We start from the raw sequence: 57671 nt of genomic DNA on the forward strand, positions 1-57671 counted from the left end.
ATTTTTTAAAAAGAAATTGACAAAACTTCTGCGATCCGGACGGGACTCGAACCCGCGACCTCCGCCGTGACAGGGCGGCATTCTAACCAACTGAACTACCGGATCAAATTTATAAAGAACTTCGTTTCTTTTTTGTGATGGCAAAAGTACAACTTTTTTCCTTATGTGCAAACTATTTCCCAAAAAAATGCCTTCCAATATCGGAAGGCATTCATTATCAAACTTATTATTTTATAAATGTGCACTAAGTTTTTCAGCGATTACCTCTTTAGGTGCAACCCCTACTAACTTATCTACTACCTCGCCATTCTTGAAAATAAGAACCGTAGGGATATTTCTGATACCATATTTCATAGAAATTTCCTGGTTGTTATCAACATCTACTTTTCCAACGACTGCTTTTCCGTCGAAGTCTGTTGCTACCTCCTCGATGATTGGTCCTAACGTTCTGCAAGGTCCGCACCATACCGCCCAAAAATCTACTAATACAGGTTTATCTGATTTTAAAACCGTGTCCTGAAATGAGCTATCTGTAATTTCTAAAGCCATTTTTTTATTTTTTATTTAAATTAATATGATTCTATTTATTTGCTTAAATGAACACCAAAATTAAGCCATTTAAAGCATATTGCTATCTATGCTCAACATTTGTATTTTCTATAATAAAATCGGCTGAAATTTCCTTTAATGCCGCTGCGAGAGCATCAATATCTTCTTTCGCTGTCATATGGCTGAACGAGATGCGAAGCGGCGTACAATGATCCATTTCATCTTCGGATAAAACCATCATCATCACCATAGAAGGCTTTGAAGCTCCTGATGAACAAGCGCTTCCCTGAGAAATGGCAATTCCTTTCATATCTAACTGGAGACCGATCAGCGGATTCTTATATGGAAGTAATGCACTTAAAACAGTATATAGGCTATTGTCCATCTCAGCACTCCTTCCGTTGAATTTAATCCCAGGGACCTCCGCTGTAAGCTTTTCTGCTGCATAGCTTTTAATTTGCTGCATGTGGCGCGTATAATCTTCCATATGAGCAAGAGAAAGTTCCAAAGCTTTTCCTAATCCTACAATTCCGGCCACATTTTCCGTTCCCGCTCTCAGGCTTCTTTCCTGGGGACCGCCGGTAATAATTCCTTTTAAGCCGCTTGCCTTTCTGATGAATGCAAAGCCTACTCCTTTCGGTCCATGGAATTTATGGGCACTGCAAGAGGCAAAATCCACCGGTATATCAGAAAAATCCAGATTCATATGAGCCATGGTCTGTACAGTATCCGAATGAAAAAGTGCACCGTGGATTTTACATAGCTCCGCAACTTTTTTAATATCCGTAAGATTACCAATTTCGTTATTGGCATGCATTAAACTCACCAATGTTTTCTTTTCTGAAGCCATTAGGAGCTGTTCCAGCTTTTCAAGATCAATATCGCCTTTCTGGTTAGGACGGATATAATTTACTTCTACTCCCTTTCTGCTTTTCATATCCAGAATACTTTCAGATACACATTTGTGCTCAAGAGGAGAACTGATGATTCGCTCTACTCCAAGGTGCTCAACACTGGATTTAATGATCATGTTATTAGATTCTGTGCCACATGAGGTAAAGATGATCTCGGCAGGAGTGACATGAAGATAGTCTGCCACCTGTCTTCTTACGTTTTCGATCAGAATTTTCGCTTCCTGTCCCAGGCTGTGGGTAGATGACGGGTTACCGAAATTCATTCTCATGGTACTTACCATTGCATCGATAACTTCTTCCGAAAGAGGTGTTGTAGCAGCGTTATCTAAGTATATTTTATTCATTTTACGTTGAATATTTAATTTGTGCGGAATATCTAATGGCTATGATGATATGGAAAAACCAATTTTTTACGGAAATTCTTATCAATCTATTTTCACGATGCAAAATTAGTGAAAAAATTGATAATGTCCCTCATTTGCCCAGGCCAGCATTGCTTTATCTCCGGAAGTATCTCCGAATGCGATAATTTTGTCATATCTGTTATCATTTATCTCAGATTGGATTCTCAACAATTTCTCTTTCCCATTACAGTTTTTACCAATAAAATTCCCGCTAAATACGCCGTTTTTAAATTCTGCTTTTGTAGAAACCAATTGCATCTGAAAGGCTTCTGCAAAAGGCTTGGCCCAGATATCGAGTGACGCTGTAACCAATAAACTTTGGGTATTGTCGCGGTCAATATTCTGAATAAAATCCAAAGCATTTTCACGCACGATCTTAGGATAATGTTGCTCAAAAAACTGGCGTGATTTTTTTTCTATTTTTTCCTGGGTTTGCCCTTTAAGTATAGAACCGATAAAACTTTTTTTCACCTTTTCAGTTTCAGCGAGCTTTAATTTCAATAAAATAAAAAGCGGAACATGCTTTAAAAACTGCAAACGGAATTTTGTGGGATCGTAAAATTTCAGATACATAAACATGGTATCTTTATACGTGAGAGTACCGTCAAAATCGAAACAATACAATTTTTTCATCTATCTTATCTATTTCATTTTTATGTAACGTAAAGATCTAAAACATATTTGAATGGTTAAGCTGTTAAAGCTTTAATTTTTTAAATATAAATTCAGGAATATTCCTGATGATCATCATAATAATAGCCCAGACCGGCAAAACATAGGCGACATTTCTCTGTTTTTTGTAGGCTTTAAAAATAGAAGCAGCCGCCTGTTTGGGGGTTGCCGTTAATTTTGGATTCAGTGGCAATCCTTCGGTCATTTTGGTAGCCATGAATCCCGGTTTTACCGTCATGACATGAACTTTCTTATCGAAAAGATAATTTCTTAATCCACTCAGATAAGCCGTAAATGCAGCTTTTGCACTTCCATAAATAAAATTACTCTGTCTCCCGCGGTCTCCCGCTACTGATGAAAGCCCTATAAGAGTTCCGGATCTCCTGCTTTCAAATCTCTGGGCAAAATAATTCATAACCGGGATTAATTTTGAGTAATTGATATCAATGATCCTTTCCGTATTTTTATTGTCATATAAACCCTCTTCAGTGCCTTCACCCAGATATCCGACTGCGCAAAACAACAGGCTGGAATTGATTTTTTCAAACCGGACATAATCGATTTCTTTCATCAGATCAAATTCAATGACCTCTGCCTGCTGAAGAAATTTCACATCGATATGCCGTGCGAATCGCTCAGCAGTTTCTTTATTTGAGGTTAAAAGGTAAATTTTTTCAAATCTTTCCCCTTTCCTGAGAGCTTCTTCCACAAAAGCCTGTGCAACTTCCGAAGTACTTCCTAAAACGATCATTGGGTTTACTTGTTATTTATAATTCTTTTATGCTGTAAGGAAACAAATTTTGAGCTCTGGATATTTTTAAGATAATTCGTTAAAGAAGACTTGCTCATACTGTCTTTGGTAAGATAAATTCTGCCGCCGAACTCTTCCACGATCTGGTCCAACTGACCGACCAGTTTCTTCAGTTTTGAATTCACTTTGAAATCGAGTGCCAGTGTATACCCTTCTATGGGAAAAGAATTGTACGCTTCCGGATTGTGCTTTCCGAAAAGCTTAAGAACAGCCAAAAATGAACCGCTTCCGCTTTGGGCAGTAGTTTCCAGAATCTTCCTTACTCCTTCTTTACCCCTTTCTTTAGGGATTACCACCTGGTACTGAATGAATCCCGATTTCCCATAAATCCTGTTCCATTCATGCACGGCATCCAAAGGATAGAAAAATGTTTCATAATCTATAAAGTTTTTAATTTCTTTTTTCCTCTGCCTTTTAAAGTACAGCAGATTGAAAAGCTTAACCGTCAGAGTATTTAAAACAAACCCCGGAAAGTAGAAGGGAACCGTTGGCTCAAATCTCTTCTTTAGCCGGAGAGGTTGATCTCTTAAATTTTGAGGAAGCTCTTCCTGAAAAGCATGCTCGCCTCTCATCAGAATACTTCTTCCTAAATTATTCCCTTTCTGCAGACAGTCGATCCAGGCCACAGTGTAGGTCCAGCTTTCACTTTCCTCAAACAGCGTAAAAATTTCATCCAGGTTTTCCGCTTTGATATTTTCCTGGCGGATATAGGCGGACTGGATAGTTTTAAGCTTGAATTTAGCAGTCAGAATAATTCCGGTAAGTCCCATTCCCCCGATCGTACTCCAGAATTTATCTGTATTCTCCTCTCTTGAACAGGTAATAATATCACCGTTCTCAATCATCAGTTTAAATTCAAGGAGATATTCCGAAAAGCAGCCTTCCGTGTGATGATTTTTCCCATGTACATCCGATGCAATAGCTCCGCCCACAGAAACAAATTTTGTTCCTGGTGTAACATATAAAAAGTACCCTTGTGGCACTGAAACCTCAAGCACATCTGAAAGCAGAGTACCGGATTCACATTCTATAATCCCGTTCAGGCGGTCAAAAGAAATGAATTTATTTAATTTTTTTGTTGAAAATATATGTTCACCTAATGAAGCGTCTCCATAGCATCTTCCATTTCCTCTTGCAATCAGTTCATTGTTTTCAAGTACAAATTCCTTGATCTTATGGAAACTGTCACCCGATTTCATTTCTTTTTCCACTATGGGATAGTTGCCCCAATTGGTAATTTTCTGTATAAAATTCGGCTTCATTTTTTAAAATAAATTTGGATTAAAAATGCAGCAACCCATAATATTAAAGTGATCTGGATATATCGGTCTCTGTATAAAATTTTAGTAGGAGATTCGGTTCGGTTATACACCAAGGTTTGCTGGAGATATCTTAAAAAGGCAAAAACCACAAAAAGTACCGTATAAAAAACCCTGGAATGAAACTTGGCCTGAACTTCAGGTGACAAGGTAAACATCAGATAGCAGATAATTGCCAGTGTTATGGAAATAGAAAGTGCAATATCGGCAAACTGTACATTATACCCATCCAATGCACGCCTTGTTTTTCCGGAAACCTGTGCGTTGATCAATTCGCCTCTTCTTTTCCCTATCGCCAATACCAATGCAAGCACAAACGTCAGTAAAATCGCCCATTGTGAAATACTGATTCCTGTTATAGAACCGCCTGCCAGCACTCTAAGGACAAAACCTGTAGCAATAATTGAAATATCCACAATCGGAACATGCTTTAATCTAAAGGTATAAGCGAGATTCATTATAAAATATGAGCCTATAATAATTGCGAATTTCCATAAATTTTCCTGAAAATAAGTCTGAGCAAAAAAAACCAAAGCAATATCTGCAATAATAAGCCCTACGAAAATACTGATTGCCTTTGATTTTGAAACAGCTCCGCTGGCTAAAGGCCTCCTTCTTTTTTCAGGATGCTTTTTATCCGCTTCAATATCATTATAATCATTTAAAATATAAACAACGCTGGCCGCCATTGAAAAAATAATAAAGGCAAAGATACTTTTCGTCAGTAAATCAAAATTTTTGATATTCCCTGAGAAGAATAGAGGAACAAAAACAAATAGGTTCTTCACCCATTGCTCTACGCGGAGCAGCTTTAAATATTTCTTCATTTAGATGAGTTCAAATACAAAAGTAATGATTTAAAATACGGAAGCATAAAAATACAAAAATAACCGCAAAAGCGGTTATTATGAAAATATTGATATCGTAAATAACTATTGACCCTGCTGAGCTTCATTAATCATTTTTTCATTGGCTGTAATAGCAAATTCAACTCTTCTGTTTTTTGCTCTTCCTGCATCAGTATCATTTGTGGCAACCGGCATGCTTTCACCTTCACCCTTTGCAAATAATCTTCCTGAGGCAATTCCTTTTCCTGACAGATATGCTTTTACAGCATTAGCTCTTCTTTCTGAAAGATTCATATTATAAGAGTCTGTACCTTTACTGTCCGTATGGCCGTAAATATTAATGTTAGTATCAGGATTGTTGGTCAATACCTGAGCAAGCTTGTCTAAATTCGTTTTTGCAGTGCTTGTCAGTGCAGAAGAATCAAAATCAAAATTTACAATGCTTTCATTCAAAGTAATTTTAATACCGTCTCCTACCCTTTCCACTTCAGCTCCCGGTAAAGTTTCTTTAATTTCTCTGGCTTGTTTATCCATTTTATTACCGATAACATTACCGGCAACTCCGCCAATAATTCCTCCAAGTACGGCGCCTATCGCTCCATTTCCTCCTTTTCCTACATTATTCCCTAATATTCCTCCAAGTACAGCACCAGAAGCAACTCCTACGGCAGTACCTCTCTGCTGGTGATTGGAGTTTTTCACAGTTTCACAACTTGTAAGCAGCAGTGCTGATGAGAAAAATAGTGCTCCTATATATGTTTTTGTAAATTTCATCTCTTTTGGTATTTAATTAATTTAATTATTTCATTCCTGTTCTTTCGAAGTTGTAAGTCACTCTGACATTTTCCCCATCAAAAGGAACGTTCTGTTCAAGGGAAAACTGGTCGGTTGTCTGGCTGATTAATGTTAAGGTATAGCCTGCCGTATTCTGTTTGGCTTTTGTTCCTTCAGCGATCTTTTTAAAGTTAAACGTGTTTCCGCTCACTACATCAATCTTGATAGGCTGTGTAAATCCGGCTCCGCAGGTTCCGCCTCTATTTAATGTATATGCTCCGGTCCAGTTATTAGGAATCAGTCTCCAATGGCTTCCCACAAAACATTGTGCATCAACACCATCATCAAAAGGCTTAATCTTAAATTGTTTATCGTAGTTAATGCTGACAATCTGCCAGTCACCTTTCATTTGAAGAAATTCAGATCTCTGAGTTTGGGCGGTCTTTGCATTTTTAACCCCGGAACAGGACACTGCAAAAAGCGATATTCCCAACACCCCAGCAAATAGTAACTTTTTCATTGTATTGTTTATTATTTTGTTAGAATAAAGTCACAAAAAACCGTGCCAAAATTTTAATGGAAATAAAAAAAGTCCGGAACTCCCGGACTTTATATCATTCTACCTTGTAAACAGGAAGATGTGTTATTTTTTAACTTTCTTTTTTACGGATTTTTCAGCCTTTTTTGAGCCTGCAGATTTTCCGTTATAAAAATTGGCATAAGCATATTCTGCCGCTTTTTTCAAATCAATTACACCTCCCGCCTGTGAGAAGTCGCCAAACTGATTGGCACTGCTCACATTGCTTGTTTTAACTAAAGACTCTATGATCTGAGCCGGTGTCAGATTTGGCATATAGGCCAACAATACAGCAGCAGCTCCTGCCACTACAGGGGAAGCCATTGAAGTTCCCTGTAAATATTTGTACTCATTGTGAGGAACTGTAGAATAAATTTCCTGTCCCGGAGCAAAAACATTGACCATCTTTTTGTTGAAGTTCGAGAAGCTCGCTCTTAAAGCATTATTATCATTGGTGCTTGCTCCTACAACCAAAACATTGTTTACGAATGGTTTTTCATCCGTTACATTTTTAAAATTGGTAGGATAGGCAAGGTGTTCCGCAACATCTTCATTTTCATTCCCTGCTGCTTTTACCAAAAGAACGCCTTTATCCTGAGCATATTTGAAAGCGTCCCAAACGACGTTCTTTCCGGGAGAAACCGGCTTACCAAAGCTCATATTTAAAACTTTAGCCCCATTATCCACTGCATATCGTATCGCATTTGCGACATCTTTGTCTCTTTCATCACCATTCGGAACCGTTCTTACGGACATGATTTTAGCCACTTTTGAAGCAACACCGTACTGAACTTCTTTTCCGTTCGGAAGTCCTGCGATAATCCCTGCTACGTGGGTTCCGTGTTCAGCATCCGGTCCTTCGTAATGGTTGTTACCATATGCTTTTTCAGAATAGTCGTCATAATTATCTCCTACAATTTCTTTTCTAGGATCATAATCAAGGTCATACTGCTTTGACTGAGGTCCGAAATAATCCAGTGCTTCTTTCATCTCGCTTCTGATTGATTTTTCAAATTCAGCTACAGATTTACCTTTGAGTTCAGGGTTTTGGGCGGCTTGAGTAAGAATGTTGACAGCTATCGCTTCTTTCTGTTCTGTCGGCTTTATAGCAGCTACATTTTCAGGTGTAAGCGGTTTTCCGTTCAACAACTTTACCATGGTAGGAATAGCATCGTTAATCATTGTATACATCTGGAAACTCTGTCTGGCCTCAACACTTTTTTTAGTAAAAAGCTCTTTCGCCTTCATGTACATGGCAAACTCTTCGGGCATTTTGGCTTGATTGGCTTTGTTTTTCGCAGAGTCGTCACCTTCAAAAACAGGCTTATACTTTTTCACTACACGGGTCACTTCCATGTTGTCGATGTCAATATCTGCATTTTTCCCGCCGATAAAATTCCATCCGTGAATATCATCGATATAGCCGTTTCCGTCATCATCCTTTCCGTTACCGGGAACTTCATTAGGGTTTGTCCATACATTTTTAGCCAACCCCGGATGATCTACCTGAACTCCGCTGTCCAAAACCCCTACGATTACAGTCTTCGGTTTAAGACCCTTAGATTCTAAAAATTTATATGCGTTTTCCGTATTAACCCCGTACACTTTTGTTGTGGCAAAATCTTTATGATACCAGGTCATAAGATCTTTATCTTCTTTCGGACCTACGCCTCCCTCTGCCTCCTGAGCGTAGGAAAAGCTGAATCCTGCTAAAAAAACAGCCGCTAATAATACCTTTTTCATATGTATATATTTTATTTTAAATTATATGGAACCGACAATTTCAAAATCTGCCAAAGCTTTTTGCCTCAAGCGGTTTCATATCAGTATGATTGTTTAATATTTTTAATATAAGTAAGAGATTCCGGCCCTTTGTTACAGATCAGGTCTAAAATTGATAAGTCATTCAGAAACCCCAGCTTATCCGAGAAGGTCTGATAGTATTCATCCATCTCAAATTTTGAAGGAATTTTAGCTGAAAATCTCTCTCTGAAACTGATTTCTTCCGGATTTTTGATGTATTCTGAATTCAAAGAGTATGCCTTTTCTGTTTTCAGGATCTGTTGGATAATTTCCAGTGCTTTCAGGTTGAAATCAAGCAGATTTTTTTCCTTTATCTCGAATATCTTCCTGAATTTATCTTCATAAAATTCAAAATACGGAGAACTCTGATAGGCGGTTTTAATAGATTTCCAATGAAGGTTTTTCCAATCTTCACGGTAAGAGATTTCAATGTCTTTAAACTCCCTTTTACCATTATGATGGATCGGGATAATTAAAGATAATTTTCCGTTGGCACCGTAAATATTGGCTCTGTTCCTGTAGGTTTGCTTCGGAAAACTTTCAAACTGCTCAAAAACAATTTCATTTTCAGGATCCAGGAATACTGAAAACCATGAAATCGGCGGTAAATAAAATGCCGGTAATAATACATTCTTCATATTCATTATGCAAAAATGAAGTATTTTTTCAAATACTTCATTTTATTTATATTTATTTAACTTAAGTTATAAATCGTCTTCAGTCTTTTTCTTTCTGAACAGCTTCATAAAATATTCCCATCCGAAAAACAGGATTAGGATCATTACTGCAATCCACCAGTATGAAGTTTTATTCGCTTCCCCTGTATTCGTTGCTTTAAACATTCTGTCCCAACGTATTTTAAAGGGCGCCTGGTAAGAAGAACTCGCATCCTTGAAAGCTCCCTGTAAACTCATCCAGGTAAACATCGGTTTTCCGACAATGTTTTCTTCAGGAACAAAACCAAAGAATCTTGCATCTAAAGAAGCATCACGGTTGTCTCCCACCATCATATAATAATCCTGCTGAATCGTATACTGATTGGTTTCTTTTCCGTTGATAAAGATTTTGCCGTTTTTATTTTCCAATGTATTATGTTCGTACTTTTTAATAATCCATTGATATTCGGGAAGCGTTTCCTCATTAATGGTAACGACATCACCTTTCTTAGGAATCTTCAACGGTCCGTACCAATCCTGGTTCCATGGTTTATTGATCGGGAATATGGATTGAGTCGTGTCAATGCTTTTCGTATAGGCTGTTTTATCAGCATTTAATTTATGTGAAATAGTAGCGGAATCTTTAGGATAAATATTTTCCTCCATGCTGATAACATTCGGTAAGGCTTTAATGTCTTTTGCCGTTTTATCAGTAAGTCCCTGGAACATGTAAGTAAATCCGCCTTTATCATTCTGCATTTCCCGCACCGGTAAGAATCCATAGGTATTGTACATTCCGGGAATATCAAGTTGGGTTCCCGTACTTACGGTATAAGCGTGCTGAACTTCCTGATCGCCTAAAACAGTTTCCGGTTTCCCGTTAACAAAAAGCCTTCCTGCTCTCATTTCAAACGTATCACCGGCAGTGGCAACACATCTTTTCACATATGGATCTTTTCGGTCGATTGCAGTGTGTACAGAATCCTGCGGATAGTTAAAAACAACCACATCATTCCGTTGCGGTTTATTAAACTGTAATATTCTTTCATATGGTAATTTTACAGCATCCACATAAGATTTAGGATCATCCTTCGGGTTTCCTTTTTCACCCGTATCCATTATAGTTCCCTGTAGAAAAGGTATTGCTAAAGGACGCATCGGAAGTCTATATCCGTAGCTCCATTTGTTTACGAAAAGGAAATCACCTACTAACAAGGTTCTCTCCATTGATCCCGTCGGAATCCCGAAAGGCTGTGTCACGAAAACATGGATGATTGTAGCAAATACCACTGCAAATGTAATAGACCCTAAAAAAGAATCTTTCTTCTTACCTTTTGCAAGTTTTTCTTCATCTGTTAAATAAAGATCATCTTCAGTTTCATCAATGAGCTCTGCATTTTTAGAATAGTTCGCGCTTGCCATATAAATAAATGGAAGAATGGCGGTTAAAAGAGGACTTTTCCCAAATTTCTTCATTAAATAAATATGAAAGACAGTCATCATAATCGGTCCTACAATTGGCAAATATGATAAAACAGCCCACCACGTCGGGTGTTTCGCTTCTTTTAAAATGATAAAGTAATTGTAAAAAGGTATAAAAGAAAATAACGGATTATACCCGAGCTTTTTGAACAGCTTCCAGGTGGAAATTCCCATCAATACAGACAAAATGAGAACATATACTGCATAAGTTAAAAAATAATTCATAAATTTTTGTGCCTAATCTATAATTTGAGTAACTGGTAATGAGCAATAAGTAATTTGCAGCTCATTATGACTTACTATTAGTCCGCAATGTAGGGATTTTGTTACAAAATTAAAGTCCCAAAACATCCTTCATTTCGAAATTTCCTTTTTTATCCTTAATCCATTCTGCTGCAACCACTGCTCCCAATGCAAATCCGTTCCTGTTGAAAGCGGTGTGTTTGATCTCAATCTCATCTACTTCACTTCTGTAAAACACGCTGTGGGTGCCCGGAACCTCATCTTTGCGGATGGCAAAAATACCCAATTGATTTCCCTGAGTCTCTTCCAGCTTCCAGGCATCGAATTTCGGATTATTTTTAAAGATTCCTTCTGCAATAGAAATTGCAGTTCCGCTTGGTGCATCTTTTTTATGAACATGGTGAATTTCTTCCAGCTGGCAGGAATATTCGTCTACATTTTTCATCAGGTCAGCCAGCTTTTCATTTAAGGCAAAAAACAGATTAACACCTAAGCTGAAATTAGAGCCATATAAAAAAGCGGTATCATTTTTAACTGCCAGCTGTTCGATTTCATATTTTCTTTCCAGCCATCCTGTAGTTCCACAGATCACCGGAACCTTATTTTCAAGACAAGCCTTAATATTTTCATAAGCGGCTTCGGGTAAGGAAAATTCAATGGCTACATCCGGATTGTTAAGATTTTCAGCAGTCGGGGTTTCTTTTAACCGAGCAACAATTTCATGACCTCTTTTGGTCGCAATTTCATCGATGATCCTGCCCATTTTACCGTATCCAACTAATGCTATTCTCATATGTATTTAATTTTCTGTTCCTGCTTCATGTAGTTAAAGAAGGCATCACATCCTAAAAAACAGTTCTGTATTATTTTTAAAATCTGTAGCTTAAACTCAATCCTGTTTTGGGCGGAGCAATTCCATATTGATCCTGAATGACCGCCGGACTGAATGACAAATCCGGATCATGGCGGCTTTCATATAGGTGAGCATCCACAACAGCATCTACAATATTTAAAATATAAATCAATCCTGCAATGGCAATAAAGTAATCTCTTTGCCTTTTTGCACGGTCCTGTGCATTTCCCAGTGCTACTTTATCCAGCCACGGATGGGTATCAACAAATTCATTCGGAGTCCCGTTGAGCTTGGCAATGTAATATTCGCGGTATTTTCTGTACTGTTTGTCATTCCAGACTGCAATGCCCACTCCGGTACCTACCGCTCCCCACACAATAGGAATTTTCCAGTATTTCTTATTATAAAACTGCCCTAATCCCGGCAGTACTGCAGAATACAAACCCGCTTTTGTAGGATTTAACTTTAAGGTTTTGCCGGTTGTCCCGTTGGCTTTTTCAAGCTCAGAAACCATACTGGCTTCCGTTTTTGCATTGTTTTCTACAGAAACACTGTCTGTCGGATGGTATTCCACTCTTATAGTATCATTAGGGTTCACCTGCGAGTAGGCAACCGCAAAAAGACAAAGGAAAAATGTGAAAAATATTTTCTTCATTTATTTGATATGAGATAAAATATATTCCAGTTCGTCTTCATTTTTGAAATCGAGAACAATCTTACCTTTTTTACCGTTTCCGGTGGTTTTTATTTCAACTTTTACATCCAGAATGTCTGCAATGGTTTTCTGAGCTCTTTTATAATTGTTATTAAGCTCAACTTTTGCTCTTTTTGCAGCGGCTGACTTAGGGTTCTTGAGTGCTGTAGCAGCCTGTTCGGCCTGGCGTACATTCAGTTTTTCTTTAATAATCAGATCGAACAAAATCTGCTGGTGTTCTTCATTTTCCAGACTGATGATTGCCCTTCCGTGTCCTGCAGAAATCTCTCCGCTTCGGATGGCATTCTGAATATCGGGATTCAGCCTTAATAACCTGATGGAGTTGGTAATCGTACTTCTGTCCTTTCCTACCCTCTGGCTCAGATTTTCCTGGGTAAGACCGATTTCATCCATTAGCCTCTGATACGTCAGCGCAATTTCAATGGCATCAAGATCTTCTCTCTGGATATTCTCCACAAGAGCCATTTCCAGAAGTTCCTGGTCATTCACCAGACGGATGTAAGCAGGAATCGAATCAAAACCGGCCATTTTGCTTGCCCTGTAACGTCTTTCCCCTGAGATAATCTCAAACCTTTCCCCATCTTTCCTTAAGGTAATCGGTTGAATAACTCCTAAGTTTTTAATGGACTGGGCAAGTTCATTTAATGATTTTTCGTCAAAATAAGTTCTTGGCTGGGTTGGATTGGGATAAATATCTTCAATGGCAATTTCTACGATATTGCCTACGAATTTATCTGCTCCTTCATCCGTTGCGGAATTGATTGTCGCTTTGGATTCAGCGCTTAATATTGCGCCTAAACCACGTCCCATCGCTCTTTTTTTGTCTTTCATATCTGCGTTTAGCTTTAGCATGTGCTATGAGCTTTTTAATTCTTTACTAATTTTTCGTTTTTTAAGAGAACTTCTTCCGCCAGCTGAATATACTGGATCGCACCTTTGCTCTCGGCATCGTAATTCAGGATGCTTTCTCCAAAGCTTGGAGCTTCACTCAGCCTTACATTCCTGCTGATGATCGTTTCGAAAACCATTTCTGGGAAGTGGGCATTAACTTCTTCCACAACCTGATTTGATAATCTTAAACGGCTGTCGTACATGGTAAGCAGCAAACCTTCGATATCAAGGTCTTTATTATGTATTTTCTGAACGTTTTTAATGGTATTCAACAGTTTGCCAAGCCCTTCCAACGCGAAATATTCACACTGGATCGGAATGATCACAGAATCCGCTGCCGTAAGCGCATTAACGGTAATCAGCCCTAAGCTGGGTGCGCAGTCGATAATAATGTAATCATAGTCATCTTTTACGGTCTGTAATGCTTTTTTCAACATATACTCACGGTCTTCCTTGTCCACCAGCTCAATCTCTGCCGCTACCAAGTCAATATGAGAAGGCACAATATCGAGATTGGGTGTTGCCGTCTGCTTGATACAGTTTCGGGTTTCCACACTGTGCTCCAAAAGATTATAGGTAGAATATTTTACATTCTCAACGCCCAGACCTGAAGTTGCATTCGCCTGAGGATCAGCATCAATAATCAAGATCTTCTTTTCCAACACTCCTAATGCTGCGGCTAAATTTACAGCTGTTGTGGTCTTTCCAACTCCTCCTTTCTGATTAGCGATCCCTATGATTTTTCCCATTATTCGAACTTTAAGGCTCAAAAATACACATTTTTCCTTGCTCTAAGTGAATCAATAAAACGAAAGTTGAGTTAAAATATTGTTAATAAGCCATTTAACAATAAAAAAAATTATCCACAAAAAAAAATATTTGTGGATAAGTGTTTATTATTTGTAATTGTTATCTAATTCTCAAACTTCATGGAGATCGGAAATTTGAAATAACTTCGTACGGCCTGGCCTTTCACTTTAGCAGGAACCCATTTTCCTTTAATGGATCTTACCGTCCTTAAAGCTTCACTGTTGAAATCAGCATTTTTACCATCTGCTTTAAGCCCTGAAATGGTTCCGTCTTTTTCTACAATGAAAGTAACCGTTGTTTTCATCACACCGTCAGAATCCATACCGGAACCGTCAAAGTTATTCATTACTTTATTTCTGAAAGCGTCAAGGCCTCCCACAAAATTAGCTTCAACATCCACTACAGTTTTAGGTGTATTATCTTCAGGCTTAGGCTGAACTTCAGGCTTTACAGGAGTTGTAGAAGTTCCGCCTGTATTGATGGGAGGAGCAATTGGAATATAAGCAGGTGTTGTGATTTCTTTCCCTTCAGAAGTCTGAATTCCCGCAACTGCATTTTGATGATCTTTGGGCGTATCCTTTTTTTCATTTGTTACCACCGCTTTTGGTTCAGGGACTGTTTTATCAATAGTCTTGATCTTAATAGCAGCAGGTTCTGGTTTTACTTTTACAGGAGGATCATCCCGGTCAACTTTTTTTAGCTTAATAACTACGGGCGGACCATCTACTGGTATATGTACTGAAGGAGTACTTTTAAATACATTAATTGCCAACGGCGTCAAAGAAATAGCTGCTAACAAGCCTACTCCAATAAACAGCGCTTTTGTTAAAATTTTGTCTGATTCGTTTCTGAGAACGTAAGCACCGTACTCTTTGTTGCGGTGTTCGAAAAGAACTTCGTTGAATCGAAATTCCTGATTCTGATGCATGTGTTTCATCCTTTTAAAAATTTAAGCATTAATTGAGATTATTAGTTTCTTACCCTTTATTCGTAAATAATATTTTAACATCAAAATATCTGCCAAAACAACATCAAATACATACCATTTTTAAATTTTAGGTGATAATTTAAAAATTTAACTATGTTTCAAATAACAAATACAAAGTGTAAATTCACAATATATTTGAGAAGAAAATCTTTCAATATCACATAGAATGTTCGCAATCGCGATATAAGACAAAAAAAGAGACTATCAAACTGACAGTCTCCTTATTATTATAATGATAATTATCTTAGAATAATTCTTTCCTGATGATGTTCTGACTTCTTTCAGGCCCTACAGATACCAGGTATACGTTGATTCCCAAATATTTTTCGATAAACTCGATATATTTCTGGGCCGTATCCGGCAGTTCATCATAGCTTCTTACTTTCGTCAGATCTTCTGTCCAACCAGGAAGATCCTGATAGATCGGTTCGTAATTGTACAATTTTTCCGTTGACGAAGTGAAATAATCGATGATTTTTCCGTCTTCCGTTTTATAGTGGGTTACAATTTTAAGGTTTTCAATTCCTGTAAGAACGTCTAATTTCGTAATCACCAAATTATTAATTCCATTGATCATACAGGCATGCTTCAAAGAAACTAGGTCTAACCAGCCTGCTCTTCTCGGTCTTCCGGTAGTGGCTCCGAATTCACCGCCAATCTGTCTGATGCTTTCTCCCAATTCATTGTTTAATTCAGATGGAAAAGGTCCGTTCCCAACTCTTGTACAGTATGCTTTGGCAACACCGATTAAGTTTTGAAGGGATGTCGGCGGAACACCGGCTCCCGTACAAACGCCTCCCGTAGATGGAGAAGATGAAGTTACGTATGGATATGTTCCGAAGTCGATATCAAGCATCAAAGCCTGTGCTCCTTCGAATAAAACGTTTTTACCGTCTCTGATCGCTTCATTTAATTCCAGTTCCGTATCAACGATTCTGTCCTGAAGCTGTTTTCCGATTTCTAAATATTCGTTGTAAATTTCTTCAACGTCTAAAGTCGGTTTTCCGTAATATTTTTCAAAAAGAGAATTCTTAATTTTTAAGTTTTTCTCGATTTTGTCTCTTAAAATCTCAGGATTCAGAAGGTCGATCATTCTGATACCAACTCTTGCAATTTTATCTTCATAGCAAGGTCCGATTCCTTTTTTCGTCGTTCCGATCTGCGTTCCTCCGTGTTCTTCCTCACGGTAAGTATCCAAAAGAATGTGGTAAGGCATGATCACATGCGCTCTTCTGCTGATGAAAATGTGATCTGTTCTCAAGCCTTTGCTCTCGATCTGATTCACCTCCTTAATGAAAGATTTAGGATTTACCACTACTCCATTGGCAATGATACACTTCCCTTTGCACTGAAGAACTCCCGATGGAAGAAGGTGCAAAACGAATTTCTCATCCCCTACATAAACCGTGTGACCAGCGTTGTCCCCACCCTGGAAACGTACAACGTAATCCGATTTTGCCGATAAAACATCCGTGATTTTTCCTTTACCTTCATCTCCATACTGAAGACCTACAACTACGTAAGTTGACATATTTTACTTTTATTTTAGATTCATGCAAAATTACTTTTAAAAAATTGGGTGGGCAAATTTGTGGTGGATTTTATTTTATAGAGTAAGTTTGACCTTTAATTTTTAATCCTTTTTCTACGAATAATAACTAAAAGAAATAATAAAGCGACAAAAGAAAAAGCTAAAATCATTTCTTTACTAATTTTATTCGTCTCAGTCTCCGTTTTAATAATATCTTTATTATTTGCTATAATAATACCTTCATTTGCATTAGAAACAACAACAGTTTGAGTTGTATTATCATAAGCATTTTTTTGAGAAGTTTGCTCAGACATATTAATAGCTTCTCCTAAATCTTTTGGCGCTTCTCTAAAGCCTGATATAGATTGTGCAGAATTTCTTATAGCTGAATTTTCAATATTTTTATATTTATTCGCTTCTTCTTTTTGTTGCTGTGAAAGCTTGTTTATATCTAGTTTTTGCTGTCTTTGAGCACTTAGTCTTTTTTTCATTTCCCTCATTCGTTCAGTGTCATTTGGAGATTCTGCATAAGGATTATTTTTTTGATGATATTCCTTTTCATATTCATCAAAAACTTTATCCAAATCATCCAAACCTTGTTGTTGAGAATAAACAAAGCTAAAAGATAAGACCATCCAAATCATTAAAATTCTTTTCATTTTTATTTGTTTTGATTCAAATATACTTAAAACATAGCAAATTGATTCATTTAAAAATTTCAAATCAATCATTGTCCAAATTTTCAATATAAAACACAAAAAAAATCACATTTTCATAAATTTCAATTACAAAAAAAAAACAATCAATACCAATAATTGGTATCTTTGATTTAAAATTAAAATAATGGCAAAAAACACATCCATATTATTAGGCGATTATTTCGACAACTTTATCAATCAACAGATTAAATCTGGAAAATTCTCTTCAGCAAGTGAAGTTGTGAGAGCAGCATTGCGAATGTTTGAATATGAAGAATCTAAAAAATCAGAATTAATCAACGAATTAAAAAAAGGTGAAAAATCCGGATTTGTTGAAAATTTTGACCGTAAAGAATTTTTAAAAAATCTCCATCAAAAACATTCAGCCGAATAATGAAATACAGAATAAGCACAGAAGCGTCAATCGATTTAGAAAAAATTTGGTTGTACACTTTTGAGACTTGGTCAACTGAACAGGCTGATTATTATTTTGATTTGATTATGAATGAAATTGAATACTTATCTAAAAATCCAAAATCAGGAAAAGATTACAGTAAAATTAGAAAAGGCTATTTTCGTTCAAGAGTAAAATCACATTTCATCTTTTATAAAATTAATATGAACACTGAAGAGATTGAAATCATCAGAATTCTTCATCAGCAGATGGATATTTTATCAAGATTGGATGAATAAAACGCAATTCTAACCTCACAGGTTTTAAAACCTGTGAGGTTAGAATTTTCAAAAATAATATTTTAATTCAATAAAATCTCACTCCTCACCCCAATCTCCTCCAAAAACATCTCATCATGCGAAATCACCAGCAAAGTTCCATGATAATCCTTAATAGAATTCGTCAGAATTTCCACATTTTGAAGGTCTAAATTATTGGTCGGTTCATCGAGTATCATCATATCGGGAGCTTTTTGGCTGATGGAAAGTCCGCACAGCAGGAGACGCAGGCATTCTCCGCCACTCAGAAAAACACACTTTTTATCCCAGTTTTCCTTTCCGAATAAAAATCTTGACAATAAGGTTTTTACTTCAGATTCCTGCAACGCACTATCATTAAACTGTTGGACAAATTCATAAACTGTTGCCTGTCTATTAATTAAAGAATATTCCTGATCAATATACACCGTCTGAAAATCGGATCTCGAAATGGTTCCTGTAGAAGGCTGCAAAGCTTCCAACAACAGCTTGATCAAAGTCGTTTTCCCTGAACCGTTCGAACCTTTAATGGAAATTCTGTCACCGCTTCGGATTTCAATATTGAGATTTTCTTTCCAAAGATTTTTATCGCCATATTTAAAATTAATCTCCTCTGCTGAAATCAAAATTTTACCTGAATGCAGATTTGAATCATTAAAATTCACTTTCATCTGATCTACATTTCTCACCGACGAACGCAAATCCCTTAAATCACCGGAAATATCATTAATTTTCTCAGCATGAACAGATTTTAATTTTGAAGAATTTTTCTCGGCATTGTTCCGTAGCGTATTCATCATAATTCTCGCGACACCCGATTTTTCCTGTTTACCTTTTCCTCTGGCATCGAGCTTTTGTTTTCGTTCAATGGTTTCGCGTTCTTTTTCTTTCGCCTTTTTCAGTGCGCGTTCTTTGGAATGAATATCATTTTGCAACACTTCATTTTCAATTTCTTTTTGTTCGGCATAAAAATCATAATTTCCTCCATACGTTGAAATTCCCTGATTGCTCAGTTCGAAAATCGTATTCACCAGGTTCAGCAAAGTACGATCATGGCTGACGATCACGACTGTAGAATTTGTTTTTTCAATAAAATCATACAACAGATTGCGACTTTCCAGATCGAGATGATTCGTTGGTTCGTCCAGCAAAATAACTTCAGGTTGATTGATTTGAATACCTGCCAGAAAAACCTTCGTTTTTTGTCCCCCACTCAAGGTTTCCAGTTTTTTGTTCAAACCTACATGTTCAAGCTTCCAATATTGCAAAGCTTGCTGACAACGTTCTTCAATGTCCCAATCATCATTTAGAATTTCAAAATAAATTTCATCCACTTCCCCATTGGTGATTTTTTTAAGTGCATCGAGTTTTTTACCAATTTTCAAACACTGTGCGATGGTGAGATCATTGAAATTCCCAAACATCTGAGGAACATACAATACATCACCCTGAATGTGGACATTATCTTCCAAAGGTTCAATTTCATTCGCCATGATTTTCAGTAAGGTAGATTTCCCCATGCCGTTACTTCCGACCAAAGCCGATTTTGAGTGAGAAGGTACTGTTAAACTGATTGTATTCAAAAGAAGATTCCCCGCAGGAAACCCAAAGGATATATTGTGTAGAAAAAGCATAATTTCTTTCTGTAATTAAAGTTAAAACTGCAATAACTTGTTTTGTTATTGTTGATTAAATCTGAAAGAAATAGTATCCTACATGCTGATATTTTGGGTTTTGTAAGTGGCAAAGATACTAATTTTAAAAATATTCTTTATTCTTAAATAAAATAATCAAAGCCTAAGAATGGATCTTTGCTGAAAATAAATTCTGCTCTCTAACAATTATGAGCGTTTTGTGTATTCAATATCAAGTTTTGGATACAGAACTTGCACCGATCGTCAATACTTCCTGCAATATAAGTTTCATGAATATGAGCAAGCTGTAAAATATTTCCATCAAAAATCCGTAACTTTGCCGCCTACTAAAAATTTTATGGAAAGTATTAAAGTTCACGACAAAACTTTTGTTCCTTATTTGGAGGATGCCGAAATTCAGGAGATTGTAAAAAAAACCGCTTTAGAAATTTACGAAGATTACAAGGACGAAGTTCCTGTTTTTATTGGGGTTTTAAACGGTGTGATTATGTTTTTCTCAGATCTTTTAAAGCATTACCCGGGACCTTGTGAAATCGCTTTTATACAGATGAGTTCTTACGCCGGCACGGAATCTACGGGAATCGTCTACCAGAAAATGGAACTGACAAAAGATGTAAAAGACCGTCATATTATCCTTGTAGAAGATATTGTAGACACAGGCAATACGGTGGAAAGCCTTTTTAAATATTTTAACGAGACCCAACGTCCTAAATCTGTAAAAATTGCTTCTTTCCTTTTGAAACCTGAAGTGTATAAAAAAGATTTCAAACTGGATTATATCGGGAAGGAAATTCCGAATAAGTTTGTATTGGGGTACGGATTGGATTATGATGAACTGGGAAGAAACCTGCCGAACCTGTATCAATTGTCAGACGGAAAAATCAACCATTAAACGGCTGCAGGCTTTTAGCTTCCGGCTATCAGCTTTTAAAATTATATCTAAATAAAAGTAAATATTAACTAAAAAAGCTGACAGCTTCTTGTATAGAGCTTAAAGCAAATCAACATTATGATAAACATTGTTCTGTTCGGCCCTCCGGGAAGTGGAAAAGGTACACAAGCTCAAAATTTAATTGAGAAATTTAATTTAAAGCAGATTTCAACGGGTGACCTTTTCAGATTCAACATGAAAAATGATACCGAGCTTGGAAAACTGGCTAAATCATACATCGATAAGGGAGAACTGGTGCCTGACCAGGTAACGACCGATATGCTGATCGACGAAATCAGAAAACCCAGTGATGCTGCAGGATTTATCTTCGACGGATATCCGAGAACAGCCGTTCAGACGGAAGCCTTGGAGAAAATTGTAAAAGAAGAACTGAATGATAAGATCGATGTTTGTCTTTCTTTAGTGGTAGAAGACCGGATTTTGGTGGAAAGGCTGCTAAAAAGGGGCGAGATCAGCGGAAGATCAGATGACAGCAATAAAGAAATTATTGAGAACAGGATCAAAGAATATTACACAAAAACAGCAGAAGTTGCCGAACTGTACAAACAGCAGGGAAAATATGTTGAGATCAACGGTGTCGGGGATATCAGCGAGATTTCGGAAAAGCTTTTTGCTGAAGTAGAAAAAATAAAATAGTTAGAAGTTATGAGCTGTGGTTTATTATAATTCATTCTCATAATTCATCACTCATCACTCATAATGATAAGAAATGTCAAATTTTGTAGATTACGTAAAGATTCATTGTAAAAGCGGCCATGGTGGTGCAGGTTCTGCGCATCTCCGCCGTGAAAAATACATTCCCAAAGGAGGTCCGGACGGAGGTGACGGCGGCCGCGGTGGCCACATCATCATGAAAGGGAATGCCAATGAATGGACTTTACTTCCTCTTCGGTATACGCGTCACGTGAAAGCGGAACGAGGGGAAAACGGAGGAAAAAACCAGTTAACCGGCGCTTACGGAGCGGATGTATATATTGAAGTTCCTATAGGAACTATTGCCAAAAATGAAGACGGCGAAATCATCGGCGAGATCATGGAAGACGGACAGGAAATCATCCTGATGGAAGGCGGAATGGGAGGAAAAGGAAATGAACATTTTAAATCTTCTACCAACCAGACTCCTCGTTTTGCACAGCCGGGAATGGACGGGCAGGAAGGCTATGTTGTCTTTGAGCTTAAAATCTTAGCAGATGTAGGTCTTGTAGGATTCCCTAACGCAGGGAAATCTACCCTGTTGTCCGCTGTTTCTGCGGCCAAGCCTAAAATTGCAGATTATGCTTTTACCACTTTAACTCCAAATCTCGGAATCGTTGATTACCGAAATTACAAATCCTTTGTCATGGCAGATATTCCGGGGATTATTGAAGGTGCGGCAGAAGGAAAAGGATTAGGACACCGCTTCTTAAGACATATTGAGAGAAATTCCATTTTATTATTCCTGATTCCTTCAGATTCTGAAGATCATTTCCAGGAATTTAAAATTCTGGAGAATGAGCTGAAAGAATACAATTCTGAATTGCTGGATAAAGATTTTATTATCTCCGTTTCAAAATCGGATCTTCTGGATGATCAGCTGAAGGAAGAAATTGCCGCAGAATTTCCTGAAAACAAACAACCGTTGTTTTTCTCCGGGGTTACAGGAGAAGGTCTTGTTGAACTAAAGGATGCGATCTGGAAGCAGCTGCATGGATAAATTTAAACCATTAACAAAAATATAAAGTACACACTCCTGTGTACTTTTTTAATATCCTAAAAATTAAAACCATAAAATTTAAAATTATGAGAAAGAACTTTGTATTTGTTCTGTCATTAACTATTTCAGCCTTCGTTTATGCACAGGATACGCAACAAGACGAAAGGTCAAATCCGCAATCCAATAATAAGATGAGTTTTGGGGTAAAAGGCGGTTATTCTTTATCAAACATGAAATTTTTTGATGATAAACTTGATTCAAAATCGTATTTCTATGTGGGAATCGTTGCAGAACAGCCTGTTTCTACTAAAATAAGCGTGCAGGCAGAAGCATTATATACCCAACTTGGCGGAAAGCAGAATTTTCCGGTAGTGGATTTTACGGACTCCGGAGTCATAGAAAGAGGAAATATTAAGTTTGATTATCAACTGACACAAATTCAGGTTCCGATATCTTTTAAATATTATTTCATTCCTAATTTATCAGCGTCTGTCGGAATGAATCTGGGCTTTAACCTTTCTGAAAAAGTGAAGACAAAGGAGGTTGTGAATGGGGCGACTTCCAGAAATTATGACAACATCAAATCATTGAACCTATTTCCGTTCTTAGGTGCAGAATATAAGATCAATGAACATTTCTTTGCAGATGCGAGATATCATTTTAATTTCATAGAAGTTAATAAAGGCGCATTGCCAACCAAAATCGGTTTTCTACAGGTTGGTGCAGGCTATCGATTTAAGTAGGAATTTAAAAATGAAGAATCCGTTTCTTAATAAGGAAACGGATTCTTTATTTCTAAGTTAATTATCTTTTGTACAGATTAAGACTTTTTCATCTTTGGAAAATCCATAATACGCATCGCCATCAAGGTTTCTTATGTCCACGTGGAAACCTGCTTCTTTTAATCTGTTTTCTAATCCATCAACAGAATAGATTCTCACATGATCTTCCTGTCCGAAATGCTTTAACCGCTCTCCGGCAGAAACCACTGAATTATCCTCATAGATGTCTCCTTCTTTAAAGGGAGTCTGAATCAGGGCTGTTCCCCCCTTTTTAAGAACCCTGTAGAGTTCAGACATGGCTTTCCTGTCATCTGCGATGTGTTCTAAAATATGATAGCAGACAATTAAATCAAACGTTTCTCCTTCTGTCTGAATATTGGTGATATCGTAATGATAATCGGAAAGAAATTCGTTTTCAAAATCAGTTGGAAAATAGGAAATATCTTTCTTGCTTTTCCATTTTCTGTACAACATTCTGGAAGGTGAAAAATCCAGGAATGACATATTGGGTTTTAAAAATTCTTCCTGCAGCATGTTATACAGCCTTCTGGTTCTCGGAAGACTTCCGCAGACAGGACAGATCAGCTGGCCGTTTTGCAGCTGGACGAAGTTTTTCAATTTTGTCCCGCAAACCGTACAGGCATTATTTTTCCCCTGGTACAGAGGTTTTAAAAACCTCCTGAAGTGATCTTCATTTTTTATAAGGATCTCTTTAGGAATCATTTTTTTAACCACTGATTTTAACAAGTTATACATCAAGTCATTTTTACAACCGTCAAAATAACAAAAATTTAATAAGATTCCGGCTTAAACTGATTTTTCATTAGTTAATTTTTAATACTGAAAGGTTAATTTCCTGTTGGAACAATTTTTGAAATCATCCATTCTAAAATGAGATTATGAAATACGTACTTACCTTATGTGCATTTATTGTTCTTTTTTCATGCACTGCGCAAAAAGGAAATTCAAAATATTCTGTTGTTGAATATGAAGCCGGAGCCTGTTTTGGATCATGTCCGATCTTTAAGCTCACCATCAATCCTGACAGGACTGCCGTACTGGAAGCAGAACATTTCAATTTCTCAAAAGAATTTGCGAAAAGTGAATTTGACAAACCCAGAGAGGGAACTTTTAAAGGAACCATCAAAGAAGCAGATTACAATAAATTAATCGTATTGCTGGATGAATTAAACGTAAAAAGCCTGAATGATAAATATGGAACAAGAAATATTTCAGATCTTCCCACTTCTTATTTAAGAATAAAATTCAGTGACGGTACGGTGAAGAATGTGGAAGATTACGGGAAGAGAGGAACGGAGAAACTGTCACAGGTGTATAAGTTTTTTGAAGACCTGAGGCTGAACCAGCAGTGGACAAAAGTTAAATAAGCGCTTTAAAATAATTACGCTATCTTTGCAGTATATTTCGCGGCATTCTCAGCCAGAAGGTAAATTTATTTTACTCAAAATTCTGTTAAACGTTTAGCAGATCTGCTAAAAATGATGAAGTATACTGCTTCAACCGCATTATTTTAATACACGATTTAAATTTTGTTATTTACAGACTTAAACATTATTAAGCCCATTCTAGATGCGCTTCAAAAAGAGGGTTACGAAAAACCAACCCCTATCCAGGAACAGTCTATTCCTTCTATTTTAGAACACAGGGACGTGTTAGGCACTGCCCAGACAGGAACCGGAAAAACGGCAGCTTTTGCCATTCCGATCCTTCAGAATCTTATGGAAAGAAAGGGACCGAAAAATAATCATATCAAAGCTCTGATCCTCACACCTACCCGTGAGCTGGCCATTCAGATCGAAGAAAGCTTCAATGCTTATGGTAAAAACCTGCCATTGAAAAAACTGGTAGTTTTTGGCGGTGTAAAACAGGGAAGTCAGGAAATAGCTTTAAAAAAAGGAGTTGATATTCTGGTAGCCACTCCGGGCAGATTACTGGATTTTATTGCTCAGGGAATTATCAGTTTAAAAAATCTTGAAATTTTCGTACTGGATGAAGCCGACAGAATGCTGGACATGGGATTTGTGCATGATGTAAAGCGAATTATTAAGCTTCTTCCTCCAAAAAGGCAGACCCTTTTCTTCTCTGCCACTATGCCAACTGAAATTCAGAAACTGGCCGATTCTATTTTAAATAATCCCATTAAAGTATCTGTTACGCCGATTTCTTCGACTGCAGAAACCATTAAACAGGCTGTTTATTTTGTAGATAAAGAAAATAAGCTTGAACTCTTAACCCATATTTTACAGAATACCATTTCAGATTCTGTTCTGGTATTTTCAAGGACGAAACATGGTGCCGATAAAATTGCCAGGAAATTACAGTCGAATAACATTTCAGCTGAAGCGATCCATGGAAACAAATCCCAAAATGCAAGGCAGAATGCTTTAAATAATTTTAAATCAGGAAAAACGCGTATTTTGGTAGCTACAGACATTGCAGCCAGAGGTATTGATATCGATGAACTGAAATATGTGGTCAATTATGAACTTTCAGATGTTGCCGAAACATATGTTCACAGAATCGGAAGAACGGGGCGTGCAGGAGCAGAAGGAAGTTCTATTTCATTTGTAGACGGGCTGGATTTGCTTAATCTTCGCGATACCGAAAAACTAATCGGGATGAAAATTCCGGTTGAGAAAAACCATCCGTTTCATACAGACAGCCTGGTTGTGGAAAAAAGAGATTCCAATAATAAACCTTTTACACCAAGACCAAAGCCTGCAGGCCAGCAAAAGTCTGATCACAGTAAAAAGCCAAAAAATAAGAGTAATTTCTTTAGAAAAAAATAAGATTAAAGCCTTCCGTATCGGGAGGCTTTGTTTTTTATTGGTTGATTATTCTTTAAGTCTGTAAACAGTAACAGAATCATACATAGGCTGCCAGGTTTTCACCGGATTGTCAAAGGATTTTAATTTAACCAAATCCTTTTGATCTTCAAGGCTGTCCGCAACTTTTTTATCCAATGTATTTTTTATGTAAAACAGATTATTTTCTTTAGTGTCATTTACACTGATTCCCATAAAATTCTGGCTCCTGTCATGTACCTTAAAGGAAGTGGGGAAAAGTAAGAATTTAATATCTTTCTGTTTAAAAAATTCTTTAAAACGAACGGAATTCAGTTCATTAAAAAAATCAGTATTTGCTACAAGGCCATCCGCAGGTATAATATTAAATTCTGAATAATAGGCAAATTTTCCGGGAAAATCATATACATATATTCTTGATCTTTCCTGCACTATTCTATTGAGCTGCTGTATGGTTTCAATGACTGAATCATCAGCCTTTTTTTCAAACTTTGAGTGAACTGCAAAAACGTTGTTCTGAAGACTAAGGCTTGTAGTTAACTTTAGAAATCCTACAAAACATACGAATAGAACAAAAAATACTGCTGCTATCTTAGAGAAATAAACGTTTCTTAAAATTTTTAAATTTAATTTTCCAATCATATCGTGTATGAAAAAACCACAAAAGACCAGCTGAGATACAAAATACCACTGCCCGATTTCCGACTGAAAAAATAAATTGTAAAGCAACTGTATAAGACTGCCGGTTAACAGCAAAAGTTTGATTGTTCTGAATCTTGTATTCCTGTAAAAACTTAAAAAAATAAAATATAAGAAACCTCCAGCAATAAAAACTTCCTGAAATACCTTAATTTTTATATCATCCTGGATCAATGGGAAAGAACTTTTTATTTTTCCACTGATTGGAACCAAATTTCCAAAAATATACTCATTTGAAACTAAATAAGGTACACTCAAAATAGAAAAGCCGGTAATCATTTTCATCAGATTAAGAACATTCCAGCTTTTCTGCTTCCAGAAATAAAAACCGAAAGGGATGATTATAAAAATATGATCCAATCTGGCCAGAAATACCAGACTGCAGATGATTCCGAAAATAAAATCATTTGTGAAATTTTTAATCAGAAAGCAGATCAGCAATGCAATGGTAAAGAATGCCAGGTGCGCTTCTGTTAAATAAAGCGTTCCTAAACTGAAAAACATAAGACAATAAAATGCCAACGCACACATTTTCCCAAAACCATCATTAAAAATAGTCTTTTCCAAAAGCCTGAAGCCAAAAAAAACCAAAAGAACCTGAAATAACCAAATAAGATTTAAAGAAAACGTTTTTCCAAAAGGATTTATAATTTCTGCCAGTGTACAAAAAACCATCCATAAAGGATGAAATCCGTTTGTAAGATATAAATTGTTAAAACCCATAAAGCCATGAGAAACCAGATTATGAGCAATCTGCGGATAAAAAAAACCATCATCTGCAGGAAATTTAGAAGGATTTCCTAAAAAAAACACAGAAGATAAAAACAGCAAATAATGGAAATTCTCTTTTAATAATTTCATGATACTGAGTTAAACATGCTTTTCGCATTTTCAGTGGTAATCCTGTCAATCTCAACAAAATCTTTGTTATAAATATTAACCAGCTTTCCGGCTACCAGGTCAAGGTATGAACTTTCATTCCTTTTTCCCCGATGTGGAACCGGAGCCAGATAAGGAGAATCTGTTTCCAATACAATTTTATCTAATGGAATTTCATTTAAAAACTGATCAATTTTTCCGTTTTTAAAAGTGACTACCCCACCAATTCCCAGAATGAAATTTAGGTCAATCGCATGTTTCGCCTGCTCAAGGTTTCCGGAAAAGCAATGAAAAATCCCTCTCAGTTTGGGATGTTTTTTCCTTTCCAGAACTTCGAAAGTCTCATCAAAGCTTTCTCTGGTATGGATTACAATCGGCAGGTCTTTTTCAATGGCCCAATCAATTTGCTGTTCGAAGGCTTTTATCTGAATATCCAGTGTTGTTTTATCCCAATATAAATCAATCCCGATCTCTCCGATGGCAGGAAATGATTTCTGATCAAGATAACCCCTGACCATTTGAAGTTCTTCTTCCCAGCTTTCCGGTTTTACATAACAAGGATGTAATCCCATCATAGAAAAAATATGCCCCGGATATTCTGCTTCCAGCTGCAGCATTTTCTTATGAGACCCGGAATCAATAGCAGGAAGATAGAATTCTGTAATTCCTTTGTCTAAAGCTCTCTGAATGGCTTCTTTTCTGTCTTCATCAAATTCTTCTGCGTATAGATGTGTATGTGTATCAATCATTTTTCTTAGTATTTCAATAGATCTTCATAAGGGTTTTCAAGTCCCAGCAATAATCCGAAAGCGGATTCTGTTTTTATTCCCTGTTTTTTAAGTTCTATTATTTTCTGTTTAAATTCTTCACCTTTTTCCTGTAATATTTTGTATTCAGCAATCATGTGAAGATAGGCATTCTGCTGTGTTGTAGGCTTATTCTGTCCAAAAATCTCAATCGGAAACCCCTCCAGCATAAAATTTAAAGTCATGCATTTTTCCCCGTTGATAATGGGATATTCAACGTCAACATCGTAAGGAATGAACCTACTGAACATTAAATCATCCAGAAAGTCTTCTTCCAATCTTAAATCAACCTCAAAAATAAGATCCAGATCACTTCCTTCTATATCTATTTCAATAGGAACGGTACCTGCTAAAATAGGCACATACTCTTTTAATTTCTCAAAAAAGCGATGCTTTGTAAGAAGTTCGTAAACCCTTTTCTGTTTTTCATTCCCCCTTTTCAGATAATCAATGGTCGTAAAATCAATCATCCGGAAATATCTTATGCTTTACTTTCTGCCGCTGATGTTCAATTCTCTGATTGAGCTTTTCCCTGAATTCAATATATTTAGGATCTTTTTCATCATCAGTCCTGTGCTGTAAAGCTTTATTAATTTTAAAGTTCTCTTTAATAAATTCTTTTACTTGCTCTGAAAAATAAGCATTTCCGAACTGATCAAAAATATAGCGCACTGCCTGACTGTTGGGATGAATCAGATCTTCATTGTAAAAACGGTAATCGCGCAGATCATCCATTACTATTTCATACACCGGAAGGTAATGGCAGTTTTCAAACTGTGGAATCATTTCATGGATAGCGGTTATCAGCTTTGCCTTACTGAGCTGGTTCTCTGCCATTCCATCTTTTGTATGGCGGACGGGTGACACCGTAAACAGGATCTGAACATCATCTTTACAGATATCATCTAAATTCAAAACCGTATTGTAGATAGCATCTGTAATTTCCTGGTGGGTCAGCAGTCTTTTTTCAAAGAATTTCTGCGGAATTTTATGACAGTTGGCCACCAGTTTTCCCTTAGGAAGAAACTCATAAATAAATGAAGTTCCGTACGTGATAATAATCCAGTCCGAATTTTGAAGAAACGAATTTCCTTCTTCAATTTTATTATTAATCTTCGCCAACGTCTGATGGATATAGCGTGTATCAAAACTTGTATGATGATCTAAGGAAAGGTATTCGCCATTAAAGGCAATCAGTTCTTCTTCGGTATAAAACTCAGCATCATGAAGCCTTTTCACGGCATTGCTTATCGAAAAAGGGTTAAACACAGTGCCGAAAGGATTGCTTAACGCCTGCAGCTGCCCGAGATGAAACAGGTCTGACATTTCAGAAGCAAAGCAGGAACCTATTGAAAATATTTTATCTTCAACCTGAATTTTCTTCCGGGATTCTTTAATATTTACTTCGGTCCTGAATTTCATTCACTAAATTTGAAAATTTGAGAATGCGTCAATTTGAAAATTAAACTTTTGCCTTTCATTTTCAAATTTCCAAATTGACCAACTATCAAATTATGATTCTCTTCTCAACAAATAATTAGCCAGTTCTGCAAATGGCTTTTTCTTTTCATCCGGAATATCGATTTTCTGCAGATAGCTCTGCCCGATTTCATTATGCTTTTCAATTAACCTTAATGCCTTTTCATCTACTTTTGTCCTTCTGAAAATCTTTTCTACTCCATATACTTTATCAATATTATCGGTCTTTTTAGAGTACCAGTAATCCAGTTCTTTTCTTTCCTCTTCTGTCGCGTGTTCTTTTGCCATTAAATAGAGAACCGTTTTTTTGTTTTCGTAAATATCCCCGGCATGCTTTTTACCAAACTGTGCCTGGTCTCCGAATACATCCAGATAATCGTCCATGATCTGAAAAGCAATCCCGATATGTTTTCCAAAATTAAAAATCGATTTTGCATCTTTAAAATTAGCCTTGGCAATCATAGCACCAATCTCGAATGAACAGGCGCTCAAAACTCCTGTCTTGTAAGTGATCATTCTGATATAGTCATCAAAAGTAACATTCTCCTGAGTCTCAAAATTAATATCATACTGCTGGCCTTCGCACAGAAGCAAACCTGTATGGGTGAAAATCCTGATGCAGGCCTTGAAAATTTCAGGCTCCAGGTCTTCGAAAAATTTGTAGGCTTTCAGCATCAATCCGTCTCCGGAAAGAATTCCTACATTAATACCGTGTAAAGTATGGATAGTAGGCTTATTTCTCCTTAAAGGAGCTTCATCCATAATATCATCATGGATCAAAGTAAAATTATGGAAGAACTCGATGGCCAAAGCAGGTTTGATTGCCTGTTTCAGTTCACCGCCGAATAAATCACAGGCCATTAATACCATGATCGGCCGAAGACGTTTCCCACCATGTGAAATAATATAGTTCATCGGCTCATACAGCTCGGCCGGTTTGTCTTTAAAAGTATACTTGTTAATGGCATCCGCAACAATCTGCTGATATCTGTCTAAAAATTCCATAAATTAATTCTGTAGTTTACGCAAAAATACGATTTTTAAAGGGTCTGTAAAACAAAAAACTTTGCCCGAAAGACAAAGTTTATCTATTATATAAATGTGTGTTTTTAAGATATAAAAGTAACAACCAGATAAGTAATCCCTGCAACAATGGCTGAGATAGGAATGGTTAATACCCATGCCCAGAGAAGGCTTACGGTAATTCCCCATCGTACGGCAGAAATCCTTTTCGTTAACCCTACTCCAATGATAGAACCTGTAATGGTGTGTGTCGTGGAAACTGGAATCCCAAAGTGATCTGTAATGAACAGAGTAATGGCTCCTGCAGTTTCAGCACTTACCCCTTCAAGTGAAGTTACTTTTGTAATTTTTGTTCCCATCGTTTTGATGATCTTCCAGCCGCCGCTCATGGTTCCCAAGGCAATAGCCACAAAGGAAACCAGAGGAACCCAGATATAATGCTGGGCAAAATAATCAAACCGGTCTGCAGAAGCAACATTCAGATATTCTGCATCCTGAAGCATATTAACGTGATAATAAATCACCGCTGCACCGATAATTCCCATTACTTTTTGGGCATCATTTAAGCCATGTCCCAGACTGAATAACGCGGAAGAAGCCAGCTGCATTCTTTTGAAAGACTTATCTGCCTTGTGTGGGTTGGACCTCTTATAAAGGTGAACAATAATTAATGTAATGATAATCGAGATAATCATCCCTATGATCGGAGCCATGAAAATGAACAGGAAAATAGGAATTACTTTATCAAACTTCACAACACTTTGAGTCATCACCTGTTCAAAAGCTTCCTTACAAGTATCCCAGGCACCTAACCCGGGCTGAGCAGCTGCCACATCATGATAATCCATCATAAAGGCGTGCATCAGGGCTGCACCCAAGAACCCTCCTATCAGCGTATGGGATGACGAAGAAGGAATACCAAACCACCAGGTTAAAAGATTCCAGGCAATTGCCGCAACCAGCCCGGAAAATATGACTTCCAGGGTAATAAAATTCTCATTGACGGTCTTGGCAATTGTGTTACCGATTTTAAATTCACCGATGATATACGCAGCGATAAAAAAAGCCGCAAAATTCCAGAGCGCTGCCCACAAAACAGCCTGGAACGGAGTTAAAACTTTTGTGGAAACAATAGTCGCAATTGAATTGGCCGCATCATGGAAACCATTAATGTAATCGAAGATTAAAGCCAGCGCAATAATAACTATAAGTAAAATAGGAAATTCCATTGTTTAATTATAATTATTAATTAAGCGTATTTGATCATTATATTCTCGATGGTATTAGCCACGTCTTCAGCTTTGTCAGTGACTACTTCAAGATAGTTAAGTACGGATGAAACTTTGATAATATTGATGGCGTCATTGGTTTCAAACAATTCCACCATTGAATTGGAAAGAAGATCGTCTGCAATGTTTTCAATAGAATTTACTTTGATACAGGCTTCTTTTACCTGCTCCATGTTTTTAAACCCTTTCAGGTTCTTCATTGCATTCTGGATTTCAAGACATGCTTTGTGGATCAGTAAAGAAAAATCCGAATAAGCCTTCATCTCAGGCGATTTGTATAAGAAAATATATTTTGTGGATGCATAAATATAATCAGCAATATCATCTAATCCTGTTGCCAGCGTGTGGATATCTTCCCTGTCAAAAGGAGTAATAAAATTTTTACCAAGCTCTACGAAGATTTCGTGGGTCAACTCATCATTTTTGTGCTCATAGTCACTCATCTTTTTCAACATAGAATCATCATTAAGATCGAAGTCTTTGATTCCGGTGTTAAACTCTTCAGACATTGCAACCAGGTTTTCAGTTACTTTTTCAAAAAGCACAAAGAAGATTTTATCTTTGGGTTGAAAAGCGTGGAAAATATTACCAATTCCCATTTTTAAGTATTTATAATTTCGTGTGCAAATTTCTTAAAAAAGTGCCTTACCAAAAAGCATATAACATTAAGTTTTGTTAACATTGATTTCACCTCTCATTACGGCATAAAAAAACCGGCACTAAAGCCGGTTTATATCATTGAAATGAGTTTAGTTAGCTTCTTCAGCCCTCATATCTTTTCCTCTGAATTTCATTGAAGAAATATTGCTTAAAAGATCTCCTTTGAACGATTTTTCAATCTCAAAGAAAGAAAATTTCTCCAATATTTCTATATCTCCGATTTCCGCTCTCTTTTTGCTCTTTCCTGTTGAAGTTGCTTTATTGATGATATCCAGAACATCGAGCTTTTTCAACTGGTCTTTTTTACCTAGGTTAAAGAAAAACCGAACCATATTTTCATTGCTTTTCCTAGGTTTTCCTCCGCGTTCTCTTCTCTCGCCGTTTCTTTCACCTCTGTCGCGGTCTCTTCCTCTGTCACGGTCTCTGCGGTCGCCTCTTCCTCCTTCGTCTCTGCTGCTCAGTTTCTGTTCTATTACATCATGTCTGTCTTTATAATACAGGGCAAGATCTTTCAACTGGAACTGAAGAAGCTTGTGGGCAAGCTCTTCCTTTGTAAACGCTGATAAATCAGGAATTAAAGAATCATCGAACTCAAAGAAATCTTCGTGTATCTCAAAAAGGCTTTCAAAAACACCTCCAACCTGGGCTTTTATGATTTCCTCTCCCGTAGGAATTTTTCCCTCGTTGATATCAATCTTGGTTACAGCCTTGATCTGCTTCAGTTTTCTGCTTTCTTCAGGTTTAATCAAAGAAATTGAAACACCGTCTTTCCCTGCTCTACCGGTTCTCCCGCTTCGGTGAACGAAAACTTCAGGATCATCCGGCAAAGAATAATGAACCACGTGAGTCAGTGAATTCACATCAAGTCCTCTTGCTGCAACATCGGTTGCTACAAGGATATCAATGTTCTTCAACCTGAACTTCTTCATTACCGTATCTCTTTGTGCCTGAGAAAGGTCGCCATGAAGCGCATCTGCGGCATAACCGTTCTGCATTAAGAAATCAGCAACCTCCTGGGTTTCCATTCTGGTTCTGCAGAAGATAATCGAATACTGATTAGGGTTTGCATCGATAAGACGCTTTAACGCTTCTTTTTTCTGACGGTAACCTGCTACATAATATTCATGCTTGATATTCTTCTTAACCTCGTTAATAGAACCTACAGAAATCCTGTGCGGCTTGGTCAGGTAATTTTTAGAAATTCGTTCTACTTCCTTACTCATGGTAGCAGAAAATAAAAATGTCTGCTTTGTTTCAGGAGTTTCGCTTAAAATGGTTTCCAGTTCGTCTTTGAAACCCATGGAAAGCATTTCGTCAGCTTCATCCAATACCAACCAGTGAATCGCTGAAAAATCAAGCGCTTTTCTGTTGATAAGGTCAATAACTCTACCGGGAGTTCCCACAATAATCTGCGGCTTATCCTTAAGAGATCTCATCTGGTCCATAATACTGCTTCCACCATACACTGCTGTCGTTTTGATGTCTTTCATGTATTTGGAATAGTTTTTAATGTCTTTTGTAATCTGAAGACATAATTCCCGTGTCGGACAAAGCACCAAAAATTGGATTTTGCGACTCGTATCGTCAATCATATCCAAAATCGGAAGCGAAAATGCTGCTGTTTTGCCTGTCCCTGTCTGCGCAAGTGCGATCAAATCGCGAATATCTGAAAGAATGAAAGGGATAGTCTGTTTTTGGATTTCTGTCGGGCTTTCGTAACCCAGTTCGCCAATCGCCTTAAGAATATCAGGACTTAAATTGGACTCCGTAAATAAATTCATTAAATATTTTAAAATTTTTGCAAAGATACAACTATTATTTGAATTATGTTTTAACTTTTGTTACAGATATAATAATTTAACGTTCATTTATTATTATTCTTTTATAATTTTTGCATTAAAACTATACTTTTTTTAATATTTATTTAATTAATATTCTTTTTAATCTCTACTTTAGGGTTTTAAAAACTTATTTAAATAATTCTAATGTCTATTGCTGTTAGCAGTTTTTAGGTATCTTTGATATAAAACACCCTTATGCCAGTTTCAATCTCTCATCATGTATTTGATTTCCTTGAAAAACTTACGATGCATAACAACCGTGAATGGTTTACTGAAAATAAGCATCTTTATACAGAAGCCCTGGAAAATATCATTGCTTTCCTGGAAGACCTCATCACCGAAATGTCCGCATTTGATCCGGAGCTGGCAAAAATCGATGCTAAAAAATCTTTGTTCCGCATTTACCGTGATACCCGTTTTTCAAAAGATAAAATTCCGTACAAAACCAATTTCGGTGCTTCTCTCGGGATGGGGAAAGGCAGTCAGAAAGGCGGATATTACCTTCACCTGGAACCCGGAAAATCATTTATTGCCGGAGGGATTTATATGCCGGAAGCTTCTGTTTTACGGGAACTGAGGAAAGAAATCTCGCTGTACGGAAAAGATTTTCTTTCGGTAATAAACAATAAAGATTTCAGGAAATATTTTCCTGAGCTCGACCAGGATGATAAACTGAAAAAAATACCTCAGGGTTTTGAAAAAGATGATCCGATGGCAGAATATCTGAAACTCAAAAGCTTTATTGTTGTTTATGATCTAAAAGACAATGAAATTACGGATAAAAACGCGGTAAGAAACCTGACAGAAATTTTTTCAGCCATGAAGCCATTTAACGACTTTTTAAATGCTTCGCTACTCTAACCATAACTTTACAATCCACAGCTTTTAAAATATTTTTATATAAAATACTGAATTTCAGTATTTTAAAACTATTACGTTTTAACACTAATTTAACATTTTTGCGTATATTTGCCACCTTACAAAAGCATTACGATGTCCCTGTATCAAAGAATTGCTGAAAAACTGCAATACATCAGCCCGGGTTTTTATAAGAGAAGGTTCTTTAAAAGCTTACATGGTCTTAATAAAGAAAATTTTTCTGCAAGAAACGTAGAGCCTGAACTGGTGTGGATTAAAGAATTTCTACCTAAAAATGCCGTCATCTTTGATATTGGTGCCAATGTAGGAGCTTTTTTGTACCAGCTGGAAAACAAGCTGAATCACAAACACATTTATGGTTTCGAACCGAATAAAAAGCTTTATACACGCCTGAAAAGGCTGTTTCCGGGTATGAAGATTCTTCCTTTGGCACTTTCCGATGAAAATACTACCGCTGAATTTAAAGTCCCGATTATTAACGGCAAAATGATTGCTTCGAGAGGAACCCTGAATACCGAATACAAGGAAAAAGGCGAAGAAAAAAGCTATACCGAAAAAGTAAAAGTCATTAAACTTGACGACTGGGCAGCTGCTGAACATCTGCAAAGACTTGATTTCATTAAAATTGATGTGGAAGGAAATGAAATGAAAACCCTTTTCGGAGCAAGAGAAACCATCAGGCAGTTTTCTCCTACGTTAATGGTTGAAATGGAACAGAGACATCACGACACACCGATCTGGAAAGAGATTTCAGAAGTTGAATCCTGGAATTATGATGCCCATTATCTTAACCGCCATACTTTCGAACTTGAAAAGCTAACGGAAGAAATCCTGCTGAGCAATACCAGCGACGAAAAGAATAAGACCGAATACATCAACAACATCATTTTTACCCCTAAAAGCCAATAGAAAGATGAGCGTAGTTGCAAGACAGGGTTTTAAATATTCAGTTATCGGATATATCGGTTTTTTAATAGGAATGATTTCGGCTATTTTCATTGTTCCTATTGATCTTGGGTTCTACGGAACACTCCGTTATATTATGTCGACTGCTGAGATGCTCGTTCCTTTTGTTGTTTTCGGAATTTCATACTCCAATGTGAAGTTCTTCCTAAAAGTAAACGAAGACGGAAAACGGCAGAATATGCTTTCCCTTTCTTTAGCAGCGGTTTTTTTTAATTTTATTATTTTCCTGGTTTTCTTTTTTCTGATCCCCTACATGTATCCGGCATTTAAAAACATGAAAGTCTGGAAGATTAAAGAAACTATTCTTCCACTGATTTTACTGCTTTCTTTCTGTGCTATTTTTAACAAATATATCTTAAATTACAAAAGGATTGTTGTGACCAACATTTTCGATAATCTTTTCCCGAAGATTGCCAATTTAGGAGCATTCCTTATATTCATGTACCTGGGTTCACAGTATGCAGAAACCTCATCAGTACCGGAAAATACTGCATTTATATTCTTTTTCGGAATGTTTGTTCTGATGCTTTTCGGATACATTTATTACGCCAACAGGCTTGAAAAGATAAAATTTGATTTCAGCACAGATTATTTCAGGAAAGACAATTTTTATAAGGAATTTGCAACCTATAGCTTCTTCGGGTTCCTGGGAACATTTGGAAATTATATGGCCATCAACAGCTTTATGATTGGTGAATATCTGGGAATGGAGGAAAACGGAATCTACAGCGTCCTGCTTGCTTTGGTTTCATTAATTTCCATTCCGCAACTCGGGCTTTTCAACATTTCCGCACCGATTATCAGTAAGAACCTGGCAGACGGAGATATGGAAGACCTGGACAGATTTCATAAAAAAACATCACTGACCATTTATTTTTTAGGCGCTGTTCTGTTCTCATGTATTATGGTAGGGTTTCCCTACTTAACGTATTTTATGCCTAAAAACGGAATGATGTTACGAGAATACGAACCTGTAATCTGGATTTGGGGATCTGCTGTCTTGGTTGATTTGGCAACGGGTTTTAACGGGAATATTATTTCACTTTCAAAGTATTACAAATTTAATATCCTGATGATGCTTTTACTCGCAGGATTAACAGTAGGGCTGAATGTATATTTTATTAAGCACACGGAATTAAAACTGATCGGGATTGCTTTATCCACGGCAATTTCCCTGACCCTGTATAATGTGATTAAAATCGCATTCAATTACTTTGTATTTAAAGTTTCACCGTTAAGTATTGAAATGATCTTCGTATCGATCATCTGTACGCTGGCCATAACCGTAGCCATTGTTTTACCGAATTTCAGCAATAATTTCATCAACCTGATGTACAAACCGGCTGTTGTATTACTGTTGATCTTTATCGGGAATTATTTTACGAAAATTTTTCCGCTAGAGGATTATTTAAATAAAAACTTTATTAAAAGTATCTTTAAATTCAAATAGCCGTAAGCTGGTTCAAGACTTTTTCAGTTCTTTTCTGAACAGCTTCTTTAGCATACTTTTCCTGAAAGTCGAATGAAGTATCTTTAAGCATTTTAAATTGCTCCAAGATATCTTTACGTTCAGGAATAATAAAATCTGATGCATACGGATAATTGACAGGAAAAATAGCCGGCTTACCGTATTTTATCGCGTCTCCTACATTTCCGGTCATTTTAGTTCGTCCGTACACTTCCGTCTGACTGAAAAATTCTGTTTCCTGCCGAATCGGGCACCACAGTACATCTGCCTGCTGCATTCTTTTTTCAAAGTCTTGAGGAGATACTCTTTCCGGAAAATAAGTCATGGTAATATTCAATGGCAGGCTTGATGATAATTCCTCCAACTGTTTTAACTCCTTCCCTTTTGCTTTACCCAGGAAAATAAATTCAAGATTTTCATCAGTCCGTAAATTTCTGATGGTATCAAAAATATGATTATAATCCCTTCTCTTTTGTGATACGCCTCCTGGAATAGCAATGACCAATTCCTGTTTCGGCTGATGTTCAAAATTTCCGATATGGAAAACCGGAAGAAACCTTAGGCGGCCGGAAGATAATCCTTCATCGAGTATTAAAAGATTTTTTGCTTTTTTAAACACTTCTGAAGCCTCAGACAATCCTTCTTTCCATAAAAGTTTGATTCTGTATAAAATATCTTCTTTAAATATGCTCTTTATCAGATCTAAACGTGAAGCGTTCATAAAATTGATATTATGAACAATGACTGCAGCATTGTACTTTTTCACAATAGCATGGAAAGTATTAAAGTAACGGTGAACCGTCCCAATAATAACAAGATCATATTTTTTTTTCTTCAGCTGCTCCAAGATCATTGAACTGTCTGATACAAAGGTATTCTGTCCTGAATTACTGATCTGACCTTTAACTTTCTCTGAAACATAATAATCGACTTGAAATTCATCAGAATCCTGCATAATTTCCATAAAGCCCTGCATGATCTCCGCATGGGTATCTATTTCTATGTAGGCAATTTTTTTCAAATGTATATTTTTATTAACGAAAGATTAAAAATAAGCTGCTATTACAAATACAAATTATCTCTGAAAATTACATCTTCAGCCACTTTTTCTTAAGCATGTTCCAGCGCTGCCGGTTAATGATTTTTTGTTCGTCTCCGGAGATTTTTAATTCCAATTGGCGGGACCGGCACTTTTCATATGATTTGATTATTGCAAAAAAGAATGAAGCAGATTTGCTTTTCAGAGCTTCTTTTGATGATGCTATATAAGCCAGCCCTCTGTTTAATCCTAAAAAATAAAAATATCTCCCGTAATATTCTGCAGGTTTTATGGTATAGTCTGCACCCTTTACTTTAATCAGTTTTACATGCAGTTCGGATAAAACCGCTTCTTTCCAGCCCAGATTTTCCAGTAAAATAGAATCGATATTATCCCAGCCCAGAGTTTCACGGATTCCTCCCATCTGAATATAGCTTTCTTTACGATAGGCTTTTACCGGTCCACGGACGTGATGCCTATTTGAATTCCCTTCATATTCCCAGCTTCCATTCTTTTCCACATATAAAAGTCCGCCTACGAGGCCATATTCCGGATGATCTTTAAAGGCTTCAGCTGTTTTTTCCAGATAATTTTCAGGAAGAATGATATCCGCATCAAACTTACAGATGATATCAAACTCATCCATATTTTGAGAATTCAATCCCTTTTTAAAAGCACTGACCACTTTGGATCCCGGCTGATGGGCTGACTTCTGCAGACTGACCGTGCTAAATCGGGAATCGTGGCCGGTGTATTCTTTTATAATGTCTTCCGTTCTGTCCGTAGAACCGTCATTGACCACCACTATTTTAAAATCCTTATGTGTCTGCTGCTGCAAAGAATCCAGTGTCAGCGAAAGATGTACTTCTTCGTTATGCGCAGGAATGATGATTAAAAATTTCAAGACAGATGATCATTAAGAATTGATGAATGATACATAATTACTGACCGATCATCAGTAATTATTTATCATTTAATTTTATTTATCGTGTGGCTTCAGCATATTTCTCGGATCAAGAATTTCGTCCAGCTTATCCTGAGACAGAATGCCTTTTTCCAGGACCAGATCGTAGACACTCTTTCCGGTTTGCAGGGATTCTTTAGCAATTTCCGTAGAATGTTTATAGCCGATGTAAGGATTCAGTGCCGTTACAATACCAATACTGTGTTTCACCATATTAAAGCAGACATCTTTATTTGCAGTGATTCCAACAACACATTTTTCACGTAGCGTATCCAGCGCATTACAAAGAAAATGAATATTTTCCATAATCGCATGGGAAAGAACAGGTTCCATAACATTAAGTTGTAACTGACCTGCTTCTGCCGCGAAAGTTACAGTAAGATCATTCCCAAACACCTTAAAACATACCTGATTAACAACTTCGGGAATAACCGGATTGACTTTACCCGGCATGATTGATGATCCAGGCTGCATAGGCGGAAGGTTAATCTCAAAAAGCCCGGCTCTTGGCCCTGAAGAAAGCAATCTGAGGTCATTGCAGATCTTTGATAATTTCACGGCAAGACGTTTCATGGCTGAAGAGTAAATAACATACGAACCGGTATCAGGAGTCGCTTCTACAAGATTTGGTGCGGAAACCACAGGAAAGCCGGTAATCAGGGCTAAATTTTTAGCGCAAAGAACCGCATAACCTACCGGCGCATTAATGCCGGTTCCAATGGCAGTCGCTCCCATATTGACTTCTACAAAAAGATTGGCATTGTTATTCAGTTTGGAAATATCTTCTTCCAATGTAGCGGCAAATGCTTCAAATTCCTGTCCTAATGTCATTGGGACAGCATCCTGCAGCTGTGTCCTGCCCATTTTTATAATCCCCTGGAATTCTTTTCCTTTTTCCCTGAATGCTTCAACGATTTTTTCCAGTTTTTCAACCAGCGTTGCATTCATCTGAAGCAGTCCCATTTTTATGGCTGTAGGATATGCGTCATTCGTGGATTGTGAAAGATTGATATGATCGTTAGGAGAACAAAATTCATACTGTCCTTTTTCCTTTCCTATTTTTTCTAAAACCCGGTTGGCAATTACTTCATTGGCATTCATATTAATCGAGGTTCCGGCTCCGCCCTGAATCATATCCACCGGGAATTGCTCATGAAGCTCACCGTTGATTAGTTCATCACAGACTTCAGCAATACTGTAGTACAATTTCTCATCCAGAAGACCCAGCTCATAGTTGGTTTTTGCTGCCGCTTTTTTTACGTAAGCCAGTCCTCTGATAAACTGAGGATAAGAAGCCAAAAGCTGTCCCGATATTTTGAAATTATTGATCGCTCTCTGTGTCTGCACCCCATAATAAGCATGAATGGGAACATCCAGTACGCCTAATAAATCACTCTCTTTTCTGAAATTTTCCATTACGGATTTTTTAACTGTTTTTGAAACCTTAAATATAACAAAAACGCATCGGTTTCGATGCGTTTTACGGTATTTATTTTACCGGATATTTTTGTATCAAAGCCTGTAATATGGCAAATGTTTCAGCATCCATAATTCCGTCATAGTTTTGCGGGCGGAAATGGTATTGGAAAGCTTCAATGGTTTTCTTGGTAGCATCATCCCATTTTCCGCTTAAATCCAAAGCATATCCAAATTTCTGCAACTGGGTCTGCACATTGAAAATAAACGCAGGGTCAATATATTTTGTCTGAAAATCCGTAGAGGTTGCCAGGTCATAATAGCCTTGCTTAATGGCGTCATCATACCACATCCCAATCTGATACTCATCGTACAGCTTTTTCCATGGAAACAGAGGGCCCGGATCCTGTTTTCTGGTCGGGGCAATATCAGAATGGGCCAGAATATTGGTAGCAGGAATCTGGTATCTTGTTGTAATATCCTTAACCAAGGCGGCTACTTTTTTTATCTGGGCATCATCAAAAGGAACAAATATTTTTTTTCCGGAAGCATCAGCAGTATAACCCATGTTTACGATTTCAATTCCTATCGATGTATCGTTCAGGTTTTTATCAGCTCTCCAGGCACTGACCCCGGCATGATAAGCCCGTTTGTTTTCATCAACCAACTGATAAATTTCGTTGTCTCCTGTGTTGTTCACCAGGTAATGTGCGCTTACTGCCTGCTGTGAAAGCACGGTAATGGATTTATCGTCCGGCAATGCCGTATAGTGAAGAATAAGATACCGCTGTCTGAAGTTTTGCGCAATAGCCGGGAAATAAGTTTTTACAACCTTGTAACCGACAGGTTTTGCGGAAACGATGGAACCATAACTCGCCGTATTGTCATTCTTTGTAGCATCTGCTATATTGGTCGTAAAAAATTCTACTCCATGCTCAGAGCTGACCTTTGGTTTTGGCTTTTCAACAGGTGTTTTTGTAACTGTTTTCGGCTGCACGGAAGCGGTCCGGGGAATGTACTGTCTTTTCTTGGCATTCTGCTGAGAAGTACATGAAAAAACGAAAGCGCTTAATCCGATGATATATAATGTTTTACGCATTTGCTTATTTTTTTAGTCGTTTATCAGCTCAAAAATACATAAATTTTTCTTGAAAAACATTTGGTAAATAATGAAATCTATTCTATATTTGCACTCGCAATAACGGAACAAAGATCTTTAAAATACAATAATAAATGGAGAGTTGCCTGAGTGGCCGAAAGGACATGTTTGCTAAACATGCGTACTGGAAACGGTACCAAGGGTTCGAATCCCTTACTCTCCGCATTTATTATTCTCGGGGCGTAGCGTAGTCCGGTCATCGCGCCTGGTTTGGGACCAGGAGGTCGCAGGTTCGAATCCTGCCGCCCCGACTGTTTTAGTAGTTTTCTCAAAACTATGTAATGGGTGCGTAGCTCAGCTGGATAGAGCATCTGCCTTCTAAGCAGACGGTCAAAGGTTCGAATCCTTTCGCGCTCACAAAAACCTTACAACTTTTGCTGTGAGGTTTTTTGTTTTTTATACTTCGCTGATAAATAATTATTCATATAACTTTATAATTATTATAATATCCTGATTTTTATAAAAATATATATTGAAATTTCTGTGACATTTTGCGAAATATAAAATAGCCGACTTGCGTCGGTTCTCGCATATTTACTGCTACTATAATTATTCTCTGGTAAAATAAAATGTTTGAGAATCATGAGAAACCTTCAGTGTATCTCTGCTGTTGTCAGAATTGATTTCTTTCTTAAAAATATTTTGATCTTTACTATCTTTCGACAGCTTACCATATTTACTTGATACAATATCGAAATCAAAGCCTTTTAAGTTTGCAAATCTTACAACAATGGCTTTTTTCCGCTCTCCTACGTTAGTTTCAAAGACACCTGCTTTTACAAGAACAGTATCTGACTGATTAAGAACAACAGTATCATAATCATTAAAAAAGGTCTTTTTGCCTCCAACCAATTTGTATTTGATATAGCTTCCGCCAGGACATGCAACCATTAACAAACAAATGAATAGAAAGCAACTGATTTTTAATAATTTTTTCATTTTTACAATTTAATACAATTTCCATTAGTATCTGTAATAGTACATCCTCCAACCTGCTGAAGTTTGTATTCAGCATCAAATTCATTATACCGCATACCTTCATTCTTATACTCCACGTAAGGGTCTTATACCCATAAATGTACATAAAATCCATTGTTCAACGATACCATGCATCTGGAATACAGCCCAACCCTGAGGTTTTGGAATATGGACGTACCTTTGTAGTAATGCTGGTGTATATAAAAGAGCGGGATTCGATCTATTACTGTATTATTAAAAATTGGAATGTTCTATACGGTTCATTTACCAATAAGATTTGAATTTTAGATGTACTGTTCATTATTTAAAACCTATTCCCAATCAATTATCACTCAGTTTTGCATACATTTCCAGACTTATAAACTGGTCGTTTTTCAATTCACAGTCTCTCATTATTCCTTCAAGTTCAAATCCCAGTTGATTGAGTATCTTTTTACTGTTTTCATTTTCTATTTCAACAACAGCTTCAATCCGATGCACCAACATTATTTTAAATGCATGATCACATGCCGCTTTTCCCGCCTCTTTCATAATTCCCAAGCCCCAGAACTCAGGCAACAGCCAATATCCCATTTCAATTTTCCTGTTTTCTTTGTTCCAGTTATTGAATCCGACGGCTCCAAGAAAATTAAAATTATAACGGTCACAAACTGCCCACCAGATACCGGTTTCCTCTTTTTCTATTTTTTCAAACCAATACATCTGCTCCTTTGTTGCTACCAAGCTTTCATAATGCACGCCATAATGTTCAATTACTGAAGGATGGGATAATCCGCAGTACACCGATTCAATATCGTTTGCCTTGAATCTTCTTAATATTAATCTTTCAGTAGTCAGAATAGGGAAACATTTATGTACTATATTTAAACCAGAATTGTCCGGCAATGGTATTATTTTATCACAATGATTATCTTTCATTTTTACAATTTCAATTAAAGTTCTTTATTTAAACGGTCTACAAGTTAGCATTCTTCAATTTCAGTCACCAGATTTTTTTAAATATACTTTTATTTTTTCAAGAGACTTTGTATTTTTAAATATATGCTTACAGAATTTATCTCTTCCTATACAAATAAAAACATTTAGTTGAGATCTTAAAACATCCATAACTAAATAAAAGTTTGCATTTGGCCTTAACAAGCATCTATCACATATAAGTATAACAATCAATATAATACATCTATATAAAGAAATTAATCCTTATCTTTTTTAAAATTATTTCAAAAATTACTTTCATATTTCAAAAAAACATTATATATTTGCACCCACAAAAAACAAGGTAATTCTTGTTACAAGATGACCTCAATCGGGGCGTAGCGTAGTCCGGTCATCGCGCCTGGTTTGGGACCAGGAGGTCGCAGGTTCGAATCCTGCCGCCCCGACTGTTTTAGTAGTTTTCTCAAAACTATGTAATGGGTGCGTAGCTCAGCTGGATAGAGCATCTGCCTTCTAAGCAGACGGTCAAAGGTTCGAATCCTTTCGCGCTCACTAATTAAATAAAGTCTTTACAGAAATGTAAGGATTTTTTTTGTTTTACTCAGGTCTGATCCGGTATTATTAGTAAAAAACGTAAGGAATTTGAAATTATAATATATTTATTTAGAAAATCAATATTAAACCTATTTAAATTATTTAAAAATAAAAAGTTCTGAGATAAGATGGAAATTAGTGTTTGTAAATAAAACTCTAAGATTCTGAAATTATCCAACAAAGATAAAATACCTTATTAAGTATTTTTACGGATTTTTTATGTGTAAATGGTATTCAAATCACCTTCTTCAAATCCAAAAATAATACTACTAAAGCCTCTGTCAAATACCATAAACAATCTAAACACAATAATATGAATACTTATTAAAATATAATAGTCAACATTTTAGTTAATCTGTCATTTTATTAATAGCACCAATAATTACGGGAAAAAAGTCATAAGAGATATAAATTTCTTAGTTTAAAATTATTGTTTCAGTTCTAATTTTTAACATGATTACACTCAATTTTTGTTTATTAAATAGTATCCTTAAGTTTTTACTACATTTGTATACACTCATAACAAAATATTAATATGTATAAAAAACTACTGACTATTTTTATCTTTCTGTTTATCTCACACCTTACTCTTGCACAAAACGAATTCATTACAATATGGAAACCTTCAAATCAAAGTACAAATACGGGAGCAGTATTATCAACCGCTAATCAGATCTGGTTTCCCGGAGTAGGAACAAATTTTAACGTATCCTGGAGTGAAATAGGATATCCTTCTCATACAGGAAACTTTACAGTGACTTCTTCCAATCACTTTCTTATTGATTTCGGTAATCCTCAAAACCCCAATCCGAATGATGCTACCTATGAAGTAAAAATCAGTAATGGCAGCGGAAATTTTAATGCGATAAGATTCCCGGGATTTGCTTTTATTTCACCGAGCCTGCGTATTCCGACCATTACAAGCTACAATGGAGATGTTAAAAAAATTCTCGGTATTACTCAGTGGGGAAATCTACAATGGACTACTATGGAATGGGCCTTTGCCGGATGCACCAATCTTGATGTAACAGCTACCGATGTTCCTGATCTGTCCGGTGTTAATACTTTACAGGCTATGTTCTACAACTGTACTTCATTGATAGGAACTGCAAGTTTCGGCGCATGGGATACATCATCCATTACTAACATGAGCCATATGTTTGCCAGTGCCGGAGACTTTAACCAACCCATTGCCAACTGGAATACTTCACAGGTAACCAATATGGACTGGATGTTCCATTATCTTCCGAAGTTTAACCAGCCAATAGGAAACTGGGACACTTCAGAAGTAACCAGCATGATGCATATGCTGCACATCTGTACAAAATTCAATCAGGACTTAAGCAATTGGGACACTTCAAATGTCACGGATATGCGCTCTTTACTTGATGAAGCGCACGATTTCAATCACAGCCTGGCCGCATGGAACCTGGGTTCTCTTTCTCAGGCAAATGCCATGATTGCAGATTCCGGAATTGACTGTGCCAATTATGACAACACCTTAATCGGATGGGCAAATAATCCGGCTACTCCTTCAGGAATTAATTTAGGAATTACTTCCCCTCTTAGTTATAGCTCTCCAACGGCAGTAACCGCCAGAACCTACTTGTTAAGCAATAAAGGATGGATTATTACAGGAGACCTTTATAATGTAGAATGCCGTTCATCATTATCAGCTTCAGAAACTGCAATCGGAAATACCATCACTGTTTATCCTAATCCTGCATCCGAATTTTTATATATTAAAAATGTAAAGGGATTAAATACCTATAAAATTGTCGATTTCAGCGGCAGGATCATTATTGAGAACCCTTTAATTGAGGAAAGGATTGATATAGGCCATCTTACGAAAGGAAATTATATTTTACAGATTACAGGTAAAGAAAAAACACAGAATTTTAAATTCATTAAAAAGTAATACAGAAAGCCTCACATTGATTTGTGAGGCTTTTATTTGATAAATAGTGAATTTGCTGCTTACTTTTCAAAGAAAAAACAATGTTTAATAACGTATTACTGATCAAACTGATTAGGATGCAGGGCTTTAATATCATTCACTGTTTCTAAAACTTTATCTTTCAGGGAATCCTGATATTTCTGAAGATTTTCTGCCACGGATTTATCTGCAATTCCTACTATTTTTGCAGCTAAAATTCCTGCGTTCAGAGCACCGTGTAAAGCAACTGTAGCTACCGGAATTCCGCCCGGCATTTGCAGAATAGACAATATAGAATCCCAGCCGTCAATAGAATTGCTTGATAAAATCGGAACACCGATAACCGGTAATGTGGTACAGCTTGCCACCATTCCCGGAAGATGTGCCGCTCCTCCTGCTCCCGCCACAATAACTTTCAGGCCTCTCTCTTTTGCTGTTTTTGCATAATCAAACATCCTTTCGGGAGTCCTGTGCGCCGAAACTACAGTCAGCTCATAAGGAATATTCAGTGATTTCAAAAAATTTGCTGCCTGTTCCATAATCGGTAAGTCACTTTGACTTCCCATAATGATTCCTACCATTTTCAATTTTATTAGGATTCAAATATAATTAAAATTAAACTTCTTAAAAAGAAGCCTAATCTATTCTTATGATACCACAAAGACCGTTAAATTTTGTTAAATGACTTATACTCTGTATTTTTCTGTGTAATATTGATATTACAAACATAAAATTTTAAGACAATGAAAAATTTGAAAAAACTTCAGAAAAAAGATTTGAAAAAAATCACAGGCGGTATTAACTGTCCGGGTGGTAATATCTGTTACCGAAACGGTAAACCGTATTGCGCGGCATATGACGGTTGCGGCGGCGGTAATCAGCCTTAGAAATTGAGAGTACATTTATATGTACTCTTTTTTTGTCAATAAATTTTCATGTTGCTGCTCTTTTCATTTTCAAAAACGATAAATCAACTGCTACTCATTCCATATTCTTTTAGAATAGAATATCTTTGTGCCTCATTTTATATCTGCCTTGAAGAATTACAAACTCACTTTCGCCGTTCTTACTGTTGCCATTGTATGGGGAACTACTTTTTTAGCCATCCGTATTGCAGTAGAAAGCATTCCGGCCTGGTTTGTAGCAGGAATCCGTCAGTTTTTAGCAGCGATGATTATGTTGGTCATTCTATTCTATCGTAAAGAATTTAAATGGATCGGCTGGAAAAATCTTGGATATCAGATTATTTTTTCCTCACTCATGCTGATCGTGGCCAACGGCATGACCACATTAGCAGAGGAATCCGTCACCAGCAGCCTGACTTCACTGATCAGCGCCTGCTCTCCTATCGTTGTTTTTCTGGGTAGTGTGGCAATCGGATTGCAGAAGTTCAGCTTCAGGACATTGATGGGCGTCCTATTGTGTTTCAGCGGTATTATCTTTATCTTCTGGGACGGAATTGATGATCTTGAGAACCCTGAATATGCCATGGGTGTTTTCATGCTGTTTATCGCAATTGCCGGCTGGGCATCAGGAACTATTTTTACAAAGAAAATGAACATCCAGAGTAAAAATATCTCTTTAAATCTTTTTTACCAGTTTGCTTTTGCCGGAATTATACAGCTCATGTTTGCCCTGCTTTTCACAGAACATTACAATTTCGACAATTGGAGTGTAAAAAGCATATCTGCCATGATCTATTTGTCGGTTTTCGGTTCTGTAGCTGCTTTTTTTGCCTATCATTATGCGCTGACAAAAGTTTCTCCGGTTCAGGTTTCCATTCTGGCCTATGTGAATACGGTTATTTCTATTTTCTTAAGCTGGCTGATTCTGAATGAGGAAATTAGCGTTACATTTATTCTGGCCGCGTTTCTGATTATTCTGGGCGTTTTTGTGATTAACTATAACCGCGAAATGTTTAAGAGACAAAGGATCCGTAATTCTTAGGCTGTTTTTAGCATCGATCTTTAGCAGATTACATGGGCATATATTTTGACATCTTCAGGATGATAAACCCATTGGAGCGTTTTCATATTCCCTCATTTTTTCTTATCTTGTTTGTGCCAAAATTACACTATGTTAAAAAACACACTATTTATTATCCTTGTAATTTCATTTTTCTTAATCAGCTGTGATGATAAAAAAAAGGAAAATGATCTTCTGGCGAGGGAAAAACAATTATTGGAGAAAGAAAAATTATTTGCCCAGAAAGAATCTGAATATCAGGCCCTGCTAAAAATGAGAGACAGTATTTTCACCAAAAAAGATTCAGTACAAGTGGTCATGTGGCCGGCTGAAGTTTCAGGGTCATGGACCGGTAAAGTAATCTGTACAGAATCCAACTGCAGTGATTATGTTGTAGGGGACCAGCGTACTGATACCTGGGAATTTGACAGTGATTCCACCCATTTGGTGACTAAAATTATTAATAACAATAATCTGGTCAGGGTATACTCAGGCAAATATGATAAAAATGAAGTGAAGCTTAATTTTAAAACCGATTCCGCTTCAAAAAAACAGGTAGAAATGAATATTCTGCTGAATGACATTGCCCCGGGAAAAATCAGAGGTACAAGAAGCATTACTGTTGACAACAGCTGTACTGCAAAATTTTCTGTAGAACTGGTACGTCCCACAAAATAAAACACTTATGACTTTACTGAGTATCCATAACCTGAGTCTTCCCATTGAAGACCCGGTCCTAAAGTTTCTGCTGGTTTTAATTATTATTCTTTCCGCCCCGCTTCTTTTAAATAAAATAAAAGTCCCTCATCTTTTAGGACTTATCATTGCAGGGGCTGTTATTGGCCCGAACGGATTTAATGTACTTTCAAGAGACAGCAGCATTGTAGTTACCGGAACTACCGGGCTTCTCTACATCATGTTTCTCGCCGGCCTTGAAATAGACATGGGTGACTTCAAAAAAAACAAATGGAAAAGCCTCACCTTCGGAATTTATACTTTTACGGTACCCTTTATTTTAGGGTATTTGGGCGCTTCTTACATTTTAGGTTTTTCTACGCTTACTTCCATTCTATTTGCCAGCCTTTTTTCTTCGCATACTCTTATTGCGTATCCTTTGGTCAGCAAACTTGGCATTGCAAAAAATCCTGCTGTCAACATTACAGTTGGAGGTACTATGATTACCGATATTCTTGCCTTATTAGTATTAGCCGTTATTGTAGGGATGTCGCAGGGAGATGTGGGTACGGAATTCTGGATAAAGCTTTCGGCATCTTTTATTGTTTTCGGTCTTATTGTTTTATTTCTCTTTCCTGTTATCGGACGCTGGTTTTTCAAAAAAGTAGATGATAAGATTTCACAGTATATTTTCGTATTGGTCATGATTTACCTCGCTGCATTGCTGGCAGAGCTGGCGGGTGTTGAAGCCATTATCGGAGCTTTCTTTGCCGGGCTGGCCCTGAACAGGCTGATTCCCCACACTTCATCATTGATGAACCGTGTTGAATTTGTAGGAAATGCAATTTTTATCCCTTTTTTCCTGATCAGTGTGGGAATGCTGATTGATTTTAAAGCATTTTTTAAAAGCTGGGAAACTTTAGAAGTTGCAGGGATTATGCTGGTTGCCTCCATCGGAGGAAAATACCTTTCTGCTGTGGCGACACAAAAAACATTCAGGCTGTCTAAGGAAGAAGGAAAGTTGATCTTTGGCTTAAGTTCTGCTTCTGCAGCAGCAACACTGGCTTCAGTGATGGTAGGATATAATATCATTCTTTCAGAAACGGAAACCGGCGAACCCGTCAGGTTACTTAATGAGCACGTCCTGAACGGCAGCATTCTGCTGATTCTTATTTCGTGTACCATTTCATCCTTTGTTTCCATGGCGAGCGCACAAAAGATTGCTGAAAGTGATAACGAAGATACCGTTTCTGGAAACAGTCACGAAGAAGAGAACATTCTTCTTGCCCTCAATTATGAAGATACGGTTGAACGGATGGTAAACCTGGGAATCTTAATTAAAGCGCACTCCAATACGGATAATATATTTGCCTTAAATGTCATTAATGAAGATAAGAATGAGTCTTCCGTTAAAAATGCAGAAAAAGTCCTGCACCATGCTACGGTTACTGCAGCCGACGCAGATGTAATAATGCAGCCGCTAAAAAGATATGATAATGATGTCATTAACGGGGTGAACAATGTCATCAAAGAACAAAAAATTACGGATCTTGTTATCGGCCTTGAAGATGAAAAAGGCTTTTCCCCTTCTTTCGTCTATAATCTTTATAATGGTTATTTGCAGAATAACCATGTGAATGTGCTGGTTTATCATGCCGCCCAGCCGTTATCCACAATCAAAAAATATGCGGTCATGATTCCGGAAAATGCCCACAGGGAAGCCGGTTTTTTCCATGCCTTATTAAGAGTATGGAATATCGCCAGAAACTCAGGAGCCACCATCGTCTTTTATGCTTCCGAAAATATCCTGGATATCCTTCAACGGATTATTAAAAAGGCCAATATTGAGGCTGAATTTATCATTATGAATGCCTGGAAGGATGGCGAAGTTACCGCCTCCCAGTTAAAAGAAGACGAAGCACTTATTCTTTTCATGGCAAAAAGAGGAATGCAGTCTTACATTCCGAGGATGCGGCTGATCCCTGAACTGCTGAACAAAAACCTGCAATCCCATAACTACCTTCTTATATTTCCATTCTCAGAGCTCAGTGAAGATGATCCTGAAAAACGTGCGGTAGGGAACCATGGGGACTTTATGGAAATCGGGAATGTGATCAAGAAGATTTTTAAGTAATCTTTTCAGCTTTTGATTCTTCTAAATAATTTAATCCTAAAAGCCATAATCAGGACAAGATAAATGTAAATACATAATATTGAGCCTCTCCTCTATTATAAAAAAGAAAAGACTGCAGTTTGAATTGCAGTCTTTTCTTTTGTATAATTAAGCTTAATTACTCAGCAATCACTCTGACCATTTCTTTTACCTTCACCAGCTTTTCCATAAGCTCCTCTCTCGACTCGGCCAGTACATTGATATGTCCCATTTTTCTTCCCGGCTTGGTTTCAGTTTTTCCATATAAATGAATATAGGTTTCCGGTAATTTCATTACTTCTTCCATTCCCTTGTAGATCACTTTTCCGGTATAGCCTTCTGAACCTACCAGATTCAGCATTCCGCTGTAAATAATCGCGTCCGTATCTGCAAGCGGTAAATTTTTTACTACCCTATACATCTGCTCAAACTGTGAGTTCGCATTTCCTTCCTGGCTCTGATGACCGGAATTGTGAAGTCTCGGTGCCGTTTCATTGACCCATACTTTTCCTTTTTTATCCAAAAACAATTCAATAGCGAAAAGCCCCGGTGAATTGATAGCATTAAGGAATTTTTCTGTAATCGAATGAATCTGTTGCTCTACCTCTTCATCCAATAGTACCGGACAGATATTAAAATCCAACAGATTTAATTTAGGATCAGCGACCATTTCCGTAACCGGAAAAGCTTTCGTCTCACCGCTTTCATTTCTGGCAACAATAACTGAAAGCTCTTTTTCGATATCAACCAGATTTTCGATGACAGAAGCTTCTTTCCATACATTTTGAAGGTCTGCTTCATTTTTAATCAACTGAACACCTTTACCATCGTATCCTCCCGTATTCATTTTCTGTACAAAAGGCAGAGGTATCGTAATCTCTTCATCATGGTTCCAAATCGCCTGAAAGTCAGGGCTTGGGATATCATGAGCTTTATAGAATTCTTTCTGGAGGATTTTTTGCTGAATGGTTTTAACGATTTTAGCATTCGGAACCACTTTTACTCCCCTATTTTCAAGTTCGGATAATGCATCTGCATTCACATGTTCGATCTCAATGGTTACAACATCTTTATCCTGACCGAAATTCAGAACGGTTTCATAATCGTTGAAACTGCCTTGGGTGAAGTAAGAAATCATATGACAGGGTGCATCAGAAGCCGGATCCAGGGTATAAAACTCGTCATCATATTTCAATGCTTCCTGGATCAGCATCCTTCCCAATTGTCCTCCTCCTAAAATTCCTATTTTCATTTTTTTATTTTTCTGTTAAATTTGAACTTAATTTTAACACACTATGTATCTGGTGAAAATTTTATTGAACTTTATCAATCTTTAAATAGCCCAGGCTCACAAAATTCTCCTGATTCTCAGACTCTGACTTTACCAATGAAATCGAATATTTCTGCTTTATGGTGACAGGCAAAATTTCTTTTACCGGGAAAATATCATCAATATCAACGCCCAGCTTTTCATCGATATGGCTGGTAGCTCCTTTAAATCCCATGTTCTTATAAAACTCCGTACTTTTTGCCTTTTTTACGGCATCCGCCATAGATTGACCGACTACCAGGTGCTGCTCATGAAATTCTTCGAAAAACCCTTTTTTATATCCTCCAAGATTTATAAAGTACAGCTGTTCTTCAGAAGTAGAAGATCCTTTTTCAACAATCTTCACTTCATAACCGTCTACAAATTTCACCTCCTGATAACAGTCAATATGAATTTTACCTTTTGCTTCCTTCCAGAAATCCTTCATCTCCTCCACCAGATCTTTCAGGCTTTCTGCAATCCCGAAAAATACATCGTGCTGCTCAATATTCCTTCCGGGCGGCGTGGCTCCCAGGATGACATAAAATAGTTTCATATTTGTTAAATTCCGTTTATGCAAAAATACGTCAAATTTATCTTTTTTAAACGTTTGGCAGACTGTTACAATAGTTTTATATTTGTAGCATGTCAGAAATCATCATTCTCTTCCTTGGAGCAATTTCGGCAGGACTTTTGGGTTCACTGACCGGTTTAGGAGGCGGAGTTATCATCATTCCTTTATTAACGCTGGGTTTCGGCGTTCCGATGCATTACGCCATCGGGGCTTCTCTTATCTCGGTAATAGGAACTTCTTCCGGTGCAGCAGTTGCTTTTGTAAAAGAAGGCTTTACCAATATGAGGATCGGAATGTTCCTGGAGATCGCTACCACAGCCGGAGCAATCGTTGGGGCACTGGTTTCGGGAATGCTTAATCCGAATACCATCGGGATTATTTTCGCAAGCATTCTCCTTCTTACGGTTATTTTAAATTTAAAAGGAAAACCTGACCATCAGGAACCATTGATACAGGGAAGCCTGGAAGAAAAGTTAAAACTTTTCGGAACTTTTCCTGATAAAGGGGTTCTGAAAAGCTATTCGGCCAGAAATACAGTTCCTGGATTTTTGATGATGATGTTTGCCGGTGCAATGTCCGGTCTTTTGGGAATCGGCTCCGGTGCCCTGAAAGTGTTGGCGATGGATAACATGATGAAACTTCCCTTCAAAGTTTCCACAACCACCAGCAACTTTATGATTGGTGTAACTGCGGTTGCGAGTGCGCTTATCTACTTTCAGAGAGGAGAGATTGTCCCTGTCATCGTTGCGCCTGTTTTGATAGGTGTTGTGGTAGGAAGCTTCATCGGATCAAAAACACTGATGGTTTCCAAAACAAAAAAACTGAAAGTGTTTTTTGCCATTGTAATCACAATCCTGTCTGTATACATGATGTATAACGGAATTAATAAAAGTTTCAGATAATGAAGAAAAACTTCACAGATGTAGATCTGAACCGTTCCGTAGGAAATCTGCTCAGGCTGGGTGTAATTCTTTCGGTAGCCACTTCATTAGCCGGCTTTATCAAGCTTTTTACAGAAGGATTCAAGATGCCTAAAACCTACAACAGCCTTGATATGGGTTCTTCTTCTGAAAAGGTATGGGGACAATTCTGGAATTCGCTTTGCAGAGGAGAAGGAATGGCCATTATCCAACTTGGAATCTTACTTTTGATTTTCACGCCTTTGGTGAGAATTATTTTCGCTTTAATCGGGTATCTGAAAGAAAAAGATTATGTATATGTAATTATTTCTTCTATCGTGCTGGCCATAATGGCGATCAGTTTCTTTACCGGTTACGCTCATTAATTACATTTCATAAAACTCCAGCGGAAGCTGATCTGGATCCATGGTAAAGAAAAATTCTTTTCCGGTGAATTCATCTATGCGTATTTCTTCGCAGTCCAGACCCTTTTGAATAAGTTCATGCCTCTTTTCATGAACATTTTCAACCGAAAAAGCCAGATGCCTTAAGCCACAGGCTTCCGGCCGTGAAGGCCTTGCGGGAGAATCGGGAAATGAAAATAATTCAATGACATAATGGTCCCCAATTGCAAGATCAAGTTTGTAAGACTGCCTTTCTTCACGGTATACTTCACGGAGAGTATTCAATCCCAAAATGTTGGTATAGAATTCTTTTGAAACTTCATAATCTGAACAGATGATGGCGATGTGATGGATTTTCATATTGCAATTTATTTCAGATCATTACAGTTTTCTTTTCTTCTGGTATCAATCAGATATTGGATTTTCCATATCCCATTCTGCTTGATCAATTGGAAGCTGTTGGCTCCGCAATGAGAAAATTTCCCTTTAAAATAAAAAGAATAAGGGACAAAAACACTCGCCAGGTCTCCGTCAGTATGAATTGCTTTTATCATGATCCTTTCGTCCAGATCATTTTTTGCATAGCCGGAAACAGAAGTGATAAAACTATTGATGTCTTCAGTTTTCACACCGTCCTTAGTAATGGTCTGAAGAATTGCTGTTTCAGAAAAAACAGTCTTCATAAGTTGAGCACCAGCCGTTTTCATGGCTAAAAACAAATCTCTGACCGGCTTTTCAACTGCTTGTCCGTTCTGGGCAAGGCACAAAGTTCCTGACAATACAGCAATCGTAAATATTTTCTTCATGTTTCTCTGAATTTATCTCTAAAATAAAGTATTTACCTTTATAATCCTGCATTAATCCGCTACAATATAAAATTTCATTTGAGCGATAATAAAAAATGATTTAAATTTATAAAATTATTTATTAATATGTGGACAGCTTACCTGATTCTGACTGTATTGTTGCTGATTTTAACCATACTTCCAAAAATTCAAAATTCTCACTGGATCTTCCGGGTTCCTGAGTTCGGCAAAATACAGGTTACCCTTTTTATCCTGTTAACCTTTTTATTAGGTTTTGCTGTTAATCATTCAGAATACTTCTGGTACTACCAGTCTTTTCTGTTGCTGATGTTTGTATATCACGGACTTATACTTGTGAAATACACTCCGCTTTATCCTGTGAAAAAACATTTCCGACGCCAGCAATCTTCCCAAAAACTAAAATTTATTTCTGCCAATGTATACCAGTTTAATAAGGAATATGAAAGATTCATCGAACTGATAAAAAAATACAACCCGGACTTCTTTTTAACCATGGAAAGCAACAGCGACTGGGAAAAAGCAATGCAGCCATTGGAAAAAGAATACAGGTATCAGCACAAAGTTACTTTGGAGAATACGTACGGAATGCATTTTTATTCAAAAACCAAAGTCGAAGATGCAAAGACCCACTATTTTGTTGCGGATGACATTCCTTCCATTGAAGCTCACATGGAAACTGATCATGGTTTTAAATTCGTTTTTTTTGGTGTCCATCCGCCTCCGCCAAGCCCGACAGAAGAAGAAACATCGAAAGAAAGAGACGGTGACCTTTTAAGTACAGCTAAACGGGTTACGGAGATTGACAAACCTATTATTGTCGTAGGAGATTTTAATAATGTCGCATGGTCAAAATCATCTATTCTATTCAGGAAAACCAGCCACCTGATAGACCCCAGGATCGGACGTTCTTTTGTTTCCACCTTCCATGCCAGATACTGGCTGTTGAGATTTCCTATTGACCTGATGTTCCACAGTGAAAATATTTTTATTGAAGACCTCAAGACACTTGAAAATTTCGGTTCTGACCATCTTCCGGTGTACTGTGAGTTTTATATTGATCATCATAATTCTGAGCAGGAAGAGCGCATTGACGGGGCAACCAGCGAAGAAAAAGCAGAAGCGGAAGAAATGATCGAGGAAGGCAAAAAAGAGGATGGTGAACGTGATGCAGTAGTCACAGAATGATAATGGTCATTTTTATCTGGTGCCAGAATTTAGTGGAAAATTAAGTCAACGAATGATTGATAATGATCACTATTAATTATAAACAAAAAAGCGGATAGGTCCGCTTTATATGATTGTCGTGTCATCATTAATCTTTAGAAATTCATCACATCTTTAACAATGCCGTTATTTTGGGTGTGCTGCAGTAATTCTGCCTCAATAAAAGCTTTAACTTGATCTTCTGAACCATCATTAGGAAACAAAAGATGAACATTAGCACCGGCATCCAGTGTGAAAAATAAAGGTAAAGCGGTCTCTTTTCTGAATTTCCAGATCTTATTAATCACTTCCAGGGTTCCTGTCTGCATTAATATAAAAGCAGGGTCGCTCATCATCATCATGGCGTGCAGCGTTAAAGCTTCGTGCTCTACCAGCTTAATGAAGCTTGCCATATCACCACTTGCTAAGATGTCTTTCATCGGACCGAAATTTTCCCTGGCTTCCTGGAATCTTCTTTCTGCATAAGGATTGGTAT

Annotated in this window: 59 protein-coding genes and 6 tRNA genes (1 of these 65 cut by a window edge); 24 read left to right on the top strand and 41 right to left on the bottom strand. The window is 37.2% G+C overall.

The features are described from left to right. Positions 1-31: 31 nt before the first annotated feature. The 19 genes from MKJ01_RS04870 to MKJ01_RS04960 form a co-directional block, all read right to left on the bottom strand. Positions 32-105: transfer RNA gene (locus MKJ01_RS04870), tRNA-Asp, on the bottom strand. A 126-nt stretch (positions 106-231) separates the two neighbouring features. Further along, complete coding sequence (trxA, locus tag MKJ01_RS04875) at positions 232-549, bottom strand: thioredoxin (RefSeq protein WP_241612192.1); 318 nt, start codon at positions 547-549, stop codon at positions 232-234. 82 nt (positions 550-631) lie between these two features. Beyond that, positions 632-1807: a cysteine desulfurase family protein gene (locus MKJ01_RS04880; RefSeq protein WP_241612194.1), complete on the bottom strand. Its 1176-nt coding sequence runs from the start codon at positions 1805-1807 to the stop codon at positions 632-634. Between the two features lie 105 nt (positions 1808-1912). Then, positions 1913-2500 carry an HAD family hydrolase gene (locus MKJ01_RS04885; RefSeq protein WP_241612196.1) on the bottom strand — a complete coding sequence of 196 codons (588 nt, stop codon included), beginning with the start codon at positions 2498-2500 and terminating at the stop codon, positions 1913-1915. 64 nt (positions 2501-2564) lie between these two features. Beyond that, the gene (locus MKJ01_RS04890; protein WP_241612198.1) at positions 2565-3290 is read right to left on the bottom strand and encodes an SDR family NAD(P)-dependent oxidoreductase; all 726 of its coding nucleotides are present in this window, start codon (positions 3288-3290) and stop codon (positions 2565-2567) included. Positions 3291-3295: 5 nt separating this feature from the next. After that, a complete protein-coding gene (locus tag MKJ01_RS04895) occupies positions 3296-4612 on the bottom strand; it encodes an FAD-binding oxidoreductase (RefSeq protein WP_241612200.1) in 1317 nt (438 codons plus the stop codon). Further along, a complete protein-coding gene (locus MKJ01_RS04900) occupies positions 4609-5496 on the bottom strand; it encodes a decaprenyl-phosphate phosphoribosyltransferase (protein WP_241612202.1) in 888 nt (295 codons plus the stop codon). Before MKJ01_RS04900 ends, MKJ01_RS04895 begins: the two co-directional genes overlap by 4 nt. A 105-nt stretch (positions 5497-5601) precedes the next feature. After that, positions 5602-6291 (bottom strand): OmpA family protein, encoded by a 690-nt coding sequence (locus MKJ01_RS04905; protein WP_241612204.1) that lies wholly within the window; start codon positions 6289-6291, stop codon positions 5602-5604. 25 nt (positions 6292-6316) lie between these two features. After that, complete coding sequence (locus MKJ01_RS04910) at positions 6317-6811, bottom strand: lipocalin family protein (protein ID WP_241612206.1); 495 nt, start codon at positions 6809-6811, stop codon at positions 6317-6319. 123 nt (positions 6812-6934) lie between these two features. Next, complete coding sequence (locus MKJ01_RS04915) at positions 6935-8611, bottom strand: S8 family serine peptidase (RefSeq protein ID WP_241612208.1); 1677 nt, start codon at positions 8609-8611, stop codon at positions 6935-6937. An 80-nt stretch (positions 8612-8691) separates the two neighbouring features. Continuing rightward, positions 8692-9309 carry a WbqC family protein gene (locus MKJ01_RS04920; RefSeq protein ID WP_241612210.1) on the bottom strand — a complete coding sequence of 206 codons (618 nt, stop codon included), beginning with the start codon at positions 9307-9309 and terminating at the stop codon, positions 8692-8694. A gap of 66 nt (positions 9310-9375) precedes the next feature. Continuing rightward, positions 9376-11034 (bottom strand): signal peptidase I, encoded by a 1659-nt coding sequence (gene lepB / locus MKJ01_RS04925; protein ID WP_241612213.1) that lies wholly within the window; start codon positions 11032-11034, stop codon positions 9376-9378. Between the two features lie 109 nt (positions 11035-11143). Continuing rightward, positions 11144-11845 (bottom strand): 4-hydroxy-tetrahydrodipicolinate reductase, encoded by a 702-nt coding sequence (dapB, locus tag MKJ01_RS04930; protein WP_241612216.1) that lies wholly within the window; start codon positions 11843-11845, stop codon positions 11144-11146. Positions 11846-11921: 76 nt separating this feature from the next. Beyond that, entirely contained in the window at positions 11922-12560 is a 639-nt protein-coding gene (locus MKJ01_RS04935; protein WP_241612218.1) for a DUF5683 domain-containing protein, read from the bottom strand. Continuing rightward, positions 12561-13451, bottom strand: coding sequence for a ParB/RepB/Spo0J family partition protein (locus tag MKJ01_RS04940; protein ID WP_241632519.1), 891 nt, complete (start codon positions 13449-13451; stop codon positions 12561-12563). 35 nt (positions 13452-13486) lie between these two features. Next, the gene (locus MKJ01_RS04945; RefSeq protein ID WP_241612222.1) at positions 13487-14260 is read right to left on the bottom strand and encodes a ParA family protein; all 774 of its coding nucleotides are present in this window, start codon (positions 14258-14260) and stop codon (positions 13487-13489) included. 164 nt (positions 14261-14424) lie between these two features. Further along, positions 14425-15258 carry an energy transducer TonB gene (locus tag MKJ01_RS04950; protein ID WP_241612224.1) on the bottom strand — a complete coding sequence of 278 codons (834 nt, stop codon included), beginning with the start codon at positions 15256-15258 and terminating at the stop codon, positions 14425-14427. A 295-nt stretch (positions 15259-15553) separates the two neighbouring features. Then, the gene (locus tag MKJ01_RS04955; protein WP_241612226.1) at positions 15554-16840 is read right to left on the bottom strand and encodes an adenylosuccinate synthase; all 1287 of its coding nucleotides are present in this window, start codon (positions 16838-16840) and stop codon (positions 15554-15556) included. Between the two features lie 95 nt (positions 16841-16935). After that, a complete protein-coding gene (locus MKJ01_RS04960) occupies positions 16936-17499 on the bottom strand; it encodes a hypothetical protein (RefSeq protein WP_241632512.1) in 564 nt (187 codons plus the stop codon). A gap of 184 nt (positions 17500-17683) precedes the next feature. Between MKJ01_RS04960 and MKJ01_RS04965 the strand changes: the two genes are divergently transcribed. Beyond that, complete coding sequence (locus MKJ01_RS04965) at positions 17684-17932, top strand: type II toxin-antitoxin system ParD family antitoxin (protein WP_241612230.1); 249 nt, start codon at positions 17684-17686, stop codon at positions 17930-17932. Next, positions 17932-18231 (top strand): type II toxin-antitoxin system RelE/ParE family toxin, encoded by a 300-nt coding sequence (locus MKJ01_RS04970; protein WP_241612232.1) that lies wholly within the window; start codon positions 17932-17934, stop codon positions 18229-18231. Before MKJ01_RS04965 ends, MKJ01_RS04970 begins: the two co-directional genes overlap by 1 nt. Before the next feature lie 62 nt (positions 18232-18293). Here MKJ01_RS04970 and MKJ01_RS04975 read toward each other — a convergent pair whose 3' ends face one another. After that, positions 18294-19883 (bottom strand): ABC-F family ATP-binding cassette domain-containing protein, encoded by a 1590-nt coding sequence (locus tag MKJ01_RS04975; protein WP_241612236.1) that lies wholly within the window; start codon positions 19881-19883, stop codon positions 18294-18296. Positions 19884-20241: 358 nt separating this feature from the next. Here MKJ01_RS04975 and hpt point away from each other — a divergent pair, with 358 nt between their 5' ends. The 4 genes from hpt to MKJ01_RS04995 all read left to right on the top strand — a co-directional run bounded on the left by hpt (position 20242) and on the right by MKJ01_RS04995 (position 23292). Next, on the top strand, positions 20242-20796 hold the full coding sequence (gene hpt, locus MKJ01_RS04980) for a hypoxanthine phosphoribosyltransferase (RefSeq protein WP_241612238.1): 555 nt from the start codon (positions 20242-20244) through the stop codon (positions 20794-20796). A 117-nt stretch (positions 20797-20913) separates the two neighbouring features. Further along, positions 20914-21492, top strand: coding sequence for an adenylate kinase (locus MKJ01_RS04985; RefSeq protein ID WP_241612240.1), 579 nt, complete (start codon positions 20914-20916; stop codon positions 21490-21492). Positions 21493-21565: 73 nt separating this feature from the next. Then, complete coding sequence (gene obgE, locus MKJ01_RS04990) at positions 21566-22549, top strand: GTPase ObgE (RefSeq protein WP_241612242.1); 984 nt, start codon at positions 21566-21568, stop codon at positions 22547-22549. Between the two features lie 86 nt (positions 22550-22635). Continuing rightward, positions 22636-23292, top strand: coding sequence for a porin family protein (locus MKJ01_RS04995; protein WP_241612244.1), 657 nt, complete (start codon positions 22636-22638; stop codon positions 23290-23292). A gap of 57 nt (positions 23293-23349) precedes the next feature. Here the strand turns inward: MKJ01_RS04995 and MKJ01_RS05000 are convergent, their stop codons facing one another. Continuing rightward, entirely contained in the window at positions 23350-24054 is a 705-nt protein-coding gene (locus MKJ01_RS05000; RefSeq protein ID WP_241612246.1) for a bifunctional 2-polyprenyl-6-hydroxyphenol methylase/3-demethylubiquinol 3-O-methyltransferase UbiG, read from the bottom strand. 176 nt (positions 24055-24230) lie between these two features. Between MKJ01_RS05000 and MKJ01_RS05005 the strand changes: the two genes are divergently transcribed. Together MKJ01_RS05005 and MKJ01_RS05010 are read left to right on the top strand one after the other, a co-directional pair. Continuing rightward, positions 24231-24719: a DUF6438 domain-containing protein gene (locus MKJ01_RS05005; RefSeq protein WP_241612248.1), complete on the top strand. Its 489-nt coding sequence runs from the start codon at positions 24231-24233 to the stop codon at positions 24717-24719. A 162-nt stretch (positions 24720-24881) separates the two neighbouring features. After that, a complete protein-coding gene (locus MKJ01_RS05010) occupies positions 24882-26141 on the top strand; it encodes a DEAD/DEAH box helicase (protein ID WP_241612249.1) in 1260 nt (419 codons plus the stop codon). Between the two features lie 45 nt (positions 26142-26186). Here the strand turns inward: MKJ01_RS05010 and MKJ01_RS05015 are convergent, their stop codons facing one another. The 8 genes from MKJ01_RS05015 to MKJ01_RS05050 all read right to left on the bottom strand — a co-directional run bounded on the left by MKJ01_RS05015 (position 26187) and on the right by MKJ01_RS05050 (position 34772). Then, positions 26187-27716: a hypothetical protein gene (locus MKJ01_RS05015; RefSeq protein WP_241612250.1), complete on the bottom strand. Its 1530-nt coding sequence runs from the start codon at positions 27714-27716 to the stop codon at positions 26187-26189. After that, the gene (locus MKJ01_RS05020; RefSeq protein ID WP_241612251.1) at positions 27713-28483 is read right to left on the bottom strand and encodes a TatD family hydrolase; all 771 of its coding nucleotides are present in this window, start codon (positions 28481-28483) and stop codon (positions 27713-27715) included. Before MKJ01_RS05020 ends, MKJ01_RS05015 begins: the two co-directional genes overlap by 4 nt. A 5-nt stretch (positions 28484-28488) precedes the next feature. After that, a complete protein-coding gene (locus MKJ01_RS05025; RefSeq protein ID WP_241612252.1) occupies positions 28489-29010 on the bottom strand; it encodes a DUF4269 domain-containing protein in 522 nt (173 codons plus the stop codon). Next, on the bottom strand, positions 29003-29962 hold the full coding sequence (locus tag MKJ01_RS05030; protein ID WP_241612253.1) for a GSCFA domain-containing protein: 960 nt from the start codon (positions 29960-29962) through the stop codon (positions 29003-29005). Before MKJ01_RS05030 ends, MKJ01_RS05025 begins: the two co-directional genes overlap by 8 nt. A 90-nt stretch (positions 29963-30052) precedes the next feature. Then, a complete protein-coding gene (locus tag MKJ01_RS05035) occupies positions 30053-31024 on the bottom strand; it encodes a polyprenyl synthetase family protein (protein ID WP_241612254.1) in 972 nt (323 codons plus the stop codon). A 104-nt stretch (positions 31025-31128) separates the two neighbouring features. Next, positions 31129-32271 carry an inorganic phosphate transporter gene (locus MKJ01_RS05040; RefSeq protein WP_241612255.1) on the bottom strand — a complete coding sequence of 381 codons (1143 nt, stop codon included), beginning with the start codon at positions 32269-32271 and terminating at the stop codon, positions 31129-31131. Between the two features lie 20 nt (positions 32272-32291). Then, entirely contained in the window at positions 32292-32930 is a 639-nt protein-coding gene (locus tag MKJ01_RS05045; RefSeq protein ID WP_027387701.1) for a DUF47 domain-containing protein, read from the bottom strand. A gap of 150 nt (positions 32931-33080) precedes the next feature. Next, positions 33081-34772, bottom strand: coding sequence for a DEAD/DEAH box helicase (locus tag MKJ01_RS05050; protein ID WP_241612256.1), 1692 nt, complete (start codon positions 34770-34772; stop codon positions 33081-33083). 255 nt (positions 34773-35027) lie between these two features. On the opposite strand from MKJ01_RS05050, the gene MKJ01_RS05055 reads away from it, so the two are divergent. From MKJ01_RS05055 to MKJ01_RS05065, 3 genes are all read left to right on the top strand, one after another. Continuing rightward, positions 35028-35693, top strand: coding sequence for a DUF2461 domain-containing protein (locus tag MKJ01_RS05055; protein ID WP_241612258.1), 666 nt, complete (start codon positions 35028-35030; stop codon positions 35691-35693). 132 nt (positions 35694-35825) lie between these two features. Then, complete coding sequence (locus MKJ01_RS05060) at positions 35826-36620, top strand: FkbM family methyltransferase (protein WP_241612260.1); 795 nt, start codon at positions 35826-35828, stop codon at positions 36618-36620. 4 nt (positions 36621-36624) lie between these two features. Continuing rightward, positions 36625-38127, top strand: coding sequence for a lipopolysaccharide biosynthesis protein (locus MKJ01_RS05065; protein WP_241612263.1), 1503 nt, complete (start codon positions 36625-36627; stop codon positions 38125-38127). On the opposite strand, the gene MKJ01_RS05070 is transcribed toward MKJ01_RS05065, so the two are convergent. The 4 genes from MKJ01_RS05070 to MKJ01_RS05085 form a co-directional block, all read right to left on the bottom strand. Then, positions 38120-39166 carry a hypothetical protein gene (locus MKJ01_RS05070; protein ID WP_241612264.1) on the bottom strand — a complete coding sequence of 349 codons (1047 nt, stop codon included), beginning with the start codon at positions 39164-39166 and terminating at the stop codon, positions 38120-38122. The two genes, MKJ01_RS05065 and MKJ01_RS05070, sit on opposite strands and share 8 nt — an antisense overlap. Before the next feature lie 67 nt (positions 39167-39233). Continuing rightward, entirely contained in the window at positions 39234-40088 is an 855-nt protein-coding gene (locus MKJ01_RS05075; RefSeq protein ID WP_241612265.1) for a glycosyltransferase family 2 protein, read from the bottom strand. A 75-nt stretch (positions 40089-40163) separates the two neighbouring features. Beyond that, positions 40164-41564, bottom strand: a complete 1401-nt coding sequence (gene aspA / locus MKJ01_RS05080) for an aspartate ammonia-lyase (RefSeq protein WP_241612266.1) — start codon at positions 41562-41564, stop codon at positions 40164-40166. A 73-nt stretch (positions 41565-41637) separates the two neighbouring features. Continuing rightward, positions 41638-42663: an N-acetylmuramoyl-L-alanine amidase gene (locus MKJ01_RS05085; protein ID WP_241612267.1), complete on the bottom strand. Its 1026-nt coding sequence runs from the start codon at positions 42661-42663 to the stop codon at positions 41638-41640. A gap of 136 nt (positions 42664-42799) precedes the next feature. Between MKJ01_RS05085 and MKJ01_RS05090 the strand changes: the two genes are divergently transcribed. The 3 genes from MKJ01_RS05090 (at position 42800) to MKJ01_RS05100 (ending at position 43080) form a co-directional block, all read left to right on the top strand. After that, positions 42800-42886: transfer RNA gene (locus MKJ01_RS05090), tRNA-Ser, on the top strand. A gap of 13 nt (positions 42887-42899) precedes the next feature. Then, positions 42900-42974, top strand: a tRNA-Pro gene (locus MKJ01_RS05095). Positions 42975-43006: 32 nt separating this feature from the next. After that, positions 43007-43080, top strand: a tRNA-Arg gene (locus MKJ01_RS05100). A 192-nt stretch (positions 43081-43272) separates the two neighbouring features. Here the strand turns inward: MKJ01_RS05100 and MKJ01_RS05105 are convergent. Both MKJ01_RS05105 and MKJ01_RS05110 read right to left on the bottom strand, forming a co-directional pair. Further along, a complete protein-coding gene (locus MKJ01_RS05105) occupies positions 43273-43662 on the bottom strand; it encodes a hypothetical protein (protein WP_241612268.1) in 390 nt (129 codons plus the stop codon). Positions 43663-44022: 360 nt separating this feature from the next. Beyond that, positions 44023-44619 (bottom strand): GNAT family N-acetyltransferase, encoded by a 597-nt coding sequence (locus MKJ01_RS05110; protein ID WP_241612269.1) that lies wholly within the window; start codon positions 44617-44619, stop codon positions 44023-44025. Positions 44620-45008: 389 nt separating this feature from the next. On the opposite strand from MKJ01_RS05110, the gene MKJ01_RS05115 reads away from it, so the two are divergent. The 3 genes from MKJ01_RS05115 (at position 45009) to MKJ01_RS05125 (ending at position 47149) form a co-directional block, all read left to right on the top strand. Further along, positions 45009-45083: transfer RNA gene (locus tag MKJ01_RS05115), tRNA-Pro, on the top strand. A gap of 32 nt (positions 45084-45115) precedes the next feature. Then, positions 45116-45189 (top strand) — tRNA-Arg (locus MKJ01_RS05120). A 577-nt stretch (positions 45190-45766) separates the two neighbouring features. After that, the gene (locus tag MKJ01_RS05125; protein WP_241612270.1) at positions 45767-47149 is read left to right on the top strand and encodes a BspA family leucine-rich repeat surface protein; all 1383 of its coding nucleotides are present in this window, start codon (positions 45767-45769) and stop codon (positions 47147-47149) included. Positions 47150-47244: 95 nt separating this feature from the next. Here the strand turns inward: MKJ01_RS05125 and purE are convergent, their stop codons facing one another. Then, positions 47245-47748 (bottom strand): 5-(carboxyamino)imidazole ribonucleotide mutase, encoded by a 504-nt coding sequence (gene purE, locus MKJ01_RS05130; RefSeq protein ID WP_241612271.1) that lies wholly within the window; start codon positions 47746-47748, stop codon positions 47245-47247. A gap of 162 nt (positions 47749-47910) precedes the next feature. Here purE and MKJ01_RS05135 point away from each other — a divergent pair, with 162 nt between their 5' ends. The 4 genes from MKJ01_RS05135 to MKJ01_RS05150 all read left to right on the top strand — a co-directional run bounded on the left by MKJ01_RS05135 (position 47911) and on the right by MKJ01_RS05150 (position 51941). After that, positions 47911-48054: a bacteriocin gene (locus MKJ01_RS05135; RefSeq protein ID WP_241612272.1), complete on the top strand. Its 144-nt coding sequence runs from the start codon at positions 47911-47913 to the stop codon at positions 48052-48054. Between the two features lie 148 nt (positions 48055-48202). Further along, positions 48203-49114, top strand: a complete 912-nt coding sequence (locus MKJ01_RS05140; RefSeq protein WP_241632521.1) for a DMT family transporter — start codon at positions 48203-48205, stop codon at positions 49112-49114. A 129-nt stretch (positions 49115-49243) separates the two neighbouring features. Then, complete coding sequence (locus MKJ01_RS05145) at positions 49244-49810, top strand: hypothetical protein (RefSeq protein ID WP_241612276.1); 567 nt, start codon at positions 49244-49246, stop codon at positions 49808-49810. Positions 49811-49817: 7 nt separating this feature from the next. After that, a complete protein-coding gene (locus tag MKJ01_RS05150; protein ID WP_241612278.1) occupies positions 49818-51941 on the top strand; it encodes a cation:proton antiporter in 2124 nt (707 codons plus the stop codon). Positions 51942-52098: 157 nt separating this feature from the next. On the opposite strand, the gene MKJ01_RS05155 is transcribed toward MKJ01_RS05150, so the two are convergent. Both MKJ01_RS05155 and MKJ01_RS05160 read right to left on the bottom strand, forming a co-directional pair. Beyond that, positions 52099-53211: a 5-(carboxyamino)imidazole ribonucleotide synthase gene (locus tag MKJ01_RS05155; RefSeq protein ID WP_241612280.1), complete on the bottom strand. Its 1113-nt coding sequence runs from the start codon at positions 53209-53211 to the stop codon at positions 52099-52101. Between the two features lie 61 nt (positions 53212-53272). After that, entirely contained in the window at positions 53273-53824 is a 552-nt protein-coding gene (locus MKJ01_RS05160; protein ID WP_241612282.1) for a DUF1543 domain-containing protein, read from the bottom strand. Positions 53825-53913: 89 nt separating this feature from the next. Between MKJ01_RS05160 and MKJ01_RS05165 the strand changes: the two genes are divergently transcribed. Both MKJ01_RS05165 and MKJ01_RS05170 read left to right on the top strand, forming a co-directional pair. Then, positions 53914-54744 (top strand): sulfite exporter TauE/SafE family protein, encoded by an 831-nt coding sequence (locus tag MKJ01_RS05165; RefSeq protein WP_241612284.1) that lies wholly within the window; start codon positions 53914-53916, stop codon positions 54742-54744. Continuing rightward, a complete protein-coding gene (locus tag MKJ01_RS05170; RefSeq protein ID WP_241612285.1) occupies positions 54744-55127 on the top strand; it encodes a DUF1634 domain-containing protein in 384 nt (127 codons plus the stop codon). The genes MKJ01_RS05165 and MKJ01_RS05170 overlap by 1 nt, the downstream gene beginning before the upstream one ends. Here MKJ01_RS05170 and MKJ01_RS05175 read toward each other — a convergent pair whose 3' ends face one another. Next, positions 55128-55505, bottom strand: coding sequence for a VOC family protein (locus MKJ01_RS05175; protein WP_241612287.1), 378 nt, complete (start codon positions 55503-55505; stop codon positions 55128-55130). It abuts the gene before it with no gap. A gap of 8 nt (positions 55506-55513) precedes the next feature. Next, positions 55514-55951, bottom strand: a complete 438-nt coding sequence (locus MKJ01_RS05180; protein ID WP_241612289.1) for a nuclear transport factor 2 family protein — start codon at positions 55949-55951, stop codon at positions 55514-55516. 126 nt (positions 55952-56077) lie between these two features. Here MKJ01_RS05180 and MKJ01_RS05185 point away from each other — a divergent pair, with 126 nt between their 5' ends. Continuing rightward, positions 56078-57157: an endonuclease/exonuclease/phosphatase family protein gene (locus MKJ01_RS05185; protein ID WP_241612290.1), complete on the top strand. Its 1080-nt coding sequence runs from the start codon at positions 56078-56080 to the stop codon at positions 57155-57157. A 134-nt stretch (positions 57158-57291) separates the two neighbouring features. On the opposite strand, the gene MKJ01_RS05190 is transcribed toward MKJ01_RS05185, so the two are convergent. Next, a protein-coding gene (locus tag MKJ01_RS05190) for a diphosphomevalonate/mevalonate 3,5-bisphosphate decarboxylase family protein (RefSeq protein ID WP_241612291.1) crosses the window boundary here: on the bottom strand, positions 57292-57671 show its 3' end. The gene runs 676 nt beyond the window's last position; 380 of the gene's 1056 nt are visible here — the last part of the coding sequence; its start codon lies off the right edge, out of view — the gene reads right to left on this strand; its stop codon occupies positions 57292-57294.

Origin of the sequence: Chryseobacterium sp. SSA4.19, assembly GCF_022601875.1 — a bacterium.
Taxonomy (GTDB): domain Bacteria; phylum Bacteroidota; class Bacteroidia; order Flavobacteriales; family Weeksellaceae; genus Chryseobacterium.

Excerpts from the sequence above, each read along its gene's own strand:
- trxA (WP_241612192.1), bottom strand. The coding sequence starts at position 549 with ATGGCTTTAGAAATTACAGATAGCTCATTTCAGGACACGGTTTTAAAA.
- MKJ01_RS04880 (WP_241612194.1), bottom strand. The coding sequence starts at position 1,807 with ATGAATAAAATATACTTAGATAACGCTGCTACAACACCTCTTTCGGAA.
- MKJ01_RS04885 (WP_241612196.1), bottom strand. The coding sequence starts at position 2,500 with ATGAAAAAATTGTATTGTTTCGATTTTGACGGTACTCTCACGTATAAA.
- MKJ01_RS04890 (WP_241612198.1), bottom strand. The coding sequence starts at position 3,290 with ATGATCGTTTTAGGAAGTACTTCGGAAGTTGCACAGGCTTTTGTGGAA.
- MKJ01_RS04895 (WP_241612200.1), bottom strand. The coding sequence starts at position 4,612 with ATGAAGCCGAATTTTATACAGAAAATTACCAATTGGGGCAACTATCCC.
- MKJ01_RS04900 (WP_241612202.1), bottom strand. The coding sequence starts at position 5,496 with ATGAAGAAATATTTAAAGCTGCTCCGCGTAGAGCAATGGGTGAAGAAC.
- MKJ01_RS04905 (WP_241612204.1), bottom strand. The coding sequence starts at position 6,291 with ATGAAATTTACAAAAACATATATAGGAGCACTATTTTTCTCATCAGCA.
- MKJ01_RS04910 (WP_241612206.1), bottom strand. The coding sequence starts at position 6,811 with ATGAAAAAGTTACTATTTGCTGGGGTGTTGGGAATATCGCTTTTTGCA.
- MKJ01_RS04915 (WP_241612208.1), bottom strand. The coding sequence starts at position 8,611 with ATGAAAAAGGTATTATTAGCGGCTGTTTTTTTAGCAGGATTCAGCTTT.
- MKJ01_RS04920 (WP_241612210.1), bottom strand. The coding sequence starts at position 9,309 with ATGAAGAATGTATTATTACCGGCATTTTATTTACCGCCGATTTCATGG.
- lepB (WP_241612213.1), bottom strand. The coding sequence starts at position 11,034 with ATGAATTATTTTTTAACTTATGCAGTATATGTTCTCATTTTGTCTGTA.
- dapB (WP_241612216.1), bottom strand. The coding sequence starts at position 11,845 with ATGAGAATAGCATTAGTTGGATACGGTAAAATGGGCAGGATCATCGAT.
- MKJ01_RS04935 (WP_241612218.1), bottom strand. The coding sequence starts at position 12,560 with ATGAAGAAAATATTTTTCACATTTTTCCTTTGTCTTTTTGCGGTTGCC.
- MKJ01_RS04940 (WP_241632519.1), bottom strand. The coding sequence starts at position 13,451 with ATGAAAGACAAAAAAAGAGCGATGGGACGTGGTTTAGGCGCAATATTA.
- MKJ01_RS04945 (WP_241612222.1), bottom strand. The coding sequence starts at position 14,260 with ATGGGAAAAATCATAGGGATCGCTAATCAGAAAGGAGGAGTTGGAAAG.
- MKJ01_RS04950 (WP_241612224.1), bottom strand. The coding sequence starts at position 15,258 with ATGAAACACATGCATCAGAATCAGGAATTTCGATTCAACGAAGTTCTT.
- MKJ01_RS04955 (WP_241612226.1), bottom strand. The coding sequence starts at position 16,840 with ATGTCAACTTACGTAGTTGTAGGTCTTCAGTATGGAGATGAAGGTAAA.
- MKJ01_RS04960 (WP_241632512.1), bottom strand. The coding sequence starts at position 17,499 with ATGAAAAGAATTTTAATGATTTGGATGGTCTTATCTTTTAGCTTTGTT.
- MKJ01_RS04965 (WP_241612230.1), top strand. The coding sequence starts at position 17,684 with ATGGCAAAAAACACATCCATATTATTAGGCGATTATTTCGACAACTTT.
- MKJ01_RS04970 (WP_241612232.1), top strand. The coding sequence starts at position 17,932 with ATGAAATACAGAATAAGCACAGAAGCGTCAATCGATTTAGAAAAAATT.
- MKJ01_RS04975 (WP_241612236.1), bottom strand. The coding sequence starts at position 19,883 with ATGCTTTTTCTACACAATATATCCTTTGGGTTTCCTGCGGGGAATCTT.
- hpt (WP_241612238.1), top strand. The coding sequence starts at position 20,242 with ATGGAAAGTATTAAAGTTCACGACAAAACTTTTGTTCCTTATTTGGAG.
- MKJ01_RS04985 (WP_241612240.1), top strand. The coding sequence starts at position 20,914 with ATGATAAACATTGTTCTGTTCGGCCCTCCGGGAAGTGGAAAAGGTACA.
- obgE (WP_241612242.1), top strand. The coding sequence starts at position 21,566 with ATGTCAAATTTTGTAGATTACGTAAAGATTCATTGTAAAAGCGGCCAT.
- MKJ01_RS04995 (WP_241612244.1), top strand. The coding sequence starts at position 22,636 with ATGAGAAAGAACTTTGTATTTGTTCTGTCATTAACTATTTCAGCCTTC.
- MKJ01_RS05000 (WP_241612246.1), bottom strand. The coding sequence starts at position 24,054 with ATGATTCCTAAAGAGATCCTTATAAAAAATGAAGATCACTTCAGGAGG.
- MKJ01_RS05005 (WP_241612248.1), top strand. The coding sequence starts at position 24,231 with ATGAAATACGTACTTACCTTATGTGCATTTATTGTTCTTTTTTCATGC.
- MKJ01_RS05015 (WP_241612250.1), bottom strand. The coding sequence starts at position 27,716 with ATGAAATTATTAAAAGAGAATTTCCATTATTTGCTGTTTTTATCTTCT.
- MKJ01_RS05020 (WP_241612251.1), bottom strand. The coding sequence starts at position 28,483 with ATGATTGATACACATACACATCTATACGCAGAAGAATTTGATGAAGAC.
- MKJ01_RS05025 (WP_241612252.1), bottom strand. The coding sequence starts at position 29,010 with ATGATTGATTTTACGACCATTGATTATCTGAAAAGGGGGAATGAAAAA.
- MKJ01_RS05030 (WP_241612253.1), bottom strand. The coding sequence starts at position 29,962 with ATGAAATTCAGGACCGAAGTAAATATTAAAGAATCCCGGAAGAAAATT.
- MKJ01_RS05035 (WP_241612254.1), bottom strand. The coding sequence starts at position 31,024 with ATGGAATTTTTAGACAGATATCAGCAGATTGTTGCGGATGCCATTAAC.
- MKJ01_RS05040 (WP_241612255.1), bottom strand. The coding sequence starts at position 32,271 with ATGGAATTTCCTATTTTACTTATAGTTATTATTGCGCTGGCTTTAATC.
- MKJ01_RS05045 (WP_027387701.1), bottom strand. The coding sequence starts at position 32,930 with ATGGGAATTGGTAATATTTTCCACGCTTTTCAACCCAAAGATAAAATC.
- MKJ01_RS05050 (WP_241612256.1), bottom strand. The coding sequence starts at position 34,772 with ATGAATTTATTTACGGAGTCCAATTTAAGTCCTGATATTCTTAAGGCG.
- MKJ01_RS05055 (WP_241612258.1), top strand. The coding sequence starts at position 35,028 with ATGCCAGTTTCAATCTCTCATCATGTATTTGATTTCCTTGAAAAACTT.
- MKJ01_RS05060 (WP_241612260.1), top strand. The coding sequence starts at position 35,826 with ATGTCCCTGTATCAAAGAATTGCTGAAAAACTGCAATACATCAGCCCG.
- MKJ01_RS05065 (WP_241612263.1), top strand. The coding sequence starts at position 36,625 with ATGAGCGTAGTTGCAAGACAGGGTTTTAAATATTCAGTTATCGGATAT.
- aspA (WP_241612266.1), bottom strand. The coding sequence starts at position 41,564 with ATGGAAAATTTCAGAAAAGAGAGTGATTTATTAGGCGTACTGGATGTT.
- MKJ01_RS05085 (WP_241612267.1), bottom strand. The coding sequence starts at position 42,663 with ATGCGTAAAACATTATATATCATCGGATTAAGCGCTTTCGTTTTTTCA.
- MKJ01_RS05105 (WP_241612268.1), bottom strand. The coding sequence starts at position 43,662 with ATGAAAAAATTATTAAAAATCAGTTGCTTTCTATTCATTTGTTTGTTA.
- MKJ01_RS05110 (WP_241612269.1), bottom strand. The coding sequence starts at position 44,619 with ATGAAAGATAATCATTGTGATAAAATAATACCATTGCCGGACAATTCT.
- MKJ01_RS05125 (WP_241612270.1), top strand. The coding sequence starts at position 45,767 with ATGTATAAAAAACTACTGACTATTTTTATCTTTCTGTTTATCTCACAC.
- purE (WP_241612271.1), bottom strand. The coding sequence starts at position 47,748 with ATGGTAGGAATCATTATGGGAAGTCAAAGTGACTTACCGATTATGGAA.
- MKJ01_RS05135 (WP_241612272.1), top strand. The coding sequence starts at position 47,911 with ATGAAAAATTTGAAAAAACTTCAGAAAAAAGATTTGAAAAAAATCACA.
- MKJ01_RS05145 (WP_241612276.1), top strand. The coding sequence starts at position 49,244 with ATGTTAAAAAACACACTATTTATTATCCTTGTAATTTCATTTTTCTTA.
- MKJ01_RS05150 (WP_241612278.1), top strand. The coding sequence starts at position 49,818 with ATGACTTTACTGAGTATCCATAACCTGAGTCTTCCCATTGAAGACCCG.
- MKJ01_RS05155 (WP_241612280.1), bottom strand. The coding sequence starts at position 53,211 with ATGAAAATAGGAATTTTAGGAGGAGGACAATTGGGAAGGATGCTGATC.
- MKJ01_RS05160 (WP_241612282.1), bottom strand. The coding sequence starts at position 53,824 with ATGAAACTATTTTATGTCATCCTGGGAGCCACGCCGCCCGGAAGGAAT.
- MKJ01_RS05165 (WP_241612284.1), top strand. The coding sequence starts at position 53,914 with ATGTCAGAAATCATCATTCTCTTCCTTGGAGCAATTTCGGCAGGACTT.
- MKJ01_RS05170 (WP_241612285.1), top strand. The coding sequence starts at position 54,744 with ATGAAGAAAAACTTCACAGATGTAGATCTGAACCGTTCCGTAGGAAAT.
- MKJ01_RS05175 (WP_241612287.1), bottom strand. The coding sequence starts at position 55,505 with ATGAAAATCCATCACATCGCCATCATCTGTTCAGATTATGAAGTTTCA.
- MKJ01_RS05180 (WP_241612289.1), bottom strand. The coding sequence starts at position 55,951 with ATGAAGAAAATATTTACGATTGCTGTATTGTCAGGAACTTTGTGCCTT.
- MKJ01_RS05185 (WP_241612290.1), top strand. The coding sequence starts at position 56,078 with ATGTGGACAGCTTACCTGATTCTGACTGTATTGTTGCTGATTTTAACC.